General features: G+C 69.3%; 36 protein-coding genes and 7 pseudogenes. 13 read left to right on the top strand and 30 right to left on the bottom strand.

The window, feature by feature from the left end; all coding sequences use genetic code 11:
• Window positions 1-138: 138 nt before the first annotated feature.
• From ACWD6N_RS29940 to ACWD6N_RS29925, 4 genes and pseudogenes are all read left to right on the top strand, one after another.
• Window positions 139-684 (top strand): annotated as a pseudogene (locus tag ACWD6N_RS29940) (IS6 family transposase); the annotation flags it as partial.
• 369 nt (window positions 685-1,053) lie between these two features.
• Window positions 1,054-1,251 (top strand): annotated as a pseudogene (locus ACWD6N_RS29935) (transposase); the annotation flags it as partial.
• Window positions 1,232-1,588: a transposase gene (locus ACWD6N_RS29930; RefSeq protein WP_450005526.1), complete on the top strand. Its 357-nt coding sequence runs from the start codon at window positions 1,232-1,234 to the stop codon at window positions 1,586-1,588. The pseudogene ACWD6N_RS29935 and the gene ACWD6N_RS29930, both read left to right, overlap by 20 nt.
• A 527-nt stretch (window positions 1,589-2,115) precedes the next feature.
• Window positions 2,116-5,622, top strand: coding sequence for a S8 family serine peptidase (locus ACWD6N_RS29925; RefSeq protein WP_450005524.1), 3,507 nt, complete (start codon window positions 2,116-2,118; stop codon window positions 5,620-5,622).
• A 60-nt stretch (window positions 5,623-5,682) separates the two neighbouring features.
• Here the strand turns inward: ACWD6N_RS29925 and ACWD6N_RS29920 are convergent, their stop codons facing one another.
• The 4 genes from ACWD6N_RS29920 to ACWD6N_RS29905 form a co-directional block, all read right to left on the bottom strand.
• Window positions 5,683-6,666: a helix-turn-helix domain-containing protein gene (locus tag ACWD6N_RS29920; protein WP_450005522.1), complete on the bottom strand. Its 984-nt coding sequence runs from the start codon at window positions 6,664-6,666 to the stop codon at window positions 5,683-5,685.
• A gap of 226 nt (window positions 6,667-6,892) precedes the next feature.
• Entirely contained in the window at window positions 6,893-7,318 is a 426-nt protein-coding gene (locus ACWD6N_RS29915; protein ID WP_450005520.1) for an HsdM family class I SAM-dependent methyltransferase, read from the bottom strand.
• 61 nt (window positions 7,319-7,379) lie between these two features.
• A complete protein-coding gene (locus ACWD6N_RS29910; RefSeq protein WP_450005518.1) occupies window positions 7,380-7,739 on the bottom strand; it encodes a hypothetical protein in 360 nt (119 codons plus the stop codon).
• On the bottom strand, window positions 7,736-7,906 hold the full coding sequence (locus ACWD6N_RS29905; protein WP_450005516.1) for a hypothetical protein: 171 nt from the start codon (window positions 7,904-7,906) through the stop codon (window positions 7,736-7,738). The genes ACWD6N_RS29910 and ACWD6N_RS29905 overlap by 4 nt, the downstream gene beginning before the upstream one ends.
• 42 nt (window positions 7,907-7,948) lie before the next feature.
• Between ACWD6N_RS29905 and ACWD6N_RS29900 the strand changes: the two are divergent.
• Window positions 7,949-8,200: pseudogene (locus tag ACWD6N_RS29900) on the top strand (hypothetical protein); the annotation flags it as partial.
• A 5-nt stretch (window positions 8,201-8,205) separates the two neighbouring features.
• On the opposite strand, the pseudogene ACWD6N_RS29895 reads toward ACWD6N_RS29900, so the two are convergent.
• The 4 genes and pseudogenes from ACWD6N_RS29895 to ACWD6N_RS29880 form a co-directional block, all read right to left on the bottom strand.
• Window positions 8,206-9,528: pseudogene (locus ACWD6N_RS29895) on the bottom strand (IS1634 family transposase); the annotation flags it as partial.
• 13 nt (window positions 9,529-9,541) lie between these two features.
• Window positions 9,542-10,318, bottom strand: coding sequence for an RNA-directed DNA polymerase (Reverse transcriptase) (locus tag ACWD6N_RS29890; RefSeq protein ID WP_450005514.1), 777 nt, complete (start codon window positions 10,316-10,318; stop codon window positions 9,542-9,544).
• Between the two features lie 190 nt (window positions 10,319-10,508).
• The gene (locus ACWD6N_RS29885; protein WP_450005512.1) at window positions 10,509-10,733 is read right to left on the bottom strand and encodes a hypothetical protein; all 225 of its coding nucleotides are present in this window, start codon (window positions 10,731-10,733) and stop codon (window positions 10,509-10,511) included.
• 305 nt (window positions 10,734-11,038) lie between these two features.
• Complete coding sequence (locus tag ACWD6N_RS29880) at window positions 11,039-11,719, bottom strand: hypothetical protein (RefSeq protein ID WP_450005510.1); 681 nt, start codon at window positions 11,717-11,719, stop codon at window positions 11,039-11,041.
• 28 nt (window positions 11,720-11,747) lie between these two features.
• Between ACWD6N_RS29880 and ACWD6N_RS29875 the strand changes: the two genes are divergently transcribed.
• Window positions 11,748-12,713 (top strand): maleylpyruvate isomerase family mycothiol-dependent enzyme, encoded by a 966-nt coding sequence (locus tag ACWD6N_RS29875; RefSeq protein ID WP_450005509.1) that lies wholly within the window; start codon window positions 11,748-11,750, stop codon window positions 12,711-12,713.
• A gap of 26 nt (window positions 12,714-12,739) precedes the next feature.
• Here the strand turns inward: ACWD6N_RS29875 and ACWD6N_RS29870 are convergent, their stop codons facing one another.
• The 4 genes and pseudogenes from ACWD6N_RS29870 to ACWD6N_RS29855 form a co-directional block, all read right to left on the bottom strand.
• A complete protein-coding gene (locus tag ACWD6N_RS29870; protein ID WP_450005507.1) occupies window positions 12,740-13,096 on the bottom strand; it encodes a hypothetical protein in 357 nt (118 codons plus the stop codon).
• Window positions 13,097-13,212: 116 nt separating this feature from the next.
• Window positions 13,213-14,196, bottom strand: coding sequence for an ISL3 family transposase (locus ACWD6N_RS29865; protein ID WP_450005505.1), 984 nt, complete (start codon window positions 14,194-14,196; stop codon window positions 13,213-13,215).
• 70 nt (window positions 14,197-14,266) lie between these two features.
• Complete coding sequence (locus ACWD6N_RS29860) at window positions 14,267-14,749, bottom strand: hypothetical protein (RefSeq protein WP_450005503.1); 483 nt, start codon at window positions 14,747-14,749, stop codon at window positions 14,267-14,269.
• A 51-nt stretch (window positions 14,750-14,800) separates the two neighbouring features.
• Window positions 14,801-15,238 (bottom strand): annotated as a pseudogene (locus ACWD6N_RS29855) (DDE-type integrase/transposase/recombinase); the annotation flags it as partial.
• Between the two features lie 250 nt (window positions 15,239-15,488).
• On the opposite strand from ACWD6N_RS29855, the gene ACWD6N_RS29850 reads away from it, so the two are divergent.
• Window positions 15,489-16,715 carry an IS110 family transposase gene (locus ACWD6N_RS29850; RefSeq protein WP_450005528.1) on the top strand — a complete coding sequence of 409 codons (1,227 nt, stop codon included), beginning with the start codon at window positions 15,489-15,491 and terminating at the stop codon, window positions 16,713-16,715.
• A gap of 15 nt (window positions 16,716-16,730) precedes the next feature.
• On the opposite strand, the pseudogene ACWD6N_RS29845 reads toward ACWD6N_RS29850, so the two are convergent.
• Window positions 16,731-16,988, bottom strand: a pseudogene (locus ACWD6N_RS29845) (IS6 family transposase); the annotation flags it as partial.
• A gap of 186 nt (window positions 16,989-17,174) precedes the next feature.
• Between ACWD6N_RS29845 and ACWD6N_RS29840 the strand changes: the two are divergent.
• Together ACWD6N_RS29840 and ACWD6N_RS29835 are read left to right on the top strand one after the other, a co-directional pair.
• Window positions 17,175-17,351, top strand: a pseudogene (locus ACWD6N_RS29840) (IS3 family transposase); the annotation flags it as partial.
• A 150-nt stretch (window positions 17,352-17,501) separates the two neighbouring features.
• The gene (locus tag ACWD6N_RS29835; RefSeq protein ID WP_450005501.1) at window positions 17,502-18,437 is read left to right on the top strand and encodes an acyl-CoA thioesterase domain-containing protein; all 936 of its coding nucleotides are present in this window, start codon (window positions 17,502-17,504) and stop codon (window positions 18,435-18,437) included.
• Here the strand turns inward: ACWD6N_RS29835 and ACWD6N_RS29830 are convergent.
• Window positions 18,400-19,614, bottom strand: a complete 1,215-nt coding sequence (locus ACWD6N_RS29830) for an MFS transporter (RefSeq protein WP_450005499.1) — start codon at window positions 19,612-19,614, stop codon at window positions 18,400-18,402. The genes ACWD6N_RS29835 and ACWD6N_RS29830 overlap by 38 nt on opposite strands.
• 91 nt (window positions 19,615-19,705) lie before the next feature.
• Here ACWD6N_RS29830 and ACWD6N_RS29825 point away from each other — a divergent pair, with 91 nt between their 5' ends.
• On the top strand, window positions 19,706-20,377 hold the full coding sequence (locus ACWD6N_RS29825) for a GntR family transcriptional regulator (RefSeq protein ID WP_450005497.1): 672 nt from the start codon (window positions 19,706-19,708) through the stop codon (window positions 20,375-20,377).
• Window positions 20,378-20,395: 18 nt separating this feature from the next.
• Here ACWD6N_RS29825 and ACWD6N_RS29820 read toward each other — a convergent pair whose 3' ends face one another.
• The 6 genes from ACWD6N_RS29820 to ACWD6N_RS29795 are packed head-to-tail and all read right to left on the bottom strand — an operon-like array spanning window position 20,396 to window position 28,513.
• A complete protein-coding gene (locus tag ACWD6N_RS29820; protein ID WP_450005495.1) occupies window positions 20,396-21,223 on the bottom strand; it encodes an HpcH/HpaI aldolase/citrate lyase family protein in 828 nt (275 codons plus the stop codon).
• Window positions 21,211-22,419 carry an acetyl-CoA C-acetyltransferase gene (locus ACWD6N_RS29815; RefSeq protein ID WP_450005493.1) on the bottom strand — a complete coding sequence of 403 codons (1,209 nt, stop codon included), beginning with the start codon at window positions 22,417-22,419 and terminating at the stop codon, window positions 21,211-21,213. Before ACWD6N_RS29815 ends, ACWD6N_RS29820 begins: the two co-directional genes overlap by 13 nt.
• Complete coding sequence (locus ACWD6N_RS29810) at window positions 22,404-23,651, bottom strand: CoA transferase (RefSeq protein ID WP_450005491.1); 1,248 nt, start codon at window positions 23,649-23,651, stop codon at window positions 22,404-22,406. Before ACWD6N_RS29810 ends, ACWD6N_RS29815 begins: the two co-directional genes overlap by 16 nt.
• Window positions 23,648-25,027 carry an MmgE/PrpD family protein gene (locus tag ACWD6N_RS29805; protein ID WP_450005489.1) on the bottom strand — a complete coding sequence of 460 codons (1,380 nt, stop codon included), beginning with the start codon at window positions 25,025-25,027 and terminating at the stop codon, window positions 23,648-23,650. Before ACWD6N_RS29805 ends, ACWD6N_RS29810 begins: the two co-directional genes overlap by 4 nt.
• Window positions 25,017-26,441, bottom strand: coding sequence for an MmgE/PrpD family protein (locus ACWD6N_RS29800; protein WP_450005487.1), 1,425 nt, complete (start codon window positions 26,439-26,441; stop codon window positions 25,017-25,019). Before ACWD6N_RS29800 ends, ACWD6N_RS29805 begins: the two co-directional genes overlap by 11 nt.
• Entirely contained in the window at window positions 26,438-28,513 is a 2,076-nt protein-coding gene (locus ACWD6N_RS29795; RefSeq protein ID WP_450005485.1) for an acetate--CoA ligase family protein, read from the bottom strand. The genes ACWD6N_RS29800 and ACWD6N_RS29795 overlap by 4 nt, the downstream gene beginning before the upstream one ends.
• A 64-nt stretch (window positions 28,514-28,577) precedes the next feature.
• On the opposite strand from ACWD6N_RS29795, the gene ACWD6N_RS29790 reads away from it, so the two are divergent.
• Window positions 28,578-29,318 (top strand): enoyl-CoA hydratase/isomerase family protein, encoded by a 741-nt coding sequence (locus tag ACWD6N_RS29790; protein ID WP_450005483.1) that lies wholly within the window; start codon window positions 28,578-28,580, stop codon window positions 29,316-29,318.
• A gap of 71 nt (window positions 29,319-29,389) precedes the next feature.
• Here the strand turns inward: ACWD6N_RS29790 and ACWD6N_RS29785 are convergent, their stop codons facing one another.
• From ACWD6N_RS29785 to ACWD6N_RS29750, 8 genes are all read right to left on the bottom strand, one after another.
• A complete protein-coding gene (locus ACWD6N_RS29785; protein ID WP_450005481.1) occupies window positions 29,390-30,472 on the bottom strand; it encodes an ABC transporter substrate-binding protein in 1,083 nt (360 codons plus the stop codon).
• Window positions 30,473-30,594: 122 nt separating this feature from the next.
• Window positions 30,595-31,449, bottom strand: a complete 855-nt coding sequence (locus ACWD6N_RS29780) for an ABC transporter permease (protein WP_450005479.1) — start codon at window positions 31,447-31,449, stop codon at window positions 30,595-30,597.
• Window positions 31,446-32,282, bottom strand: coding sequence for an ABC transporter ATP-binding protein (locus tag ACWD6N_RS29775; RefSeq protein ID WP_450005477.1), 837 nt, complete (start codon window positions 32,280-32,282; stop codon window positions 31,446-31,448). The genes ACWD6N_RS29780 and ACWD6N_RS29775 overlap by 4 nt, the downstream gene beginning before the upstream one ends.
• 88 nt (window positions 32,283-32,370) lie before the next feature.
• A complete protein-coding gene (locus ACWD6N_RS29770) occupies window positions 32,371-33,792 on the bottom strand; it encodes an MmgE/PrpD family protein (protein WP_450005475.1) in 1,422 nt (473 codons plus the stop codon).
• The gene (locus ACWD6N_RS29765; RefSeq protein WP_450005473.1) at window positions 33,789-34,604 is read right to left on the bottom strand and encodes a cyclase family protein; all 816 of its coding nucleotides are present in this window, start codon (window positions 34,602-34,604) and stop codon (window positions 33,789-33,791) included. The genes ACWD6N_RS29770 and ACWD6N_RS29765 overlap by 4 nt, the downstream gene beginning before the upstream one ends.
• Window positions 34,601-35,803, bottom strand: coding sequence for a CaiB/BaiF CoA transferase family protein (locus tag ACWD6N_RS29760; RefSeq protein WP_450005471.1), 1,203 nt, complete (start codon window positions 35,801-35,803; stop codon window positions 34,601-34,603). The genes ACWD6N_RS29765 and ACWD6N_RS29760 overlap by 4 nt, the downstream gene beginning before the upstream one ends.
• Entirely contained in the window at window positions 35,797-36,651 is an 855-nt protein-coding gene (locus ACWD6N_RS29755; RefSeq protein ID WP_450005469.1) for a 3-hydroxyacyl-CoA dehydrogenase family protein, read from the bottom strand. Before ACWD6N_RS29755 ends, ACWD6N_RS29760 begins: the two co-directional genes overlap by 7 nt.
• Complete coding sequence (locus ACWD6N_RS29750; protein ID WP_450005467.1) at window positions 36,648-37,799, bottom strand: acyl-CoA dehydrogenase family protein; 1,152 nt, start codon at window positions 37,797-37,799, stop codon at window positions 36,648-36,650. The genes ACWD6N_RS29755 and ACWD6N_RS29750 overlap by 4 nt, the downstream gene beginning before the upstream one ends.
• A gap of 173 nt (window positions 37,800-37,972) precedes the next feature.
• Here ACWD6N_RS29750 and ACWD6N_RS29745 point away from each other — a divergent pair, with 173 nt between their 5' ends.
• Both ACWD6N_RS29745 and ACWD6N_RS29740 read left to right on the top strand, forming a co-directional pair.
• The gene (locus ACWD6N_RS29745; protein ID WP_450005465.1) at window positions 37,973-38,467 is read left to right on the top strand and encodes a helix-turn-helix domain-containing protein; all 495 of its coding nucleotides are present in this window, start codon (window positions 37,973-37,975) and stop codon (window positions 38,465-38,467) included.
• Window positions 38,458-38,865: an integrase core domain-containing protein gene (locus ACWD6N_RS29740; protein WP_450005463.1), complete on the top strand. Its 408-nt coding sequence runs from the start codon at window positions 38,458-38,460 to the stop codon at window positions 38,863-38,865. Before ACWD6N_RS29745 ends, ACWD6N_RS29740 begins: the two co-directional genes overlap by 10 nt.
• Before the next feature lie 66 nt (window positions 38,866-38,931).
• Here the strand turns inward: ACWD6N_RS29740 and ACWD6N_RS29735 are convergent, their stop codons facing one another.
• Together ACWD6N_RS29735 and ACWD6N_RS29730 are read right to left on the bottom strand one after the other, a co-directional pair.
• Window positions 38,932-41,148, bottom strand: a complete 2,217-nt coding sequence (locus ACWD6N_RS29735) for a hypothetical protein (RefSeq protein ID WP_450005461.1) — start codon at window positions 41,146-41,148, stop codon at window positions 38,932-38,934.
• A gap of 8 nt (window positions 41,149-41,156) precedes the next feature.
• The gene (locus ACWD6N_RS29730) at window positions 41,157-41,987 is read right to left on the bottom strand and encodes a hypothetical protein (RefSeq protein ID WP_450005459.1); all 831 of its coding nucleotides are present in this window, start codon (window positions 41,985-41,987) and stop codon (window positions 41,157-41,159) included.
• Between the last annotated feature and the right edge of the window lie 297 nt (window positions 41,988-42,284).

Here is a 42,284-nt window from a genome sequence, read left to right as displayed (position 1 = left end):
TCGGTCAACACCAGCGGTGCGGTAGGGCGCCCGGTTCGTGCCATCACCTCACCCTACACCAACTTATTAGGCGAATTTCCGGCGCAGGACACTAGTACGGCAGCCGCCAATTGCTAGCTGACCAGGGCGTAGTCGCGATTCCGGTTCCCCGCGGAGGTGATCGTCGTCGCGGTCCGCTGGTACCTGCGCTACAACCTTTCCTACCGGGACGTGGAGGAACTCCTGGCTGAGCGCGGTGTCGAGATTGACCACGTCACCGTGTTCCGGTGGGTGCAACGGTTCACCCCGCTGCTGGCAGACGCCGCCCGGTTCGCCCGCCACTCCCCGGGTGACCGGTGGTTCGTCGACGAGACCTACGTCAGGGTCAACGGGGTTTGGCGCTACGTCTACCGGGCGGTCGACCAGCACGGGCAGGTCATCGACGTGCTCGTCTCGGCCCGCCGTGATGCCGCCGCAGCCCGGCGGTTCTTCCAGCGCGCACTGCGGATGCTGAAGGTGACGCCCAGCGAAGTCGTCACCGACGCCGCCCCGGTCTACCCCGCCCTGCTCGACGACCTGATCCCCGCGGCCTGGCACCACGTCGAGCGGCACGCGAACAATCCGATCGAGGCCGATCACAGCCAGCTCAAGCACCGGTTACGACCCATGCGCGGACTCCGGACCGACCCAACCGCACAGGTGATCATCACGGCTCAACGAAGTTGATGGGGGTCGGCTGATGCCGCCGGTCTGTCCGAGGTGGACCCTGGTGTGAGGGTGCCCGTGGCTCTTGGTGATCATCTTGTTGTCGAGGCAAGCTGATCACAACAGAAGAGCCACGGGCATGGTTGAGGATACGACGCGGCTGTTGGGCCTTGCCGGTCTGGCGGTCGTCGGGGTTGTCGACGGGCCGGTCGGTCCGGTGGTGGACCTGGTGACCGCCGATGAACGGGCGCGGCGGTGCCCGGAGCCCTCTGTGGCAACCTTGGAGAAGGCGGCTTGAGCTGCTGAAACTCTGACCCGTGAGGGCGTGCGAGGAGATCCACCCCTGTGACATCGCATCACCCGGTACCCGAAAACACGAACGGGCTGCTGCGTCAGTACTTTCCGAAGGGCACCGACCTGTCGAGGTGGTCCAACGAGGACCTCGAGGCCGTCGCCCTCGCGGTCAACAACCGGCCCCGCAAGATCCTTGGCTGGAAGACCCCGGCCGAGGTCTTCGCCGAGCAACTACGCTCACTACAACAGCCCCGTGTTGCAACGACCGATTGAACTCGCCAACTACACGTCTTTCCGCTTCGCGCAACGCTTGCAGGACAACGGGATCCTGCCATCGATGGGCTCGGTCGGCGACTCGTACGACAACGCGCTGATGGAGAACTTCTGGTCGACGTTGAAGATCGAACTTGTCTACCGCACGAGCTGGCGGACCCGCGACGAGGCCGAAAACGCGATCTTCGCCTACATCGACGGCTGGTACAACACCCGCCGCATCCAGAAGGAACTGGGCTACCTCAGCCCGAACGAGTACGAAACCGCCTGGCACACCCGCCAGAGCAACCCAGCCGAACCAGCTATCACCACCCCTGCACCAGCCGGCAGCAGGTAACCACCGCTCCATCAAAGCGGGGGGAACTCAGTTGCTCTGACGGGTTGAACTCAAGTCTGGCGATCTCACCAAACCATTTCCGGCTCCCCTGACGCGGGCTCCGCGACATTGGAGACGGTGACGCCCTCTCTGTAGAACACGATGTCTGCCGTTCATGGGCCCGTTACGAGGAGAGCCGGTAACGGGCTCTGTCGTGTGTGACCTCGCCTCGGAGCCGATGAGAGGACGACCTTCCGGGGCGGCTTCCCCGGTCGGGTGGTCGGCGCCGTCGCTTGCCAACGGCCCGCAGGGTGAACGATCTCCCACGAGCGCAGCGGTGAGCGATAAGGCTGGATGTCGCCATGTCGCACAGTCGCCAGGTCCGATCCATTGAGCTGAATCACCCGAGCTGTGATCTTTAGCCCAGCCACCGACCTTTTCGCGTGGCACGAATCCTTCGTGTCAGCGTACCGACCCATGCAGCTAGGAGCACCTGGATGCACATGAGCAGACACCGCAGAAGCCAGGGAGTGAAGGAGACAGCACGGATGCTGAGACGTCCACACAGGAGACAGCTCGCCAGATTACTGGTGAGCGCCGGTGCGGCGATTGCACTCGCCGCGACAAGTCTGGCCACCGGGACGGCTGCCCAGGCGGCCGGGGCGGGGGCCACCTCCCCGTCGGACAAGATCCGCCCGGACCTCGCGAAGCAGCTCGAGGCCAAGAGCGCGGGCGACTTCTGGATCCACTTCAAGAAGAAGGCCGACCTGAGCAAGGCCAGCGCCATCAAGGACTGGAATGAGCGGGGCACCGCCGTCGCGGCGGCGTTGAAGAAGACCGCCGCGGAGAGCCAGGCCAAGATCCGGGGCGAGCTCGACAGCGCGGGCGCGAAGTACCAGACGTTCTGGGCGACCAACGCCATCAAGGTCAGCAGGGGCTCGCTGACCATGGCTCAGAAGTTCGCTGGGCACGACGAGGTCGACGGCCTGTTCGTGCCGATGGAGTACAAGGTGCCCGAGGTCACCGAGGGCCAGAGCGAGAAGACGGCGAACGCCCTCGAGTGGGGCATCGCGAACATCAACGCCGACGACGTCTGGTCCCAGTACGGCGTCGACGGTGCGGGCATCACGGTGGCGAACATCGACACCGGTGTCCAGTTCGGCCACCCGGCGCTGGTGAACTCCTACCGGGGCAACAACGGTGACGGCACGTTCGACCACAACTACAACTGGTTCGACGCCGCCGGCACCTGCGGCGCCACGCCCTGCGACAACAACGGCCACGGTACGCACACGATGGGCACGATGGCCGGCGCGAACCAGATCGGCGTCGCACCGGGCGTCAAGTGGATCGCGGCGAACGGCTGCTGCCCGAGCGACACCGCTCTGTTCGCCTCCGGTCAGTGGATGCTTGAGCCCACCGACCTCCACGGTCAGAATCCGGACGCCAGCAAGCGGCCGAACATCATCAACAACTCGTGGGGCAGCACCCTGCCCTCCAACGACCCGTTCATGGAGGACGTGACGCTGGCCTGGGACGCCTCAGGCATCTTCGGGGCCTGGTCCAACGGCAACAGCGGTCCGGCGTGCCAGACCAGCGGCTCGCCTGGCAGCCGGATCAGCACCTACTCGGCCGGCGCGTACGACATCGACAACAACATCGCGAGCTTCTCGGCTCGCGGTTCGGGCCAGGACGGCCAGATCAAGCCGAACATCTCGGCGCCCGGGGTGAACGTCCGGTCCAGCGTTCCGGGCAACGATTACGCCACCTACAGCGGCACCTCGATGGCCGCTCCCCACCTGTCGGGAGCGGTCGCATTGCTGTGGTCGGCAGCGCCGGCGCTGATCGGTGATATCACCGCGACCCGTGCGCTGCTAAACAACACGGCGGTCGACAAGGAAGACCTCCGGTGCGGTGGAACCGCGGACGACAACAACGTCTACGGCGAGGGCCGGCTCGACACGCTGGCACTCATCGAGGCCGCTCCGATCGGCGACACCGGCACCCTGGCCGGCACCGTCACCGACGCGGCGACCGGCGACCCGATCGCCGGTGCGACCGTGGCCCTGACCGGCAGGATGGAGCGCTCGCTGACCACCGGGGCGGCCGGGAACTACTCGTCGCTGCTGCCGATCGGCGATTACCAGGTCGCCGTGTCGTCGTTCGGCTATGAGACCAAGACGGTGCCGGCGACGGTCACCGTCGACACACTCGGGACGCTCAACGTCGCGCTGACGGCGGAGCCGCGGGTCACCGTCAGCGGAGCGGTCACCGACGGTTCCGGCCACGGCTGGCCGCTGTACGCGAAGGTCAGTGTCGAGGGGTCAGGGATCTCCGACTACACCACGCCCGCCGACGGTCACTACAGCTTCGATCTGCCGACCGGGGCGACGTACAGGGTGAAGGTTGAGCCGCAGTACGCGGGCTACGAGACGGTGACCAAGAAGGTCGTCGTCGGCTCGGACAACGTCACCGAGAACGTTTCTCTGACGGTCGACGGCACCGCCTGCACCGCGCCCGGATACGACCAGGCCGACGTCGGCGGGACGACTTCCTGCGCCCCGGTGCCCGGTGGACTGGTGATGGGCACCGTCACCGACGCCAACACCGACGCCGGCGTCACCGGCGCCATCGTCACCAGCGACGAGGAGTCGAGCACCACCGCGAACTCGCTGGCCGAGGGCGCCGACCCGAAGGTGGGGGCGGGCTTCTACTGGCTCTTCTCCGCACTGACCGGCGAGCACCGGTTCACCGTCGCCAAGACCCGCTACACGAGCGGTTCCGCCACCGTGGACGTGATGGCCGACGGGGTCACCACGGCCGACCTCGAACTGACGGCCGGCCAGATCACCGTCGACACCGACGCGATCAGCAAGAACGTCTCCGGGGGCGAGCAGGGCACCGCCACGGTGTCTTTCCGGAACACCGGCACGGAACCCGCCGCGGTGCGGCTCGGTGAGCGCAGCGGCGCCCCGACTGCCAGCCAGTGGGCGCAGATCCCCGACTACCCGACGACGATCCAGGACAACTCGGTCGGCTACCACGACGGGATCGTGTACTCGGTGTTCGGCTGGACCGGCAATGGCCAGACCGGAGACATGTACGCGTACGACCCGGACCGGGGTAGCTGGACGAAGATGGCCAGCCCGTCCGGTCCCCGGGAGAACGCCGCCGGCGAGTTCATCGACGGCAAGTTCTACGTCACCGGCGGTTGGGATCCCAGCATCAACAACGTCGCCAAGCTGGAGATCTACGACCCGTCGACGAACACCTGGTCCACCGGCGCGCCACTGCCGAAGCCGTACGCCAACATGGGGCACGCGGTGCTCGACGGCAAGCTGTACGTCGTCGGTGGCTGCATCCTCAGCTGCGGAATCACCGACGTCCAGGTCTACGACCCGCAGACCGAGACCTGGACTGTGGCCGCGTCCTACCCGGAGGCGGTGTCCTACCAGGCCTGCGGGGCACTCGGCGGCATCCTCTACTGCGCCGGCGGCACCACCTCGACCGGCCAGGTTCGGCACTCCTACGCCTACGACCCGGGAACCAACTCGTGGTCGCGGATCGCGGACCTGCCGATCACCCTGTCCGGCTCCGGGTACACGGTGGCCAACGGTCTGTTCCTCGTGTCCGGCGGTATCACCAGCAACGCGACCTCGGTGACCCGGCAGGGCTTCGCGTTCGACCCCGTCACCGGACGGTGGACCGGACTGCCGATGGCCATCGGGGGCACCCGCGGCGGATCCACGCTCGGGTTCTACCGGATCGGCGGAGTTCAGGCGCTGGGCAGAGGGCCGGTGGCCACGGCCCAGGTACTCGCCGGGTACGACCAGGGCGAATCCGCGGACATTCCGTGGCTGGCGGAGAGCCCCACCCGGCTGACCCTGCAACCAGGCAAGAAGGTGAAGGTCACCGTCACGGTGGACGCCAGCGACCTGCCGGCCACGCATGTCGGCGACTACTCCGCCGAGATCGCGGTGCAGACGAACACGCCGTACCCGACGCCGACGATCCCGGTGTCGATGCGGGTGGCTCCGCCGAAGAAGATCAAGTGACCCGGTCCTGACCGATTTGCCGTCGTGCCCGCCGGATGAGTCCGGCGGGCACGGCCCGGGTCAGAGCCAGCCACGATGGGCGGCCTGCCAGACGAGCTGGAGGCGGGTCCGGACACCGGCCCGCTCGGTCAGGCCGTGGATCCGGCGCTGCACGGTACGCATCGAGGTACCCAGTTGGGCCGCGATCGCCTGGTCGGTGAGGCCGGCCAACAGCAGCGACAGCAACTGCCGGTCCTGCGGCGACGGAACCGTGGCGGATCCGGCGGCCGGCACCGGCCCGTCCGCCCCGACGGCCAGCGGCGTGGCCGTCGCCCAGATCTGCTCGAACAGTGCGGCCAGCGCATCCAGCAGACCGCTGGGATGGACGATGATGGCCGACGGTTCGTCGGGCGACGGCAGCGGCGACAGCGGAATGATCGCCGAACGTCGATCGACCAGAACCATCTTCACCGGTAGGCCGATCGCCGCCCTGGCCCGCTCGCCGCGGCGGAGGCTGGGACCGATCTCGTACGGGTCCCCCGGCAGCTCCAGGAGCGCGGCGTCGTAGACCACCCGGTAGTCCACGCCGGCGTCCAGTGCCGTCTGCGAGGCCGCGGTCTCGGTCGGGGGCACCGCCTGCATCGGCTCCCGCAGCAGACCCAGCACTTCGTGGGTGGCACTGAGCTGTAGTTGGTCGAACCGGTGGGCGACCGCCTCTCGTCCGTACACCACCTCGATCAGCTCGTTGGCGTCGTGCCGGGCCGCTTGACTCCGATACTCCTCACTGAGCTGTCCGATGGCGCTCTGAATGGACTCCAGCTCCTGCTGCCGTTGCCCGAGCAGCGGGCCGAACGCGAGTTCCGGCGGGGTGGCCCGAAACCGCCCCCGCCGGGCCGGCACCCGGTTGACGAGTCCCTTGCGCTCCATGGCGTGCAGGTGGTTGGTGACCTCGGCGGGCAGCATGCGCAGCTGCTCGGCTAGATCCTCCGGCGAGGCGGAAGGCAATCGCACCAGGAAGCGATAGATCCGTCCTTCCGGCGCATCCAGCCCGACTGCCTCTAACATCCTGCCCGCACCCTCCCTGCCAGCGACCCGCCATCACCGCCGACTGTCGGTCCAGCGGGATGGCACGCATGATATGCGCGCCGACGAGCGCGCGGCACCGAGGGATGCTTCGGGTAGATGCGCTGTCATGACCGGACGCGTTGCTGGTGCAAGCCGGCCTCGTGATCCGCGAGTTCGCGGCGAGCCGATGGCACGACGCCACAGCGTGTACGTCGGGGAAAGGTGCTCACCCGACGGCCGCTGATTCCCGTGAGGACGTACTCTGCGCGAGGGAGTCTCGATAGTGGATTTGGGGCTTCTCTACGCCGTGCAGCAGCATGTTCATGCTGCTGATGCGCAGCATCGTCCCGTCGAAGTCGAAACCGTGGAACATGTCTTCGTGGAAGTGCTTGCGCTGCTTCGCGTCGTGGAGCGCGTCCGGGTGATAACAGCGCAGGTACTCGCCGGCTTCCAATAGGAAGCCGGCGGTGCCGCAGGCCGGGTCGCAGATCTTGTCGTCCGGCGTGGGTCGCATCATCTCGACCATGAGCTGGATGATGTGCCGCGAGGTGCGGAACTGGCCGTTGTGTCCGGCCGTCGGAATCTTACTCAGCATGTACTCGTACAGGTCACCCTTGGTGTCTCGCTGAGTCATGTCGATGTCGTCGAGCATGTCGACCACGCGGGACAGGCGTCCCAGACGCGGTCAATCTTGTTCTTCAGCTCACCGGTGGTCACGTAGCTTCGGTCCCCACGCCGTCCGCAGTGTGGAGTTGACCTTCGTAGGCTAGTGCTGTCGGAGCCTCGTCCGGCATGGGGTGTTGGGGCGAGTTGTCCGCCGATGAACGCACCAGCGCCCAGCCGATGAACCGGTCGAAAAGCTGGCGGGGCGCGGGCGCCTCGTGCGGGTTGAGCAGGTGCAGGTCGGTGGCCGCGTCGTGCAGCACGCTGCTCAGGTAGAGGCAGAGCGCCACCTGGCTGCCGGCGTACTCGCGGGCCAGGCTGAGCCGGGCCCCCGCGCAGGGCCAGGGCGCGGTGCGGGCGCGGCAGAGCCAGAGCGGACGCAGCGGCAGGTGCAGCGGCGTCGCGGTCACCGGTGGCCGCCGTTGGCGCGCCACGTCTGCGCGGGCGTGAGCCGGCCGACCCGGCCGACCTGCGGGTTGGCCCGGGTGGCCTCGTCCCACCACCGGGTGTTGCGCGGCGGGTTGGGCGGCTCGGTGGGGACCGGCGCGTGCCGGTCCGGGCAGACGGTCCAGCGCAAGCCGCACGGGCACCAGCGCCGCAGGCCGCGCCAGGTCCGCCGGTGCCGGGGAGCAAGGGGTACGGGCGGGAGGTCGTGTGTCGCGCCTGCGGCCATCCTTGGCCGTGTGGTGACGCCAAGCTCGCGCTGCTGGCCGAGTACGAGCGGGATCAGGTGAGCCTGTTTGTATACTTGGCCGGCCTTCTCGGTGACGCCGTCGACGACCTGGGCAAGCTGCGGCCGGATGAGATGCCCGCGAGCGGTGGACTGTTCGATCGGTTCCTGTCGTGGCCGAGTCGAGGTAATCCCGCCTATTGGGGGCGCACGTACCGGTTCCGCTTCACCGGTGTCCTGCCCGCGACGGCGTTCTCGGCCTTGGCGACCTGGGCGTCGATCCTCGCAGGGTGCGCCGGGCCCGGTTGGCGCGGTACTGGTAGAAGATCGTGTGATCGCGGCGCTTGTCGGCCGGTCCGGCCGGCCACGGCTGGACGAACACGTGCCCGTCCGGTATCTCGGCGTCGGGGTGGGCGTCGTGCCACACCTTGACGACGTAGGGCACGTCGGGAACGCGGGCGCCGAGGATGAACGACAGCCCGGCGGCTTCAATCGCGCGTTGGTTCGCCTCCGACACCATCCCGGCATCGGCGATGACGGTGACATCCGGCAGGCTGTGCGCGTCGAGGAAGGCCCGCAGGACCGGCATCATGGTGCTGGTCTCGGCCCGGTTGCCCTCGAACGCGTGCACCATCAGCGGGAACCCCGCCCCGTCGGGTGAGCAGACCGACGGTGATCTGCGGTTCGAGGCGCCTCTCCTTGGAGAACCCCGGCTCGCGGAACCCGTCACCTTCGTCGGCCTCGAAGTACAACGTTGTCACGTCGTAGAGCAGCAACGTCGCCGGCCCGAGGCGCACATGCTCGGCGCAGGCGCGTGCCAGCCGCGCCCGCCACGGACCACCGGCCGGATCAGGCTCGGGCCCAGCGCCGTCCTCGACCGGCACACCCTCGGTCTTCCCGCCGGCGTCGCAAGCCTTGCCTCCCGTGGCATACAGCCGCAGCCGCCGCTTGTTCGTCGCGTACGACGGCGCCCACGCGCCGGCCTCGTCCAACACCCGCACCGAGTCGAGCTTGCTGGTCGGTTCAAGGATCCTGGCCAACACCAACGCCTTGAACACCTCGTCCTGCTCGGCAGCCGCGGTGCTGGCGGTCCATTCCCAGACGTTGCCGGCCAGCTCCAGCACGCCGTGCGGCGTAGCACCCGCCGGGCACCGGCCGACCAGCTGTGCGACACGTGGGGACTGTCCGGCCCCCGTGAGCAGGGCACGGTCAGGGGTCCACGGTTCGTCGCCCCACGGATAGAGGCGGCGACTCGGTCCGGCGGCGATCCATTCCCACTCCACCGACGTGGGCAGGCGCCCGCCTGCTTCGGCGGCGAGGTGGACGGCGTCGTCGTAGCTGATGCCGGTGATCGGCAGGTCGGTGTCGCCGACACCGCATTGCGCGGCGGTCAGCGGCGTCTCCGCGACGAGGAGGTCCGGCACGGGACGGGGTTTGCGGGCGTCGCCGTAGAGGCAGGTACCGGCAGGGACGTGTACCCAGCGGACGGTGCGGGAGCCTACGTCCGGTCCGGTGCGCGTGATGGTCATCGGTGGGCTCCTTTCATCCGTCGATGAGGAACAGGTCTTCGGTGTTGGCCTGATGCGGCGGCCGGACCCGGCTCTTGCGCGGATGCGGCTGCATCTGCCCACTGGCGAGGGCGGCGGCGAGGGCGTCGAACGCGGCGAACGCGGCGAGCTCGTCCGCCTCGAAGATCAGGTAGTTGTCCGCGAACCGCACGACCGGCCAGCCGGTGAGCACGGCGTCGACCTGGGACAGGCGCAGGTGAAACAGCACCGGCCACAGGCCGCTGCCCGGGACGAGCGGCGTCGGCAGCGCCTCGACGACGCGGCGGAACAGCCGCAGGAACGAGCCGTCGACCACGTGGACGGCAAGCCAATCCACGAACTGTTCGCTGCTGCCCCCTGCCGAGGCACCGGCCACGTCGACATCGGCGACCCACTGCCGGCCCGCCGCCAGGTGCTGCTCGGCTTGTCGCAGGGCGGTGATCCGGTTGCGGCGCGGCCGGTACGCCGACACCCAGTCCGCCAGGACGTGGTGCTCGATGATCGGCTCGACTGCGCGACGCATCGCCCGGTGCACGATGCGGTCCTCCACCGTCGGGATCACCGCCGGGAACACCTTGCCCGTGTAGGAGGTGATCTCCACGTGCCGTAACGGGCCCGGCTCCCACGTCCCTGTCCGCAGCCGGTCGGACAGCTCACCGAGACGCGGTCGTAGCCCGCTGCGGTAGGCGGCCCAGGTAAGGCCGTCAGCACCCGGTGCGCCGGCACGGCGCATGCACAGCCGGGCCGCTGCCACCAGATGCGGCAGGTCCACCAGGTACGGTATGAGGGAGTGCGCTGGGGACTGCACAGGTGGGGCTGGTTGGGCTATCGTGGGTTTCGCTTGGACGGCAGGAACGATCCCGCCGCCGACGATCGCAGGGCCGCTCCCCCACACGCGCGGCCCGTCACGGCGGGAACGACGGCCCCGTCCAAGCCCAGCCGACGGGCGTGAGTCCGGTGATTCAGCGGCCACGGGTGTCCTCCCACAGCAACACGTGCAGGCGGCTGCTCAGGTGCCAGCCTCTGGCTAGGACCGCGTCCGCGAGGTCCCGCATTCCGGTCAGGACCGCATCGCTGGTGGTGCCTTCGGGCATCACCCACACCGGGTCCAGCCCGAACCGCTCCTGCAGGTGGCCTCCTCGGCGTCCGGGGGTGGGACAACGACCGTCTCCCACAATCATGTCCATCGAACGCCATCCACGTGAAGAAGAGACGGCGCAACTCAGGCGATTCCCTCCCCAGGCTCGGCCCCCGCGCACCACACCGCCGGTCGGCGGTGGCCGCCGAGCGGCTGCCGCCCGTACGGCGGACTCATGTGCACGGCTGCGGTGGCCGGGGCAAAGGACCGTCGGGGTGACCACGCCCTCCAGAACCGTTGCCAGCGCCAGGCCGGCCGCCCATCGAACGTTTGGTAGCCAGCGAACCGCCCGGTTACCCGGCCACCGCGCCCGTACAGCACGCGGTGGCGGTCCGGTATGCCCGCGGTGTTGTCCTACTCGGCTGGGCTGGCCTGGCGGCGGCGCAGCGTACGGATCCACCCCTGAGCGGCGTGCCGGGGCACGTCGTAGTGGTCGGCGACAGCCGCCACGCTGCCAGCCTGCTGATACACCGACTCGAGATCATCCGGTGACCGCCGGTACACACGACCCGTGCCCGGGGACGCCTCGCCCTTCGCGGTCTGCTTGGTGGCTTTCCGCCCCGCGGTCCTGGCCTTGGATCCTGCCGCGGCTTTCCGCCCACCCGCCCGGGTCGCGCCGGCGGCCGGTGCTTTCGCCCGCGCCGCCTGCTTGGGAACAGCGACCTCGGTCGCATCGCTGTTTTTGGGGTCGGTCGTGGCCGGCTCGGCAGCGGTGGACGTGGTGGCGGCGACAGGCTGTTCCGCCTCGGTGTTGACGATGGGCACCTCGTCAACTGATACGCGAGCGGGTGCCTCGTCGGCCGCAGCAGCAGGCGACACGGTTAACGCCTGCTGGCCGCCGACGGCGGGCGTGACCGCCTTGAGCAGCAGATCCAGATCGACCGCGGGAATCTGGCCCGCGGTCAGCCCGTCCCCCTCACCGGCGCGTACCACCAACTCGGTGATGCGCGCGGTCGCGCCGTTCAACTCGGCCCTGACGGTTGTGGTCGCCTGGCTGGGATCGTCCGCGGCGATGGTGATGGTGTAGGAACTCACGAACTGCCTCCTATGTAGGGCAACGGCCTTGTCGCCTCTCGCGCGAACCATCCCCGACAGGACGACAGGACTTGGCCTTCCCGATGCGGTATTCGGTGACAAAGGGCAGGAGCTATCGCATGCCCTGTGCGCTGCGGCCGGACTGGCAGACGAAGGCCCGTACCTGTGCCTCTATGGCTGGCTGACCGGCGGCCGCCGTCGGCGCGTTGCCCACTACCATGCCGCCATGCCGACATACCTGAGCATGGAAGACCACCTTGAGGCCCTCGTCCGTAGCGGCGCCGCCTTGCGTCGGGCCGCCGCCGCAGCCGGGTTCGATGCGAAGGTCCCCACCTGCCCCGGTTGGAATGTCACGGACCTGGTGACCCATCAGGGCATGGTGCACAGGTGGGCGGCGGCGAACCTGCGCGGCGACACCGACCACAACACCTCCGCGTCAGAAGCCGAGGCCCAGGCGTCTGCCGACCTGCTCGGCTGGTATTCGAACGGCCTCGCCGCCCTGGTCGACACGTTGCAGGCTACGGCGGATGACGCCCAGGCGACGGTGTTCCTCAAGGACGCCCCACCGCCGCGCCGGTTCTGGGCGCGACGCCAGGCCCACGAGACGACCATCCACAGCGTCGACGCGGTGTCGGCCGTGCATGGACGGTGGCCGGGAGCAGTGGACGTGGACATCGATTCGGTGCTGGCTGCCGACGGCATCGACGAGCTCCTGACAGGCTTCATCGCCCGAGGGAAGGGCCGGCTGCACTCGGCCGAGCCGTACACGGTGATCGTCAGGACCGACGACACCGGCCATGCCTGGACGGTACGGATCAGCGAAGGGCCAATCGTGACGACCCCAGGCGAGACCGAACGGCCGGACGTGGTGTTCTCGGGCACCGCGGTGCAGCTCTACCTGAGCCTCTGGAACCGGGCCAACGAGATCGCAACGCAGGGCCGAGCCGACGTCCTCGAGCAGTGGCGCTCACAGACCCGCATTCGCTGGAGCTGAAGTTACAGAAGTTCCATATCCGGCTGTCAGTGCAGCTCGTTCGGCGCTGTCGATGAACCGGTAGGGTCCGGGGTCGACGGGTGGGGTCTCCCTCTCCCGCTCACCGCCCGGCAACGCGCCGGACAGTCTGAAGAGGACGCGTTCGCCCGAGGTGCCTGCGGCGGAGTCTTGATCACGTCGATGCCTTCGGCCGCGAACACCGTGTCGAAGGATGCCGTGAACTTCGTGTCGCGGTCGCATAGCAGGAACCGCAGGCCAGCAGCGCGCTGGTCGAGGTCCATCAGTAGATTCCGTGCCTGCTGGGCCGCCCACGGGCCGATCGGGTGGGCGGTCGCCCCGGCGATGTGGACTTGTCGGGTGGCGATCTCGATGAAGAACAGCACGTAGACCCGCTTGAGGAGAACGGTGTCGACCGTGAAGAAGTCACACGCCAGAATCGTGTGGGCCTGGCCGGTCAGGAAGTGCTTCCAGGTCGCCCCCGACCGCCGCGGCGCCGGGCCTACCCCGGCCTGATCTTGATGAGTTCCCGGAACTGTTCCTTGAGCACATACGCCCGATACAGAGGCCGGTTGGTGGTCTGGATCGAGGCGAGGGTGGCCTTCTGCGTGTCCGACAGCCGATCCGGGTTCTTCCGCAGCGCCCACCGCGCGCCCTTGAACGCCTTGGACTCCTCGGTCGCGCCGCCTTTGCCGCCGCGTAGCTGGTTCCATACCGCCCGGCGGACCTCGTCGAGGGCGTCGGTGATCCAGCCGACCGCGTGGAACGCGTCCAGGCACCGGATCGCCTGTGGGGCGTGTTCGGCGACCACGTCGCCGATCCACCCGGCGCCGTCGGCCGACACGTGCGTCAACCGCTCGCCCCGTTCGGGTCCCAGCGCGGCGAAGAACTCTTCGACCGTCTCCTTCTTGCGGCCCTCGCCGCTCCACACCATCCGGCCGCTGTCGTGGTCCACGACGATCACCAGATACCGGTGACCCTTGCGGTAGGCGACCTCGTCGATCCCGATCCTGGTCAGCCTGGCGAGACGGTCGACAGCACCAGCCCGCTCGGCTACCACCCTGGTGATGATTCCCGACACCGCCCGCCACGTGGTACGCAGCAGTTCGGCGACCGTCGACGCCGGCGCGTGGGCGGCCAGCCACGCCGCAGTGTCATCGAAGCCGGTGGTGAACCGGGAGTCGTTACGCGCCCACGGCACCGCGACCACCGTCGGCCCGTGCTCACCGCAGTTCACCCTCGCTGCGTCGCCGACCAGCCAGACCCTCATCACGCCCAGGTCCAGAGCGCGCCACCACCGGCGCCCGCCGCCCCGGTCGTACCACGGCGCGCGTACCTGGCAACGCCCACACCGCCGCGCGGCTTTCTTCCGCGGCCGCACCGACACGATCAGGTACTCGCCCGCGTCGTCCTCGGCGACCTGCACCGCCTCGATGACGGTGCGTTCCAGCCCCAGCAGCCGATGGAATAGTCTTGCCCCCAGCACGCCGTGTTTCCGATCTTCAGTTCCCGTGTCTTAGCAGCTCAGGAACCTAGACGAGACACGGCGTGCGCTGTCATCCGGGGTCAGAAGTCACCCACGAGACCGGCAGTAGAAGCAGTTTCTTCCACACGGTGCTGGCCGCTACTCGATGACCCAGGCCGACCAGTTCGCCCTGGATACGCCGATGCCCCCACGACGGATTCTTCGCGGCGATTCGCAGCACCAGCTCACGGACCTGCTTGGCCACCGGTGGCCGACCGGGCGGCGCATGCGGGTACGCCCACCGCCGGGCTAGCAGCTCACGGTGCCACCGCAACAGGGTGGCCGGGGTGACGAAGAACGCTGACCAGCGCGGACGGGGCAGCAGCCGTGACAACACCGCCAACACCACCCGGTCGGCCGGCTGGAGATCTGGGCGGTGCACCTGTCGGCGCAGCACCGCCACCTCGTGGCGTAACACCAGGATCTCCACGTCCTTGGCCCCGCCGTCCCGGGCGATCTGGGTCAACATTTGCAACACCTGGCGGAGCAGCAGGTACACCAGCGACGTGGTCATGACCACGAGCATGCCGGTCACACCGGTCTCAACCTCACACAGAACCGCACTTCACACGCCCGAACCGAGTATTCGAGCCCCACAGGCTATCCGCCGAGCGGGAGAGGCGTCGACGGCGAGTTCGTAGTGCCCGCGGCGTAGGTTCTGCATGAAGGCATGTCCGGCGATGATCACCTGTGCTGTCGTGTCCGTCCGTAGCCCGCGCATCGGTTTCAACCGGTGTTTGAGCCGGCTGTGATCAGCCTCGATCGGGTTGTTCGCGTACTGCTCGACGTGGTGCCACGCCTGCGGGATCAGCTCGTCCAGCACGGCGGGGTAGACCGCGGCCGCGTCAGTGACCACCTCGCTGGGTGTCACCTTCGACGCCGACAGCGCCCGGCAGAAGAACCTCCGGGCCGCGTCGGCGTCGCGGCGGGCCGAGACGAGCACGTCGATGACCTGCCCGTGCTGGTCGACCGCCCGGTACACGTACCGCCAGACGCCGTTGACCTAATGAGAGCTACCGGGTCGACCTTCGGGCAGACTCCGGTTCGGTAGCCGCCGGTGGGTGAGCACTGCGTTGACCGGGACGCTTGCAGTCCTATGTCAAGATCGTGCCCCTGCTGGTGGTCGGGAGACCAGACCGCTGATGGGATGTCGTGCCCGCTGACTTGGGCGTGAGCACTTGTTCATTAGATTGCTGGTAGTTCTCCCGCAGGCCACCGCGGACATGGCGTCCACTATGGATGGGAGCAAGGGATTGCTGTTCGTTGGCGATGACTGGGCCGAGGAGCACCACGACGTCGAGCTGCAGGACCAGACCGGGCGGGTGCTGGGCAGGGCGAAGCTGCCGCAGGGCGTGGCGGGGATCGCCCGGCTGCACGCGATGATCGGCGAGCATGTCGGGGAGGATGACGAGCCGGCGCAGGTGGTGGTCGGCATCGAGACCGACCGCGGCGGTTGGGTGCAGGCGCTGATCGCGGCCGGCTACCAGATCTCCGCGGTCAACCCGTTGCAGGTGGCCCGCTACCGCGTGCGCCACAGTGTGTCCGGCGGCAAGAGCGACACCCGCGACGCGCACACCTTGGCCGACATGGTCCGCACCGACCGCCATCAGCTACGCCCGATCGCTGGCGACAGCGTCGAGGCGGAGGCGGTCAAGGTCGTCACCCGGGCGCACAAGACGCTGATCTGGGAGCGCACAAGGCACACGCTGCGGCTGCGCCACGCTCTGCGGGAGTTCTTCCCGGCTGCGCTGGCCGCTTTCGACGACTTGACCGCCCCGGATGCGCTGCAGTTGCTCGGCGCCGCACCCGATCCGATTTCAGCCCGCCGGCTGACCAAGGGCCGGATCACCGCGGCGCTCAAGCACGCCCGCAGCCGCAACATCGCCGAGAAGGCCCAGGCGATCCAGGCTGCCCTGCGCGCCGAACAGTTGGGCCAGCCGGCCGTCGTGACCGCCGCCTACGGGGCCACCGTACGCGCTCAGGTGGCCATCCTGAGCACCCTCAACACCGAGATCCACAGCATGCAGGAGCAGGTCGAGGCGCATTTTGGCAAGCACCCGGACGCTGAGATCTACCTCAGTCAGCCCGGTCTGGGCATCATTCTCGGCGCCCGGGTGCTCGCCGAGTTCGGCGATGACAAGAATCGCTACGCCGATGCGAAAGCACGCAAGAACTACGCCGGGACCAGCCCGATCACCCGCCAATCCGGCAAGAAGAAGACCGTGCTGGCCCGCTACGTGCACAACGATCGGCTCATCGACGCGCTGGGCCGCCAAGCGTTCGCCGCGCTACGCGCCTCCTCCGGCGCCCGCGCCTACTACGACCAGCTGCGCGCCCGCGGCGTCGGCCACCACGCCGCAATACGCCAGCTCGGTAACCGCCCGGTCGGCATCCTGCACGGCTGCCTCAAGACCGCCGTCACCTATGACGAAGCCACCGCATGGGCACACCATCAACAAGATCTACAAGCCGCTGCTTGACAACAGAAGCTCATGGGATGTCTTGACGTACGTCTCGTCAACGAACCACCTATCGCCTGGCGAGTGCCGGCAGAACCGCCCGGCGTCGGCGAACAGTGGCGTGAACCGCTGCACCCACCGGAACACCGTGACGTGATCGACATCGACACCGCGCTCGACCAGCAACTCCTCAACGTCGCGATAGGACAAGTTGAACCGCAGATACCAGCGTACCGCGACCACGATCACCTCGGCCGGGAACCGGAACCCGGCGAACGCCGACTTCGGAGGCAGCCACGGGTCAGGCCGGGTCGATGACTTCACTGCTCAAGTCTGCCTCGATCAGGCCAGCGCTCAACGCAACAGAGCCGCACGAACGCCCCCAGCCTAGTGACACGCCATGTCACCGGGCCAACCCGTGTTTGCCCAGCTCAAACCCCAGATTCGCGGACTATATCGAAGCGAAGCTGCGGAATGCAGGCCTTGCTGCAGAAGAATGTCCTGGACCGGCAACGCTGGGCAACCCGCCAAGAGCTGCGCCTGGCCATCGTGACCTGGATCGAACGGACCTACCACCGCCGGCGCCGGCAGCGACGCCTGGGCAAGCTCACCCCGATCGAGTTTGAGACAATCAACAGGCACGCAACCGCGGCCTGAACCACTCAACCCCGCGAGTCAACCAAACCCGGGGCAGTCCCGAATACACGATGTCGCCGGTTCTCGGCTGCGAGTTCCGCGTTAGCCAGGGTCAGCGAACCGTGCCAAGGGCTCCTGCCCGCGTGTTCTGAGGGAGAGAGTATGCATGTGATGACTCCGATACGGAGCGACGTGGCCGTTGAAGCGCGAGCACTTCAGGCGGTGGCACGCACCCGCGCGCTCGGTCTGCACTTCTTCGGCCACTTCCTGGGGGTGAGCGCCACTGAGTCCGGTGCCGGACGGAGCACGCTCGTCCTCGACGCCGCGGCCGCGCCGGGACCGGGCGTCGCGTCGTCCCCGACGGAGCAGGCCACGCTGGCGGACCTCGCCCTGGGCTCGGCGATCCGCAGCGCCCTCGGCCCCGGTCTGCGGCTGGGTACCACGACACTCTGCGTCAACCACCTCGTGTCACCGACCTCGCGCCGGGTCGAGGCCAGGGCGACGGCGACCTGGCACGACCCGGACGGCCTGGAGGGGCAGGGGGCCTGCCGCATCGCGGACGAGACGGGTCGGGTGGTCGCGACCGCCGAGGGCTGGTTCGTCGCCCTTCCGCCGCCACCGGGCCGACCGTTGCCGCCCGTGCCGTGGGAGAGTCCCTCCGCGTCGGTCCCCGAAGACCTGACCCCAGACGACCTGGACGCCCGCGAGCGCGCCTCGTACGACGCTGTCGTGGCAGCCGCCCCGGACGCGGCGGCCCACCACCGCTCGGTGGCGGACCAGCTCACCAGTCCCAGCGCAGCCGGGCGGACCAACGTCCTGCGAATCTCCCCGGCGTTGTCCAACCGCGTCGGGCAGGTGCAGGGCGGCGCGCTCTACGGTACCGCCGCGCACGCCGCTGTTCATTGCCTGGGTCCCGGCTGGGAAGTCGCGAGCGGCTACGTGCAGTACCTCCGCCCGGTGGATGCGCCGTGCGCACGCGTGGACGCGTCCGTGCTGCGCCGCGGACGTCGCGTCGGCTTCGTCGACGTCACGGTCACCGCGGCCGACAAGCCGGCTCTGGCCGGGCGCTTCACTCTCCGCCCAGCGCCGACTCCCGCGCCCCGCTGACCACCACCGACGCGCTCGCCGCCGACAGCATTGCGGCCGTCAGCAGGAACACGCCGGCTGCCCCGCCCATGCCTGCGATGGCGCCGGCGGTCGCGGGCACAACGACCTGGCCGACCCGGTTGCCGCTCAGGCGCACGGCGAGCGCCGTGGCGCGGGACGTGGCTGGCACCAGGCCGGTGACCCAGGACATGGTCAGGGGCTGCCCCACGCCGAGCGTGAAGCCGGCCACCAGCATGAGCGGCACGAGCACCCCGAGCGCCGGGCTCGACGGCAGCGCGGCCAGGGAGACCGCCGCCAGGACCATGCTCCCCACGAGGACGATGCGCCGCCCCCAACGTGCCGCGAGTCGCGCGACGAGAAGCCGCGAGGCCACCGAGGCGAGCGCCCGCAGGGCGAGCAGCCATCCGACGGTCTGTGCCGAGATGCCGCGCTCCTGCGCGAACACCGGCAGGAACACCGTGATCAGGTCGACGCAGGCCAGCAGCGCCAGGCTCGACAGCAGGGCCGGCGGCATTCCGCGAGTGCGCAGCATGCCGGCGACCCGCGGGGCGCCGTCCGGCAGGCCCGTCGCCGTGCTCGGCACCTCGCCCGCCTGCGGCCGGGCACGGTAGCCCAAACAGACGAGCAGCTGCGAAGCTGCGAACCCGGCTGCGAGGAGCAATCCCGCCCGCGAGCTGCCCCCGCCCGACCCGCCGAACGCCGCGTCTGCGGCCAACCCGGACGCGAGAGGGCCCACGAGCTGGCCGGCCGAGGCGGCGACCGTGAACAGGCCGAAGGCACGGTCGTGGTCACTCAGGTCCGCCCGGCGCGCGATGATGCCCTGGCTGGCGATCGCGGACAGCAGCAGGCCCACCCCGGCCACCGCGTTCCCGAGCGCCAGGACGAGAAGGGACCCGGCCGAGGCCAGGACCAGAGCACCCGTGAGCGAGCAGGCGGCTCCGACGCGGAGGAAGAGGACGGCACGGGCGCCGTCCACCGCCCGGCCGGCGGGGATGGCCAGCACCAGGGGCAGAGCTGCGAAGCAGGCAGTCACAACGCCAACCCCGAGGCTGCCCGCGCCCAGCTCAAGGGCTCGGTAAGAGGTCATCGGGCGGCCCGCGAAAACCGTCGTCTGGGCCAGGAAGGTCGCCCCGATGAGGTTCCAGAACCACGCGCCCAGCCGGTCTTGCCCGGTCATCCCATCTCCCGCCTTTCACAAGAGCCTCCACGGCGCCGGAAGCTATATTCTGTGGTCAATAGGAGACTGCCGCGACGAAAGGACCACCAGCGTGGCGGAACAGCAGGACCGTGCCGCGGCGGTCGGGGCGCGCCCGCCCCAAAGCAAGACCGCGTACGTCGTCGAGCGGCTTCGCCAGGAGATCGCCGCCGGGGTGATCGTGCCCGGTGCCGCACTGCGGCAGGCTGAGATCGCGGCGAGGTACGGCGTATCGCCGACCCCGGTCCGTGAGGCGCTGCGCATCCTGGAGGCAGCCGGGACGATCTCCTACGCACCGAACCGCGGTGCCACCGTTCGGGAGATGGCACCCGGTGCCGCCGACGACCTCTACCTGCTCCGCGCCGAGTTGGAGGCGTTCGCCACCGAGCTCGGCGTGACTCGGCAGGGCCCCGGGCTCGTGGAGGAGCTGCGCGAGATCGCCGACACCATCGAGGGACTCGACCCCGAAAAGGACCAGGCAGAGATGTACCGGCTCAACCGCCGCCTCCACTTCGCCATCTTCGAGGCCGGCTCCGACATCGTCGCCAACGAGGTGGAGGGCGTCTGGGAGCTCTTCCCGCCGGCCGTGACTATCTGGGGGTACCCGAACATCACCAAGGAGCTCAACGCCGACCACCGCAAGATCATCGAAGCCGTCGAGGCGCACGACGCCCCGTTGGCCCGGCGGCTGATGCGCGAGCACATCCTCAACGCCGCTCGGCTGCGGCGCGCTTACGTCTCCTGAGCCCGTCGGCACCACCGCTCAGTTCCGCCCGCCATCGGCGACCTGCGCGAGGATCCGGCGCGCCTGCGCGACGGTGGCGTCGTCCACGAACCGGCCGTCCGGCAGCAGGCTGCCGCCCGTTCCGGCCCTGCGGACGATCTCCTCGGCCTCAGCGACCTGCTGCGGGGTGGGTGTGTAAACGGCGTGCACGGGACCGATCTGGGACGGGTGGATCACCGACCGGCCGTGGAACCCGAGCTCGCGCCCGGCCTCACTGTCGGCCCGGAGCCCCTCGATGTCGCCGACCCGGGTCCACACGCTCTGGAGGGGCGCCGGCAGACCGGCGGCCCGGGCCGCGAGCACCACACGCGATCGGGCGTAGAGCAGTCCCGTCGGTCCGCAGCCCAGGTCCGCGGCCAGGTCCTCCTCACCCATGAGCAGCCCCATCACCCGAGGATGGGCGGACGCGATCTCCGGTGCGGCCTGGATCGCCCGGGCGGTCTCGAGGATGGGCACGATCCCCGCGTCGCTGCCGAGCTTCTCCAGCCAACCAGCCACGGTCGCGACGTCGGAGGGCGCCTCGACTTTGGGAACGCGCACCCCGACCGCCGAGGTCCCGGCAACCGCCATGAGGTCGTCGCGGAGCATTCCGCTGTCCAGGCCGTTGACGCGGACGAACGCGGGCTTCGCGGTCGGCCCGGCGAGCTCCCGGCGGACGGCGGCCCGGGCGTCCTCCTTGGCATCCGGGGGAACCCCGTCCTCGAGCTCGAGCACGAGCGCGTCGGCGTCGGTAGTCCAGGCCTTCGCGAGATGACGGGCACGGTGAGCGGCGACGTAGAGAGCGGTACGCACGGTCAGCTCACCCACCGCTCGAAGACCGCGGCCAGTCCTTGACCACCGCCGATGCACATCGTCTCCAGCGCGTACCGCGCCTCCCGGCGCTCCAGCTCCCGCAGCAGGGTGGCCAGGATCCTGACACCGGTGGCCCCCACCGGGTGTCCCAGTGAGATCCCGGAGCCGTGGACGTTGAGGCGAGGATCCTCAGCCGCGACCTGCCACTCCTGAAGACAGGCCAGCACCTGCGCGGCGAACGCCTCGTTGAGCTCGATGAGGTCGATGTCTGCCAGCGCCAGCCCGGCGCGCTCCAGGGCGCGTGCCACGGCCGGGACAGGCCCAAGACCCATGACGTCGGGGGCTACGCCGTCGAGCCCCCACGAGACCAACCGGGCGATGGGTCGCAACCCGCAGCGCTCGGCTGCGGCCGGGTGGGTGACCACGCATGCCGCGGCCCCGTCGTTCTGCCCCGAGGAGTTGCCGGCCGTGACCGTCGCGTCGGGGAGTTCACGCCCCATGACCGGACGCAACCCGGCGAGCTTCTCCTGCGACGTCCCGGAACGGGGGTGCTCGTCCTCGCTGACGACCTCCTCGCCGTGGCAGCCGGGGACCGGGACCGGCACGATCTCCGCGTCGAAGACTCCGCCCGCCTGCGCCGCCACGGCACGCCGGTGGGACTCGACGGCGAGCCGGTCCTGCGCCTCGCGGGTGATCCCGAACCGGCGTCGGACGTTCTCGGCGGTCTCGAGCATGCCGCCCGGGACGGGGAAGCGGCGCCCACCCGCGGTGACCCGGCCCCGGGACAGCGAGTCCTGGAAGTTAACTACTCCACTTGCACCCCACCGGATCCCATGGTCGTAGAACGGTGCGCGGCTCATGCTCTCCGCGCCTCCGGCGATGACGACGTCCGCAGCGCCCGTCTGCACCTGCATGGCCGCGACGAGCACGGCCCACAGTCCGGAACCGCAGCGCCGGTCGACCTGCGCACCCCCCACGGTGACGGGCATGCCCGCGTCGAGAGCGACCACCCGGCCGAGGGCCGGCGCGTCGCTGGTGGGGTACGCGTGTCCCAGCACGACATCGTCGACGACGCCAGGGTCGAGGCCCGTCCCCTCCAGGAGGGCGCGGACCACGACCGCGCCGAGCTGTTCCACGGGCACGTCCCGGAACACGCCGCCGAACCGGCCGACGGGGGTGCGCAGCGGCTCACAGATCACTGCCTCACGCATGGGTCCTCCTTCATCTCGACACCGTCGGGCCGGGCGACCACGCCCGCGTCGACGAGCCGCGCGTACTCCTCACGGCCCAGTCCCAGCACCTCGGTCAGCACCTGCTCCGTGTCCTGCCCGAGCCTTGGGGCGCCGCGCGGACCGACCGCTGCCAGGCCTCGCACCGGGAAGCCGGCCGCCAGCATCGGACCGACGCCGGGTTGCGGGACGTGGCGCAGCAGCGAGTCCGGGCCGGCGTGTCCGTAGGCGTGCGCGACATCGCGCAGCGTGCGGTACGGGCCCCACAGCACACGGGCTCCGTCGAGCAGGTTCCCCACCTTGGACAGCGGTCTGGCAGCGAACCAGGGCCGGAGCACGGCGGCGATCGGCTCGCGCATGCGGAACCGTCCCTCGTCGGTGTCGAGATCGACTCCGAGCGCCGGTCCCAGCGCCGCGAAGACAGCGGTCGTTCCCGTCACCTCGCACAGCGCGCGCCACTGACGCGTGGTGAGGGCGAGCACCATCACCCGCTCGTGGTCCTTGGTCTCGAAGTCGACCCCGAAGCTGCCATACACGTGGTTGCCCAGCCGGGGTCGGTCCTCACCCGTGAGGTCCGCGTGGGCCACCCAGCCGAGGTTCGCCACCCCGGCGACGGCGACCTCGTCGAGACTGATCGAGAGGTCGGCGCCCTCGCCGGTCTCGGCCCGCCGGCGCAATGCCGCGAGCACAGCCACGACGGCGTGCAGGCCCGTGATGAGGTCCCAGGCCGGCAGGGCATGGTTCACCGGCACGCGAGTCCAGTCGGGCCCCGTGAGGTGCGGGATGCCCACCGCCGCGTTGGCGGTGTAGTCGACCGACGAGGCACCATCGGGCCGCCCTTGAATCCGGACGTGCACCATGTCGTGTCGTCGCCCGCGCACCGCCTCAGCCGACAGCCAGGACGCGCGGACCGCGTTGTCGATCAGCACGCCACCGCGCTCGCCGCCCGCGGCCGCGAGCTCGAGTGCGAGCTCCCGTCCCCGGGGGTCGCCCAGGTTCAACGCCACGGACCGCTTCCCGCGGTTGAGCGCCGCCCAGTAGAGGCTCGCCCCCGAGGGGGCGAGCGGCCACCGGGTGTGGTCGGCCGCCCCACCGAGCGGGTCGATCCTGATCACCTCGGCGCCGAGCTGGGCAATCGTCATGCCGGCCGACGGTCCGGCAACGAAGCTGTCCACCTCGACGACGCGCACGTCCTCGAGCACCGGCACGGTCATGCCGGCACCGGCTCCGCGACCGGGGTGCCCATCAGGCGGAACAGCGCCTGCACGTCCTCCGTCTGCCAGATCGTCCGAGCCAGCTCCTCCACCGCTGGCTCGCCGAGGACGGGGTCCGCCAGGGCGTGCAGCTTCGCCGTCAGCTCGGCATCGTCGACCGGTCGGTCCGGCTCCCCCTTGGGCAGGTCCACCCGGACCTCATGGACGCGCGTGGAGGTCGCGACACGGAACACGGCCGGGCGCAGCCGTGGGTAGTCGCGGGTGCAGTCGTCGTCCTCCCGGACGACCACCTTCTCCACCAGCCGCTTCACGCGCATGTCGGAGCGCACGTCGTCGGCGAAGTGCGCCAGCGTCGGTGAGCCGTGCACGAGCGTTACCGCGACGGCGTAGGGGATGCTCATCTGCGCATCTAGGAAGTCCTCCACCTGCGTGAAGCCGTGCTTCAGGGCGACCGAGTAGGTTCCGACCTCGATCGACTGCACGGACTCGACGTCGAGGTCAGTCCCGGCGGCGAGCTCCAGCGCCGCGTCGATAGGTCCGTGCAGGTGGCGACAGCACGGGTACGGCTTCACGTACGTGCGCAGCATCCGCCAGGTCTCTCCGAGCCCGTCCATCAGGTGTGCCACGTCGAGCTGGTCGTCGACGAACGCGTGCGCGTAGCCGGCGCCGCCTTCGAGCACCGTCGCCGGCCCGGTCAGACCGCGGGCGGCGAGCTCGGCGCAGACCAGCCCGTCCCGGGCCGCCTTCCCCGCGTGCAGGCGCTTGACCTCCGCACCGTTGCCGAGGAACTCGAAGAGTCCTCCGGAGTGCGAACCGGCCAGACCCAGGGCGTGCACGGACTGGTCGGCGTCGAGCCGCAGGAGCGTGGCGACACCGGCAGCGGCACCGAAGACGCCGCACACGGGCGTGCTGTGCCAGCCTCGGCGCCACGTGGTCGGGTGTCCCGCCCCGGCCAGCCGGCACGAGACCTCGAAGCCGACCGCGATCGCCGTCAGCAGCTCCTCCATCGTGTTCGCGTGGGACTCGGCCGCCGCGAGCACGGCCGAGATGACCGGTGCCCCGGGATGGTAGGCGCCCGGGGTGTAGCCGTCGTCCACCTCCAGCCCGTGGGCCGCGGTGCCGTTGGCCAGGGCAGCCTGGGCCGGTGACAGCCGCGCCGTCGTTCCGAGGACCCGGCAGGCCCCACCGGCCTCCGTGTCCAACAGGAAGTCGCGCACCAGCCGGGCCGACCCCGACCCGGAGCCGGCGAGGGCCGCGGAGCAGTAGTCCAGGAGCACACGGCGGGCGTGGTGCTCGACGGCGGCGGGCAGCGGGACCTCACTCGCGGCCACCAACCAGGTGGCCAGCTCTCGGGTGAGTGGACGGTCAGCGGGCACGGCCGGTACTCCCTTCCTGATCGGACACGACTTCATCTGCGGGCGTCAGGACGCGGAGCTGCTTTGCGAGGTCCCCCGCGTCGACGTCGGGGAGGTCGTCCACCCAGCGCGCAAGCCGCTCGGCCTGTTCAGGTTCCCGGCCGCCGACCTCGAGGCAGCCACGGGCCTTGGCGAGTTGCTCCGACCGTGACAGGGGACGGCGGGGACTCCCCGGGAGGTCGTCGACCTCGACGGTCCGGGTGCCCGCGGAGGTCTCGAGGTGCACCTCGACCGGTGTCATCACGCTCTCGCCGGGATCCTTGTCCTGCACGACCGCGACCCTCGTCCGCGCGATCTCCTCCAGCCGCGGATCCACAAGGACCTCGTACCTCATCTCGGGAAGCCCCACGGCGCCGCGGTGGAGCGCGGCGGCCACGAGCCACGGGACCGAGAACTGGGCATCCACGATCGGGAGACCCCGACGCTCGTACGGGCGCGCGACCATCGCGTGCGCGGTGCCGACCGGCAGGTGGACCCGCACCGAGCCCTCGGCACGGCGGCGGCCGCCGGTGAGGTGGAGGACGCCGGCCACCGCCGCATGGGCGTACCTGCAGGCGGGGAAGGGCTTGAGCGAAAGCCGGTCCACTTCCCATCCCGGTCGCTCGAGGGCGGCCCGGGCACGCTCGGGAGAGCTGACGAACTGGACCAGCCCGTGCTCACCGACGAACCAGCCCGGAGGGCCCTCCACCCCTGCTGCCGCCAGGTACGCCGCCGTGAGCCCCGCGCTCGCGGCACCGGCCGGTTGGTGCCGCTTGTTGACGGCACTCTCGCTGACGACCTGTCGGCTGGTGGGAGCGACTGCGGCGGGCAGGGCCAGCGACAGGGCGGCCGCCGTTGCCCGCGGGGTGAGACCCAGCACCCGGGCCGCGGCGGCGGCCGCCCCGAAGGCGCCGAGCCCGGCGGTCCGGATCACGCCGCGTTGCGGGCCAAGCGCTAGGGAGAGCCTGCTGAGCATCTCGACGCCGGCGACGACGCCTTCGGGCACCCTATACCCCGGAGCCGCGCACTCCTGGGCCGCCATCAGCGCGGCAGGGAGCGCGACACACGCGGTGTGCACCACGGCCTCGTCATGCGTGTCGTCGAAGTCCCACGCGTGGATCGCGACCGAGAGGGCGTAGGCGGCGTCGACGAGGCCATGGAACCCGCCCGCCCAGGGCACGTGGACACGACCGGGCGTTCCGTCGGGCGATCCCGCCACCCGCCTGAGCGCCGCAGCAGTCGCCGGCAGCGAGGGGGCGTCGGCGGCACCGGCGGCGACCCCGAGCGCATCGAGGACCAGCGACGTGGTGCTCGCCTGCGTTCCGCCCTCCAGGTCGACCCACCGCACCCGGGAGACGCGCTCGACCAGGGAGTCGACCGGAAGGTTGACAGTCACTGTTGCGCCTCCCCGTTCCCGCGCGCCCGCCGGATCACCGACCCGGCGCGCATCAGCGCGGCGATCGCGCGCGCCGCCCGGTCCGGCGCGTCGAGCACGGGCACGCCACTGCGGCGGTAGAGCGCCATCGCCGCAGGCGCGAGGTGGTCCCCGCCATACCGGGACACGTAGAGCGGCACGTCCAGGTACTGCCGGAGCTCGATCACCCGCCGGGCGAGGCGCTCGGCGTAGGGGTCCGCGTTGGTCGTGAACTGGATCATCACGGCGTCGAACTCCGACGAGGCGGTCAGCTTGGTGATCGCCTGCTCGAAGTCATCGTCGCGCGTGAGCATCTGGAAGCTCAGGTCGAAGGGGTTGCGGATCGCCGAATACGACGGCACGTGCTCGGTGACCGCAGCACGGGTCGTCTCCGACAGGACGGGGAGCACCACCTCGGTCCCCTCAGTCTCGTCGGCGATGATGCTGCACGCACCGCCCGAGAAGGTGACCGCGAGCAGCCGGTTGCCCCGCGGCAGCGGGCCGGCGGCCGCGAGCAGCATGGCGTCCTCCAGCTCGCGCAGCGATCGGACGCCGACGACGGCGGCGGCCCGGAGCACCGCCTCGCGAGCGGCGAAGGAACCGACCATTGCACCGGTGTGGCTCAGCGCCGCCTGACGCCCTTTGTCCGAGCGCACCATGTTGTAGGCGAAGACCGGCTTGCCCTGCTCGGCCATGGCGTGGCCGGCCGCGACGAAGGCATCGCCGTCCTTGACGTCCTCGAGGAGCAGGCCCGCGACCGTGGTGGTGCGGTCGGCCGCCAGGTAAGCCAGGTAGTCGGCCAGCACGACGTCCGCCTCGTTGCCCGCGTGGATCCAGTACGACAGCCCCATGCCGGCGCCCATCAACCGCGTGGCCAGACAGCTGCCAAGGGCGCCGGAGCTGGTCAGCAGCGCCGCGCTGCCGGCGACAAGGCCCTCCTCGAGCCCGCCGGAGATCGACGCGGTCAGGCCGAGGTGCGGGGCGACGACGCCCATGTCGTTCGGCCCGGCCAGCGCGACGCCGCCCTCGCGGAGGGTCCGGGCGAGTTCCTCCTGGAGCCGGCGCCCGTCCTCGCCGCTCTCGGCGAAGTCGGAGCTGTGCACGAGCAGGCCGCCTACGCCCTTGTCCACGGCCTCGCGGGCCACGCGCAGGACGAACCGGCTCGGGATCGTCACGCAGACCAGGTCCGGCGACCCGGGCACCTCGGACAGGGACGCATATCGGCGGATGCCGTCGACCTCGCCCCCGAACGGGTGGACCGGGTCGATCCGCCCCTGGTAGCCATGCGAACGCAGGTACCGGAAGAGCCGCGCGCCGACCTTGCTCGGCTCGTCGGAGACGCCCACCACGACGACGTGACGGGGGGCCAGCATCCGCTCCAACGAAGGCCGTGGCCTCGCGGAGCACGCCGCGTCGCTCTCCGCATGGACCATGCGCGCGTCGACCACCACGACGCCCTCGCCGGCAGGGCCGACCATGACCGGGTTCAGGTCCAGCTCGCAGATCTCGACGTCGTCGACGAGCAGTCCCGAGACCGCCTCGACCACGGCGCACAGGGCCTCGACGTCTCGCGGAGGGTCCCCGCGGTACCCGGTCAGCAACGGCCAGCAGCGGAGCCCGGCCAGCATCTCCCGGGCCCGGGCCGCCCCGACCGGGGCCCGCTCGGTCACCACGTCCTGCTGCAGCTCGGTCGTAACGCCGCCGGCTCCCACGGTGACGGTCACGCCGAGCTGCGGGTCCCGGCGCGCACCCACGAGGATCTCGACGCCGGCGGCCATCTCCTGGACGAGCAGCGGGAGGGCGTCGGCGCCGAGCCGGGCCACGACCTCGGCCGCCGCCGCGGCCACCGCGGCGGACCCCTCCAGGCCCAGGACCACGCCGCCACCGTCGGACTTGTGCACCAGGCCCGCGGCCTTGAGGGCGACGGGGGTGTCGAACATGGCCGCCACGCGGCCCGCCGCGTCGGCGTCTGCGCAGAGCGCGGACCGCGGAACGGGTATGCCGTGCGAGCCGAGCTTCGCGAGTACGTCGTCCGGTGCCATCACCATGCTCATGCGCGTCTCCGTCTCGGGATCGGTCAGGGCAATCTACAATATATATAATGTGTAGCCTGTTCCCATGAGAGAACTCGTCCACCGGAACGAGAGCCCGCGGGCCGTCGTCCTCACCCTCGACAGGCCGGAGAAGCGCAACGCCCTGAACGCCGACCTGAGCGACGCCCTGGCCGAGGCGGTGCTGGCGTGCGCCGAGACACCCCTACCGCTGGTGATCCGCAGCGAAGCGCCGGGCATGTTCGTAGCCGGCGCCGACGTGGCGCAGCTGCGCGCCCGCACCGTCGGCGAGAACCTGGAGCGCCGGAACTCGCGTCTGTTCCAGCTGGTCGCCGACCACCCCTGGCCGACCGTGGCCCTCGTCGACGGGGCCGCGCTCGGCGGCGGCTGCGAGCTCGCGCTCGCCTGCGACCTGCGCGTCAGCACTCCGGACGCCTGGTGGGGGCTGCCGGAGGTCCGCCTCGGCATCGTGCCGAGCGCCGGCGGCCTCACCCGGCTCGCCGAGCTCGTGGGGCGGGGCTGCGCGCACGACCTGGTCTTCTCCGGACGCCGCATCCGCGGGTCCGAGGCGGCCCGCATCGGGCTCGTGCAGAGGCTCGCCGACGGCTCGCTGGACGAGACGCTCGACGCCCTCCTCGCGGACCTGGCTCCGGCATCGCCGTTCGCCGTCCGGCTCGCGAAGGAGGCGATGCGCGTGACGGGAGACCGGCACCGGCTCGTCGACGCCGCGGCCCAGGCTCTGTGCATCGCCCAGCCCGACACTCAGGCCCGACTCGCCGCGATGCTGCAGAAGCGGTCCCGCTCCTGACGCACGAGCCGGTGCGGCCGGTCGTCCCGCACCCACCGGGGTGCCGGACGACCGGCCCGATGTGCTCGCACCTACTCGGCGGCCTTGGCCAGGTTGTCGTTCACCGTGTTGTCGACGGTGGCCTTCTTGCGCTTGCCCTCGAAGTCCGCCAGGAAGTCGAACACCTTCTGCGCGTCCGCCTTCTCAATCACTGGGCTCTCTGGGTACGCCGCGACATTCGCGTCGAAGGCGCTCTGGTACAGGTCCTCGTCGATGTCCGCGAACGCAGGCCGAGCCACCTCGGCCGCCTTCTTCGGATCGTCGTGGATCAGCTGGAGCGCGTGTCCAATGGCCTTCGAGAAGCAGGTCAGAACCCGCGACTTCTTGTCGAGCGTGCGTGAGTTGGCGACCGCCACGATGTACAGGAACGGCTCGAGGGGCTTGTACTCACCCTTGCTGAGGTTGAAAAGCATGACTCCTCCCTGCCTCGCGGCCAGGTCGGACGTCGGCGAGGAGAGGGAAAAACCGTCGATCTTCCCGGTCTTGAACGCGGCGATCATCGGCGAGCCCGAACCGATGGGCAGGAGAGTCGCGTCCTTGTCCGCATCCAGGCCGACCTGCCTGAAGAGATAGTGGAACAGCTGGTCGGTCCCGGACCCCGGCGACGTGATGCCGAGCTTCAGCCCTTTCAGGGCACGGATCTTCTCCTCGGACGACGAATCCTCGGTGACCCCGGCTCTTGCCGCGGCGGCCTTGCTAATCACGACGTTGGACGCGTACTGGTCCATCAGCGAGCCGATCGCGACGACGGGCGCTCCGGCCTCGCGCGCGCTCACGATCGAGCTGTACGCCGTGAGCGCGACGTCCGCGCTGCCGCTGACGACTGCGGCCACGTTCTCCGAGCCCCCGCCGAGGTCCTTAATGCTCACATCCAGACCCTGGTCCTTGTAATAGCCGGCGTGCTCGGCGACGTACGAGGGCAGGTAGAGAAAGCCGGTCGTCGACTGCGTCAGGCTCAGCGAGTCGCCGTGGCATTCCTCCTTCGAGGCCTGCACGGACGACCCCGAGTCCGACCCTCCGGCGCACCCGGAGAGGGCGAGGCTCACAACGGCCGTCACCGCGAGCATCGCGGTCCCGCGACGTCGGCGTTGGAAAGGCAACGAGAAGTCGGGCATGACAGATCCTTTGCGTTGTGGTGGATGGGCCCATGGCCGCACTCTGCGCTGTCGTGCCTGAGGGCAGGCCTCCGGCGGAGCCGCCGGAGCGGGATGGCGCGACCGAGCGCTCGCGGCCCCGCCTACGAGGTGGGCGTGCTGCGCCAGCGGTCGACGTAGCGCTCGCCGTAGACGACGATCTGGTTGAGGATCGTCGCCACGATCATCAGGATGACCAGCGACGCGAACACGCCCGCTGTGTCGAACGTGCCGGACGCGCGCTTGAGCACAAAACCGATGCCTCGGTCGGACGCGGTCAACTCCCCGACCACGGCGCCGATCAGCGCGTACGGGACCGAGATCTTCAGACCGTTGAAGATCCAGGTGGCCGACGACGGGAGGACGACGCGCCGCATGATGTCGCGCCCCGACCCTCCCATCAGCCGCACGACGTCGACCAGGTCACGGTCGACCGCGCGCACGCCAGCGTAGGTGTTATAGAAGACCAGGAAGAAGACGATGGTCGCCGAGAGCACGATCTTGCTCGTCATACCAATGCCGAACCACAGGATGAACAGCGGGGCCAGCGCCACCTTCGGGAGACTGTAGACCGCGATGATAAACGGGTCGACCACACGGGCGACGAGGTGGGCGCGGCCGAGCACGAAGCCCACGACGATCCCGACCAGCGCGCCGACCACGAAGCCGACCAGGGTCGCCTCCATGGTCGCGTAGAGATTGGTAAGGATGGTGCCGTCGACGGCCCACTGCCCAAGCCGGCCCAGGATGTCGGCCGGATTCGAGATGTAGAAGGGGTCGATCAACGTCGACGAGAGCAGCTGCCAGGCCGCGACCGCGACCACGAGGAGGAGCAGCCGCCAGCCCAGGACCTGGAGCAGGTGCCTGCGCCGGCTGGTGTGCATGGACTTCTCGTCCCACACCTCCTCCGGGGCGCCGCTGCTGCGGGCAACCGTCTGTTCACTGTCGATGACACTCACATGTCCTCCCCGGAGTGCATGTCGTCGGCGAGCACGTCCCACAGCTCCTCGGCGAGGTCTGCGAAGCCGGGCTGGTGTCGGATCTTGAAAACGTCTCGAGGACGCGGAATGTCGATGCGGCGGTCGACCTTGACCTGCCCGGGCCGGGTGCTCATGACGATGACGCGATCACCCATGGCCACCGCCTCGGAGATGTCGTGGGTGACGAACAGGACCGTCTTGCCGGTCTCCATCCAGATGCGCTGCAGCTCGGCCTGCATCACGAGCTTGAGCTGCGCGTCGAGCGCGCCGAACGGCTCGTCGGCGAGGATCACCGGCGGGTCGTAGGCGAGCGTCCGTGCCAGGGTCACCCGCTTGCGCATCCCACCCGAGAGCTCAGAGGGATACGACTTCTCGAATCCGCTGAGCCCTACGAGGTTCACCATTTCGGCCACGCGTTCCCGGGCCTGCTTCTTGTCGACCTTGCGGATCGCCAGCGACAGCCCCACGTTGCCCTCCACCGTGTGCCACGGCAGCAGGTTGTCCTTCTGGGTGATGTAGCCGACCGACGTGTTGGGGCCGTCGAGACCGGCACCCTCGAAGAGCAGCCGGCCCGCCGAGGGATCCATCAGTCCGGCGGCCATGTTGAGCAGGGTGGACTTGCCGCAACCGCTCGGACCGACGATGCAGATGAACTCCCCCCGCTGGATGTCCAGGTCCACGTTCTTGATGGCCGTCACCACCTGTTCCTTGCGGCGGAACCGCTTGGTAACGCCCTTGACGGAAATGATCGGCGCCGACTCCCGCGTCGTACCGGTCACCACACCGACCGAGCTGGCCTTCGCTTGCGACATCAAGCCTCTCCTTACACGACGGCACCGTGATAGACAGCACACCCTGTGTTGTAGATTACGGAAAATATAGAATCGGTCAACCGTCGGGTCAGGGGAGATCGTCGATTTCCCGGAGCGCCGCGAGCAGTTGCGAGACGTCTTCGGCGGACGAGAGCTCCCGAACTCCCCGGGCGACCGCGTCCACCTGCTCGGGCGGCAGCAGCCGGCCCGCGTTTTCGGAGAACTTCACGCCCAGCTCCTCGAACGACAACGGTCGCTCTGGTCCTCCCCGGGTCGTCATGACCTCCTCGCGCCACACCGTCCCTGCTCGGTCAGTGACCGTCAGGATCGCGGGCAGCTGACGGGGGAACACGGAGTCGCAGCGGTCGCTGCCGACCACACGCACGCGGCTCATGAGCTCCCGCCGGGCCGGGTCGCGGGCCAGGTCGTCGGTGTAGTCGTCCAGACCCACCTCGAGACCCCCTCCGCCCATCAGTCCGGCCACCACCGCATACGGACCGCTGAACTGTGCCATGTAGCCGGTCTCGGGACGCTGCTTCACCTCAAGGGGCTCGCCGATGGTGCGCACGTTGGCGTGCGGCACCGCCAGCTCCGCCACCCCGACGTCCTGCGCTCGCAGGCCGCGGCGGCGCAGCGCGGCCGCAGCGTCCACCGCGGCATGCGTGAAGTGGTTGGCCGGGTACGGCTTGAAGAAGATGCCGGGCACGGTCCAGGACTCGCCCAGGCCGTCAAGGATCTCCCCTGCGTTCCCGGGCTGGTGCAGCCAGGCCTCGAAGAACCCGAACCGTCCCTCGAGGACGGTGGGCGGACCGGTGTAGCCGGCCTCGAGCACCAGGAGTGCCGCCGTCACGCCGCTCTGGGCAGCCCAGCCGCAGTGCATGCGCTTGACGGTCCCACCCGTGCGGTTCGCCTCGAGGATGCCCGACCCCATGGACGCGGCGAGCCCGAGCGCGTCCCGCACAGCTTCGGGCGAGCCGCCCATCAGCTGGGCTGCGGCCACGGCGCTGCCGAGAGCGCCGCAGATGGAGGTTGCGTGCTGGCCGTGCTCGAAGAACACCGAGTTGCCCTGGCCGGCATCGTAGCCGGCCATCCCGATCCGGACGGTCACCTCGAGCCCTGCGGCGATGGCTGCCACGGTGGCCTCCCCGGAGGCACCGACCATCTCGGCCGTGGCCAGCGCGGCCGGGATCACCGATGCACTCGGGTGCAGGACGGACGGCAGATGCGTGTCGTCATAGTCGAGCGAGTGCGCGAGCACCCCGTTCACGAAGGCCGCCGACGCCGCCGGCAACCGGTGCGCCACGCCGACGGCGGTCGCCTCCTCGCAGCCACCCTGGCGGGCGGCCAGACGACGAACGCCCCGGCTCGTGGGCAGCGTCGCCGCCGCCACGGCGATGCCAAGGATGTCCAGCACCCGCCGGCGCACGCTCTCAGCCACGTCGTCGGGAACGCCGTTTTGACGCGCCGAGACCGCGAACTCGGCGAGCGCCCCGGACAAGGTTTCGCTCATCGCGCGAACACCGCCAGAGGGCGCACCGGCGACCCGGTGGCGCCGAGCAGGTTCATCGGGACCAGCACGAGGGTGAAGGCGCCGGCCTCGCGGGCCGACAGCTCCTCCAGGTCGAGGGCCTCGACGAGGTAGATCCCCGCCTCGACCAGCATGATGCGGTGCGCGGGCAACTCGGCATGGCCACCACCAGGGGCGAGCCGCTCGAAGGCGATCGTGTCCGCCCCGGCGGCGTGCACCCGCCGTTCGACCAACCAGCGCGCCCCGGCGCTCGAAACCCCCGGAACGCCGGACTCGGCTCCGACGTACGCCGCTGGCCCCTCGTCGAAGCGCCGCCCCCACCCGCTGCGGACGAACACCACGTCACCGCTGCCGACCGTGGTCCCGCTCTGCTTCTCGGCGAGTTCGAGATCGCCCACCGTCACCTCGTAGCCGGCGTCGCAGGCGTCCGCGCCCAGTACCCTGGGGATGTCAAGAAGCACGCAGCGCCGGACCATCGGCGCGATAGTGTGGACACCGTGGTCGGGGAACCCGCCGCCCCGCATCGCTTCCTCGACCGGCACGCCGCCATGCAGCCTGCCTTCGTGCGAGACGTGCGCCAAGGCATCGATGTGGGTGCCCACATGCGTGCCCATGACGAGCTGGTCGTTGGCGGCGGAGCTGCCGTCGGACCTCGTCATGTCACCGTGTCGGCGGGGCAGCGTGTGCCAGTACGGCGGGTGGTTCGGCGACTGGGGCATCCCCCGGAACAGGGGCCTGCCCAGGTCGACGACCTCCACGCCGTTGGCGACGAGCTCGAGCAGGGCGTCGGTCATGCCAGCACTCCTTTCTCGCGAAGGAACTCCACTACGGACCCGTCCAGGCCGACCTCGGCGAGCACGGTGTCCGTGTCCGCGCCGAGACCTCTCCCCGTGTGCTTGATGCGACCGGGGGTGCGGGACATCCGCCACATCACGTTGTGCATGAGGACGCTCCCGAGATCTTCGTCATCGACGTCGACGAGCATCCGGGTCGCCCGGATGTGCTCGTCCTCCACGATGTCCCCGGAGTCGTAGACGGGCGCCACCGCGGCGCCGGCCTCGGCGAACGCTCGCACCACCTCAGCGCGCTCGCGGTCGGCGACCCAGGAGCCGACGATGTCGTCCAGCTCGTCGACGTGCTGGGCCCGTTCGCGGCCCGAGCCGAACCATGGCTTCTCCACGACGTCGGGGCGCCCCACCAGTTGCATGACCTTCTCGGCGATGCGCTGGGCGCTGGTCGACACGGCGACCCAGTGGCCGTCCTTCGTGCGGTAGGTGTTCCGCGGCGCGTTGTTCGTGGAGCGGTTGCCGTGACGGACCGGCACGGCCCCGAGCGCAGCGTACTCGAGCGGGCCCGGGCCGACCGCCGTCATCATCGGCTCCAGGATGCTGAGGTCGACGACCTGGCCCTCACCGGTCTTGTCACGATGCCGCAGGGCCATCAGCGCCGCGCTGCAGCCCGCCAGCGCACAGATGCTGTCGGCCAGCCCGAAGGACGGCAGCGTGGGAGGGCCGTCGGCCTCGCCGGTCAGGTGCGCGAACCCGCTCATGGCCTCGGCGAGGGTCCCGAACCCTGGGCGCTGCGAGTACGGGCCCTGCTGGCCGAAGCCCGTCACCCTGAGCATCACCAGCCCCGGGTTGTCCGTCAGAAGCACGTCGGGGCCGATGCCCCAGCGCTCCAACGTGCCCGGACGGAAGTTCTCCACCACGACGTCGGCCGTCCTGGCAAGCCGGCGGAAGACGTCCGCACCGTCCGGGTGGGAGAGGTCGATCGCCACCGTCCGCTTGTTGCGGCTGATCTCCTTCCACCAGAGGGGAACGTCGTCCTTCTGCGGGCCGTGGCCGCGCATGCTGTCGCCCATCCTGGGGTGCTCGATCTTCACCACGTCGGCGCCGAAGTCGCCGAGGAGTTGGCAGCAGAGCGGACCGGCGATGATCGTCGACACGTCGAGAACCCTCAACCCCTCGAGCGAGGAGGGAGTGGCACTCACCATGTGTAAAACCCCTGTCCCGTCTTGCGACCGAGCTCGCCGGCCGCGACCTTGTCGATGAGCAGCTGCGGCGGCTCGAACCGGGGTCCGAGCTCCGCGGCCAGGTGTCGCGCGACACCGAGCCGTACTTCGAGCCCCACGAGGTCCGTGAGCCGCAGAGGTCCCACCGGGTGGCGGTACCCCAGAGTGATCGCGGCGTCGATTTCCTCGGCGGGCGCCACTCCCTCCTCGATCATGCGGATGGCCTCGAGGCCTAGGGCGACGCCGAGCCGGCTGGTGGCGAACCCGGGCGAGTCGGCGACCGTGACCGGCGTCATGCCGAGCGCCGTCACCCACGACTGCGCCCGGGTCACCAGCCTCGCGTCGGTCTGCCGGCCGACCACGATCTCAACGAGGCTGCTGCTCGGCACCGGGTTGAAGAAGTGCAGGCCGAGGAACCGCTCCGGTGCGGACACGCTCTCCGCGAGGCGCGAGATCGAGAAGCTGCTGGTGTTGCTGGCGAGGACCGTGTCCGTGCCAACGACGGCGGAGACACCGCCGAGAAGCCGCTGCTTGAGGGGCCGATCCTCGGGGACCGCCTCCACCACCAGCTCGCAGCCTTTCAGCGCGTCCAGACGCGGGTCGGCGACGAGGCGCCCGCACACCGCTGTCGGCTCGTCCTGGAGTGTCCCCCGGGTGGCGCTGCGCTCAACGAGGTCCTCGACGGCGGCCCGGGCCGCAGCCGTGGCCACCTCGTTGGCGTCCACGACGACGACCCTGCTCCCGCTGACCAAGAAGGCGTGGGCGATGCCCGCACCCATCCGGCCGCCGCCGAGTACACCGACGGACGCAGGCAGCTGGCCGGCAGTCACGCAGTGGCCTTCGGCGCGCGTTGGCTGAACCGACGGTCGAAGATCGACTCCGCGATCTTGTTGCGCATCATCTCCAGCGACCCACCGGCGATCATCCAGCCGCGGGTACGTCGTACGAGGTACTCCATCGGCAGCTCGGTCGAGTATCCGGAGGCACCGAAGACCTGGAGCGCCTCGTTCGCGACCTTGAACGCGGTCTCGTTTGCGTACAGCTTGGCGATCTGCGCTTCGGCAGGCTGCGGCGCACCGTCCCTGGCGTTCACGACGGCGCGGTACACGAGCAGCCGCGCCGCGTCGAGCTGCACCTTCATGTCGGCGAACTTCCACTGAAGACCCTGAAACTCGCACAGGTCGCGCCCGAACTGCCGCCGTGTCTTGGCGTGCTCAACCGCACGCTCGAACGCGGTCTGGGCGAGCGCAAGGGCCCGCACCGCGTTTCCCATCCGCTCGATGCCGAAGATGGTCAGCATCTTGGATAGCGCGTCGCGCTCGGCGAGGACGTGCGAACGCGGCACGCGGCACTCGTCCATGTAGAGAGCGCAGTGCCGCTCCCCCGACATGTACCGCTCCGGGGCGCCCTTGCCGAACCCGGCGGCGTCGGTCGGCACGACGACCGCCCCGATGTCGCGCGACGAGGGCCCGAAGCGGCACCAGACGACGACGTGGGTAGCGTCGGGGCCGTGGGAGTTCCACACCTTCTGCCCGTCGAGCACCACGTGATCGCCGTCGATCCGGGCCTTGGTCGTGAGCTCGGTGAGCGCGGAGCCGGCGCCCGGCTCGGACATGCCCACGGTGATCAGCCCCTCACCCGCGATCAGCCTCGGGAGGAGCTCCTTGCGAAGCTCGTCCGACCCGAAGGTCGCGACCTGGCGGATGGCCCCGAAGTTCGTCACCTGCACCGCGTCGCCGGAGTGCGGGCACACCTGGCTCACGGCCTCCATGACGAGCAGGGCGTCGAGCAGCGACGCGCCCTGACCACCGAACTTTTCGGAGATGGTCAGCCCAGTGAATCCGGCAGCCGCGAGGGCCTTCAGGTTCTCCCACGGGAACTCCTCGTGGGAGAACGCCGAGGGCGCGAACTTGTCCTGCGCGAGTCGCCACGCTGACTCCTGGAGCGCCGTCTGCTCGGGCGTGAGCGAGAAGTCCACCGTGCCTCCGTAGATTGTTGTGTTTTATATAGAACATAGATTGATCTGACGCACATGGCAACCATCTCTACGCTTCAGACTGGCTTCTACGTCGGGGCGAGGGAGCTCCCGGCGCCCGCGGTCGAGCGCCTGACCGGGCGTTCCTGGCCGCCCTGCTCCACCGACTCCCCCGTTTGCACCTGCGGCAGCTGCACCTGATCGTCTCCCCCGACACCGTCCTACGCTGGCACCGCGACCTGCTACGCCGCCACCACGCCAACGCATCCCGCCCGAAACGGCCCGGCCGGCCGCCCACCGTTCGCAGCATCCAAGCCCTCGTCCTGCGCCTGGCCCGGGAGAACGCGAGCTGGGGCTACCGGCGAATCCACGGCGAACTGGCCACCCTTGGTATCAAGGTCGCCCCCTCCACCGTGTGGGAAATCCTCAACGCCAACGGGATCGGGCCCGCGCCCCAGCGCGACCGCCAGACCTGGGCCACTTTCCTGCGCGGCCAGGCACACGCGATCCTCGCCGCCGACTTCTTCGAAACCCGGACACTGACCGGCGCACGGCTGTACGTCTTCGCCGTCATCGAGCACGCCACCCGCCGCGTCCGGGTGCTCGGCGCCACCGCCCATCCAACCGCGGCCTGGACCACACAACTGGCCCGCAACCTGGCATGGACCTGAAGGACACCGGCGGCGCCACAGTGAAATACCTGATCCGGGACCGCGACAGCAGATACACGGCCGCCTTCGACGCGGTCTTCGCCGAGGAAGGCGTCGCGATCGTGAAGACCGCAATCCGTGTACCGCGCATGAACGCAATCATGGAGCGGTGGGTGCGCTCATGCAGAGCCGAACTCCTCGACCGGACCCTGATCGTGGACCAGGCCCACCTCCTGCATGCGCTTCGCGAGTACGAGACCTTCTACAACGAACACCGGCCCCACCGCGCGCTCCACACCGCGGCACCCCTACGCCTGCTCCCCCAACCGATCACCGAACCGGACCGACTCGCCCACCTCGACATCCGACGACGCGATCGACTCGGCGGCATCCTCCACGAATACCAACACGCCGCTTGAGCTGCACGGATGGGGTTTTCGGCACCTACAGGGTCGCGGTCAGGACGGTGCGCATGACGGCGGTGCTCAGACCAGGCTACCGCGCTCGCGTTTCATGATGCCGTTGGCGACCGCCCGGGTGAGCACCTCGACCTCGCCCCCGTCGTCCTCGTTCACATAGACGCGCACCTCCCGCTGGGCGCGGCTCAGCGCGAGATAGAGCAGCGACAGCGAACGGGTCCGTTCGTTGGGGGTCTGGTTGATCCGCATTTCCGGAATACCAGCCACCAGAACCGAGTCGAACTGGAGGCCGGCTAGATACTCAGCAGGCCCGACGACCAGCCCGCGGCCGCGGTGGCGGAGACCCTCGACGTCGGATCGGCCCTGGACCGTCGACACGTGAAACTTACCGGACTCGCCGATGCGTGAGGCGAGCTCGCTGAAGCGCCGCCACTGCCGAAGGTCCACAATGGCCAAGGCGATCCTGCCTTTCTGGTAGAGCTGCTGCACTGCCCTGGCGATGTCGGTCTCCTCAGCCGGTCGCGACGCGGCCACGCTCAGCACAGGCGCCGGACCCGGCTGCTGCGCGGACTCGACCGCGCTGAAATTGATGTCCCAGTCACTGCCCAGATCGAGGGTTGGGAACTCATGATGGACGTGTTTGATTAGGTCGAGGATCTGTGGCGTGAACCGATAGACTGTCGCCAACTCAAAGTTGGTGATTTCGCCGATCTCGTCGTCCATCGCGATCGGTGACGACCGCGTCTCATCCGCAGCGAACCCAATGAACGCCTCCGACGGCGACTGCCGCGGGTCGACCGCCATGAACACTCGTGGATACATGCTTACGTCGCGCGAGAGGTAGTGGAGTACTTGGCGCTCCAACGGGCTAAACAGATGGAACTCGTCGACGAAGATCAGGTCGTACCCCTGGGTCCGGCGATTGCGGTTCCACGCATGCGTCTCGAGGTGGCTGAGCAGGTCGGCGAGCACTTGGTCGGAGGTGAGAATCGCCCGAGCGTCGAGATTCGCCATGTATTTCGTGTATAGCGCGAACGTAACGCGTAGGTCATCCCGGCTCTCCAGCGGCAGCATCCAGGTCGCCCTGGGAAGTTGGAAGTACCGCGCCTCCGCGCCCGCGCCGGGGAAGATGGCCGCAGCCCCTATGACGGAACCGAACTCGACGAGGAGATCCCAGGCCAGGGCCTTGCGTTCGTTAAGCTCAGGAGAGTCGAACCTGGCCCGGAGGCCTTCGGTGACGCGTTCCCGGTAGGTAATCCAGTCGCCCGCGATGAATTCGTCCAGCACCTCGAGGATCTGGTCCAGTTGAGCCTGTTTGCCGCTGAGGCTGTCGTCGCCGGCCAAGCTGAAGCCGGAATCGTCGTTGGTGTACTGTGGCGAGATCGTCTTAGCGATCTCCAGGAGTGGGAAGACGTCGATTTCCTGGAACAGCCCCATCCCCATCGAGTCGAGCGAGTCGGCCACGTCGGTGGCCAGGGACCAACTGTGGGTCACCATGAGCACCCGAAGGTCGACGCCGGCTTCGCGAGCCTTGAGGACCTCTCGGGTCGCCTTCAAGGTGAGCGCAAGGGTCTTGCCGGAGCCTGCCGGGCCGCGAAGGCGGATCGACTTGCCGGTGCTCGCTTCGACGAAGGATCGCTGGTCATCGGTGATGGAGGCCAACCACTTCTCGTACGACCATCCCTTCGTCGTCGATTGCTCACCGAGCGGTGGCATCAGGATCTCGACGTCGGGCGGCGTCGCCGCCCGACGTCGCTGGGCCTTGCGCTCGGGTATGTTCGCGACCGCAGCCTTCCAGTCGGCCTCCCAACCGGTTGGCATTGCTGGCTTGGCCAGTTCGAAGTCCTCGAGGGCTGCCTTCTTGTCTGAGGTGGTGGTGCCCCAAAGGACGATGTCGGATCCGTCGCCCGGCAGCAGCTCCGCGATCCAGCGACTCGCCTCGGCGCTGCCTCGGCTGACTGCGAAGAAGGCGATGAGGTTGTTGTGCTTGTACTGGTGCCAGCCGCGAGGCAACGTCAGCGGTCCTGTCGTGCGGGCGCGCTCAGCGAACGAGGCGACGCGGCTGAGCACGTCAGGTCGCAGGTCGACAAGATGCCGGGGAACGAAGCGATCTTCGGAGAATGCATCCCGTATCAGCACGATCCGCTGATCCTTCTCGGTGTCTTCAACCGTAAGCAGCACGTCGACGCTTGTCCCCGCATTTTCCAGCAGCAACGGGGAAACCGGAATGGCGTCTGGCGACAGGCCGGTGGCCAGTTCTTTGAGGGCACGCACCGTCGTCACGAGTGGTCTCATGCGTACGTCTCTCCCAATAGCTCGGCGTGCAGGTCGCGGAACTCCTCGTACTCCTTGGGGAGCCCGATGGACATGAATACGAGCGCGAAACGTTGAACGAGCAGGTGGACGTACCGTTCCTGCAGACGGGAGATGCGTCGGTAGCCGACGGACTTCTTGGCGGGGCCGATGGCGATCTGGACTTCCCAGACCTGCTCCAGATGACGCAGGTAGGCGAAGTAGCCGAGCTCATGCTTCGGCGCAATCGCGGAGACGAAGAGCGCGTCGCCGGGCGGCTGACCGTAGGGACTCTTGAGGACGTTGACAATCTGCTGGACGACCTTGTCCCGCTTCTGAGCGTTAGGCACGGCGAGGTGCGCCGCGATCAGGCGCTCGACCGCGTCGTCGAGGGTCTGCGCCGGCTGACTGACCAAGCGGATGGCTTCGAGTGTCGCCTTGGCGACGGTAGCCTCGGGATCAGCCAAGCCAAGGGTGGCGACGATCTCATTGGGTTCGACCTCGCCGGGCCAGGCCCGCAGTCGCTCGTCGGAGACGTGCTCGGCGAACGGGGACGGGAGCACCTGACGAAGCGCCGGTATGACCTTCGCCAAGGCCCGCTCGCGTAGGCGGGGCACCTGCATCTCCAGCAGGTATTCGTGGGCGGTCAGCAGCGGGACGCAGGTCACTCGGCCCTGATGCTTGGCGTGCGCGAAGTCGCAGTCGGCCGTGAGCACGAGCAGATGTCGCTGCCACATCGACGCAACCGGTTCAACCGACTCGATGACGTCACCCTGCCGCAAGGGGTCGGTGACGCTGATATCGCGGTATTCCGGGAAGGGTCCGGACAACCGTGCCTCCAACGTAGGGTGCCGCGCTCAAGTCGAAGCCGGATCGAGTCTAGGTCTACAGGAGCAGATGGTGTCACCGTTCCGGGGCCTCAAACTGTGCTTTCGACCGTCCCTTGTGCCAAGCCCACCGGGTTAGAGTTGCCCGACCTTTTCGCTACCTGGAAAATACCGCTGGCATGTCCCGACCCGCCCTCGCCTCGCTCCCTGGGTGTCAGGGTTGGGTGAGTCCAGTGGTTCAGAGCAAGTAGCCCTCCCGGGGCGAGGATGGATCTTCCTTCGATGACGATTCCCAGCACA

It is taken from the genome of Micromonospora sp. NPDC005163 (assembly GCF_053599835.1).
Note: the sequence above shows the minus strand (reverse complement) of the source record. Positions and strands in the feature narration are given on the sequence as shown.

Coding starts and splice junctions, on each gene's coding strand:
- ACWD6N_RS29920 (WP_450005522.1), bottom strand. CDS start 6,666: ATGTTAGAGGCAGTCGGGCTGGATGCGCCGGAAGGACGGATCTATCGC.
- ACWD6N_RS29815 (WP_450005493.1), bottom strand. CDS start 22,419: ATGCGTGAGGCAGTGATCTGTGAGCCGCTGCGCACCCCCGTCGGCCGG.
- ACWD6N_RS29740 (WP_450005463.1), top strand. CDS start 38,458: ATGGACCTGAAGGACACCGGCGGCGCCACAGTGAAATACCTGATCCGG.
- ACWD6N_RS29765 (WP_450005473.1), bottom strand. CDS start 34,604: ATGACCGACGCCCTGCTCGAGCTCGTCGCCAACGGCGTGGAGGTCGTC.
- ACWD6N_RS29795 (WP_450005485.1), bottom strand. CDS start 28,513: ATGAGCATGGTGATGGCACCGGACGACGTACTCGCGAAGCTCGGCTCG.
- ACWD6N_RS29830 (WP_450005499.1), bottom strand. CDS start 19,614: ATGACCGGGCAAGACCGGCTGGGCGCGTGGTTCTGGAACCTCATCGGG.
- ACWD6N_RS29925 (WP_450005524.1), top strand. CDS start 2,116: ATGCTGAGACGTCCACACAGGAGACAGCTCGCCAGATTACTGGTGAGC.
- ACWD6N_RS29915 (WP_450005520.1), bottom strand. CDS start 7,318: ATGCTCGACGACATCGACATGACTCAGCGAGACACCAAGGGTGACCTG.
- ACWD6N_RS29810 (WP_450005491.1), bottom strand. CDS start 23,651: ATGACCGTGCCGGTGCTCGAGGACGTGCGCGTCGTCGAGGTGGACAGC.
- ACWD6N_RS29860 (WP_450005503.1), bottom strand. CDS start 14,749: ATGACCACGTCGCTGGTGTACCTGCTGCTCCGCCAGGTGTTGCAAATG.
- ACWD6N_RS29775 (WP_450005477.1), bottom strand. CDS start 32,282: ATGTCGCAAGCGAAGGCCAGCTCGGTCGGTGTGGTGACCGGTACGACG.
- ACWD6N_RS29790 (WP_450005483.1), top strand. CDS start 28,578: ATGAGAGAACTCGTCCACCGGAACGAGAGCCCGCGGGCCGTCGTCCTC.
- ACWD6N_RS29760 (WP_450005471.1), bottom strand. CDS start 35,803: ATGGTGAGTGCCACTCCCTCCTCGCTCGAGGGGTTGAGGGTTCTCGAC.
- ACWD6N_RS29885 (WP_450005512.1), bottom strand. CDS start 10,733: ATGGACATGATTGTGGGAGACGGTCGTTGTCCCACCCCCGGACGCCGA.
- ACWD6N_RS29835 (WP_450005501.1), top strand. CDS start 17,502: ATGACTCCGATACGGAGCGACGTGGCCGTTGAAGCGCGAGCACTTCAG.
- ACWD6N_RS29770 (WP_450005475.1), bottom strand. CDS start 33,792: ATGAGCGAAACCTTGTCCGGGGCGCTCGCCGAGTTCGCGGTCTCGGCG.
- ACWD6N_RS29785 (WP_450005481.1), bottom strand. CDS start 30,472: ATGCCCGACTTCTCGTTGCCTTTCCAACGCCGACGTCGCGGGACCGCG.